Source organism: Cupriavidus sp. 05T41, from assembly GCF_056396525.1.
The window spans coordinates 55,606-111,952 of sequence record NZ_JBFTLQ010000006.1 but is presented as its reverse complement, the minus strand read 5'-3'; the positions used below and the strand labels follow the sequence as shown (position 1 = coordinate 111,952).

The following is a 56,347-nucleotide window of genomic DNA, read 5'->3' as shown; positions in this document are numbered from 1 at the left end:
AATCACCAAGAAAGCGATTCCAAGGATACCGACCATGACTGACGGCAAAGAGGACAAGCCGGCCGACCCGATGGACGACTGGGCCAGTGCCCTGGCGGAGCAGACCAGCGCCGAGGATATCGCCGCCGCTGCCGCGCCGGCCCCGGCGGTCGCAGCCGCCACCGCCACCCCGGCCGCATCCAAGGTCTTCCAGCCGCTGGAGAAGGATACGCCGAGCGGTTTTCACAATGATATCGAGATGATCCTCGATATCCCGGTGCAGCTCACGGTGGAACTTGGCCGCACCAAGGTGCCCATCAAGACCCTGCTGCAGCTCGCGCAGGGCTCGGTGGTGGAACTCGACGGCCTGGCCGGCGAGCCGATGGACGTGCTGGTCAACGGCTACCTGATCGCCCAGGGCGAAGTGGTGGTGGTGAACGACAAATTCGGCATCCGCCTGACCGACATCATCACGCCGTCCGAACGTATCCGGAAGCTCAACAGATGAACCCCAGCCTGCGCCGGATGGCCACCGCCGGGCTCGTCGCCGGCCTGGCGCTGGCGCAAGCCGCGCCGGCAGCGGCGCAAGCCAGCGTGGCCGCCGGCAGTCCTCTCGCCGGCACGCTCGCCAAGGTTGCCGGTAATGCCACCGGTGCCACCGGTGCCATCGGTGCCACCAGCACCGCCCCCGGCCACGTCGGCCCCGGCGGGGCGGCAAGCCTGGCCCAGGCCGGCCTCGGCCTGTTCGCCATCGTCGCCCTGATCCTCCTGCTGGCCTGGCTGGCGCGCCGCGCCGGGCTGGTCCGCCATGGCCAGGCCGGCGCGATGAAGGTCGTCGGCAGCACCATGCTCGGCCCGCGCCAGCGCCTGGTGATGGTGGAGGTGGGCGATACCTGCCTGGTGCTCGGCGTCAGCGCCGGCGAGATCCGTACGCTCCATACCTTGCCAGCGCAAGCCGCGCACAAGCCGGACCAGAATCCGGGCGGCGGCATGCAGCCTCCGGCAAACCCGGTCAATCCGGCGGGCACCGGCAGCTTCGGACAGAAGCTGCTGCGCGCCATGCAACACAACCTGAAGTCATGAATTTCCTGCCCGGCGCCTCGCGCGCCCTCCAGCGCCACCTGCAGCGCCAGCTTCTTGCCTTGCGCGCCTGCGCCGGCCAGCCGTCGCGGCTCGCCTTCGCGGCCGTGCTGGCCTGCGCCTGCCTGGCGCTGGTGCTGCTGCCCGCCATCGCGCAAGCCCAGGCCCTGCCCGGGCTGACCAGCAAGGCCGGCCCCGGCGGCAGCCAGACCTGGTCGCTGTCGGTGCAGACGCTGGTGCTGCTGACCTCGCTGTCATTCCTGCCGGCGGCCATGCTGATGATGACGGGCTTCACCCGCATCGTGATCGTGCTGGGCCTGCTGCGCAACGCGCTGGGCACGGCCAGCTCGCCGCCCAACCAGGTGCTGGTGGGGCTGTCGCTGTTCCTGACCTTCTTTGTCATGTCGCCGGTGTTCGACCGCATCTACACCGACGCCTACAAGCCGCTGTCCGAGAACAAGATCAGCCTGGAGGCCGCCGCCGAGAAGGCCTCCGCGCCGCTCAAGACCTTCATGCTCAAGCAGACCCGCGAGAAGGACCTGGCGCTGTTCGCGCAGATGGCCAAGGCCCCCGAGATGCAGGGCCCGGAAGACGTGCAGATGCGCATCCTGGTGCCGGCCTTCGTCACCAGCGAGCTCAAGACCGCATTCCAGATCGGCTTTACCGTCTTTATCCCCTTCCTGATCATCGACCTGGTGGTCGCCAGCGTGCTGATGGCGATGGGCATGATGATGGTGCCGCCGGCCACCATCTCGCTGCCGTTCAAGCTGATGCTGTTCGTGCTGGTGGACGGCTGGCAACTGCTGCTGGGCTCGCTGGCGCAGAGCTTCCTGAACTGACCAAGGGCCGCGCATCCCCCGCGCATCCCAACCTAGGCCTTCGCCATGACTCCGGAAACCGTAATGAGCATCGCCACCCAGGCGATGAAGATGACCCTGATGCTGTCGGCGCCGCTGCTGCTGGTGGCACTGGTGGCTGGCCTGGTGGTGAGCCTGTTCCAGGCCGCCACGCAGATCAACGAAATGACGCTGTCCTTCATCCCCAAGCTGCTGGCCCTGTTCGCCACCATGGTGCTGGCCGGCCCGTGGATGATCAATACCTTCGTCGACTACATGCGCGAAGTCTTCCAGGGCATTCCCGCCCTGGTGCACTGAAGCGCCGTCGCGCTCGCCCGCCTCGCGCCCGCCAGCCGTGCTGTCCGTCACCTCCGCCCAGCTTTATGCCTGGATCGCGGCCTTCCTGTGGCCGCTGTTCCGCCTGCTGGCACTGATCGGCACCGCGCCGCTGTTCAGCGAATCCACCATTCCGCGTCGTGCCAAGGTTGGCCTGGCGGCCTTGATCGCAATGGTGATCTCGCCCACCATCGACAAGCTGCCGCTGGCGCCGGTGTATTCCTTCGAAGGCTTCCTGATCATCCTCAATGAGGTAGGGATCGGCCTGGCGGTGGGCTTCACCATGCGGCTCGCGTTCGCCACCGTGCAGTTCGCCGGCGAAACCATCGGCCTGCAGATGGGCCTGTCGTTCGCGTCCTTCTACGACCGCTCTTCCGGTGGGCAGACCATGGTGCTGGCCCGCTTCCTCAACGTGGTCGCCATGCTGATGTTCCTGGCCATGGACGGCCACCTGATGCTGCTGGCCACCGTGGCCGACAGCTTTGCCGCACTGCCGATCTCGCCGCAGCCGCTCTCCGGAGCCGGCTGGTCCGCGGTGGCGGCGGCCGGCGCCAGTGTGTTTTCCTCGGGGCTGCTGCTGGCGCTGCCGCTGATCGCCGCGCTGCTCACGCTCAACCTGGCGATGGGCATCCTCAACCGCGCGTCGCCGCAGTTGTCGGTGTTCGCGGTCGGCTTCCCGGTCACGCTGGCCGGCGGCTTCCTGATGATGACGCTGGTGATGCCGCAGATGAGTACGTATATGGCGCGGCTGGTCGAGGACAGCCTCGCCACCGTTGGCACGCTGCTGGGGCAGCTGGGGCAGTGAGGCTTGCCCTCGTTCAGCGCTCCCGGGGTGCCGTAGCTATTGATAGTTGACCAGCACGGTGGCGGCACCAATGATGCGGCCCACCGTGACCGAAGCGCCGGTCTGGAGATAGGCCGCCCTCATCGGGATCGAATACGATCCCCCGGTAGTCTTGTCGTAAGCGCCCACCGGCGTCGACGCCCCGAATGTCACCGGCGTGCCGGCATCGTCCGTCAGCCTGATGTTGATCCCGCTCGCGGTGGAACCCGGGCGCGCGGGCAGCGCGCCGGGGGCATTGGCGACCATGCCGCCGACCGGATCAAGCGTATAGCCGATCCGGTTGTAGCCGGGCGGGCAGTTATTCAGCCGCACGGTGAAACCGATCTCGCCGGTCGAACTGCCGACGCCCGTCAGCCCTCCCCTCTGCGCCGGCGGCAGGCTGACGCTCTGGTTGGGCGTCTGGCAAGTGAGGGCGATGGGCTTGATGGTGCCCCCGAGCCTGATCTTGGCATAGTTGGCGCCCGAGGCGTCATAGCAGGAATCACCGAAGCCCGGGTTGACACTAGCGCAGAGGTTCAGGAACGTCGAGGCACCTCCCGCAAGACTGCCAGCACCCATCGCGCCCGAGGTGCGTACCAGTTGCACTTCCACGGGCTGGGAAATCGTCGGCGGGGATTGCATGCCGCTGAGCAGAGGAGACCCGTTGACCACGAAACGGACGCCAACGCCCGCTACACCTGTGCGGGTAACCGGGCCCGGCTGGATATTCTGACCATCCCAGACCCATATCGATGCCACGGGAGAAGGACAGGTGGGCGCACCGCAAAGCTGCTGCGGCGAGAAACTGGTACGTGCCAGCACCGTCCCCTCGCCCGAGCTGGCCGGAAGGGCCATGTCCGATCCGAATGCCGTCATCTCGGTGTGTGCTGCCAGGGCGTGCGCCGGTGACAGCAACATGGCGGCAAAGGCAACCACGATCGTGTACGCCAATGGGCCGCTCCGCCTGTGCCCTCGCCTATCGAATTGCATTGTCGGGATCCCCTGTTAATTGGCTCGTGCCTCTCCACGAGCGATGAATGCCGCCAGTATCGGGAAATAATCAGATGCAATATATGGGACAAGTACCAAATTCATTGAGGCATCGCACTCATGATCCGGTATGTGATTCAGGACCCGCAGGGCGGCGGCATCCTGGCCGGATACGCCGCTTGATGGCCCTATCCCGATCGGCTCGCCCCCCCGGTATGCCGCCTGTACTCCGACCAGGTCGGCGCGCCGATGGCCCGGATCGTGCCCCCGACCCACCCCGCTGACATAGAAGCGTCATCGCTGCGCAATATCCCCTCCCTATAGTCCGGCTCGCCACCAACAGGGAGATAACAATGGGCACTTGCAAGAGAAATCACCATGTGCGCCTCGGCATGGGCGCCATCCTGGCCGTGCTGGCCACCGCCGCGGTGCTGCACGGTTGCGGCAGCGACGGCAACGATGCAGCCCCCGCGCCGGCCACCCCCGCCGCACCGGTCACGCCGGCAGGCGACGCCGCCAGCGCCAGCGCCAATATCCAGGCTGCCTGGGTCGAGATCGGCGACAGCAACCAGGCCATCGCCCGCGTGATCACCGGCTACGTGGCGCCGGCCGCCGCCGCCGGCAGCGCGCTGCCCTCCAATACCCTGTGCCCGCTGCTGACAGTCGACGGCGTGCAGCAACGCATGGCGCTGCGCGCAGGCAGCGGCACCATGGCGCTGCGCACCACCGCCAGCGCCGCCGCCGATTCCAAGCCCTCGGATTTCCCCGTCTCGGTGTGCGAAACGACCCTGCCGGCCAACGCCGCTGCCGCCAGCGTCGCCGGCCAGACCCTGCCGCTGCCCAAGGCCAATCCCCAGCGCGTGCTGGTGCTGGCCGATACCGGCTGCCGCCTGAAGAAAGCCGACAACGCCTACCAGCCCTGCAGCGACGCCGCCGCCTGGCCGTTCGCCACGCTCGCCGCCACCGCTGCCGCCATGAACCCGGACCTGGTGCTGCATATCGGCGACTACCACTACCGCGAAAACGCATGTCCGCCGGATATCGCCGGCTGCCAGGGCACGCCGTGGGGCTATGGCTGGGACACCTGGCAGGCCGACCTGTTCAAGCCCGCCGCCGCCCTGATGGCCAAGGCGCCGTGGGTGATGGTGCGCGGCAATCATGAAGAGTGCGCGCGCGCCGGCCAGGGCTGGTTCCGCTTCCTCGACCCGCGCCCGTACGCCGACGCCCGCTCGTGCAACGATCCGGCCAACGACGGCAACGCCAACTATTCCGAGCCCTACACGGTGGCGCTCGGCACCGGCTCCCAGGTCATCGTGTTCGACTCGGCCAAGGCCGGCAAGGCCGCGCTGCCCACCAACGACCCGCAGTTCATTGCCTACCAGAAGCAGTTCCAGACGGTGGGCTGGCTGGCCGGCAAGCCGGGCATGGTCAATACCATGTTCACCAACCATCATCCGGTGCTGGGCTTCGCCCCGGTGGCCGGCAGCGCGCCCGCGCCGGGCAACCTGGCGCTGCAGTCGGTGATGAGCAACCTGAACGCCCAGGCCTACTACCCGCCGGGCATCCAGGTCGCGCTGCACGGCCACGTGCATGACTTCCAGGCCATCAGCTTCGCCTCCAGCCACCCGGCCACCATCGTATCCGGCAACGGCGGCGACAACCTGGACGTGGCGCTGCCCGACCCGCTGACGCCGGGCGCCGTGCCCGCGCCGGGCACCGTCATCGACAAGATCACCCATCACAGCACCTTCGGCTTCCTGATGATGGAGCGCAGCCCGGCGCCCGCCACCGGCTGGACCTTCAAGGCCTACAGCGTGGCCGGCAAGCTGATGGCCTCCTGCGCGCAGACCGGCACCACGCTGGCCTGCGACAAGACGGGCTTCCTGACGCCGTGATGGCAGCGTTCCCCGCTGCCTGCGCAGCCTGGCTCGCAGGGTGGCGCGCGGCAAGCCTCCGCATGGCGCCGGCGGCGGCGCGGATTGCCGCCCGCTTTGCCGTACTTTGCGCCGTGCATTGCGCCGTCCTGGCCGCCGGCCTCTGCGCCAGCGCGCCAGCGCCGGCCGCCTCATTGGCCCCTCCGGCCCCAGCGGCCCCGCCGGCCCCGCCGGCCCTTCCAGCCACCGTGGCCACTACCGTGCTGACGCCGGGCGCGCCGCCCGCCACCGTGGTGGATACCATCGGCAACGGCACGCCCAAGGTCTCCGCCAAGGTCGACCCCACCGCCGCCGTCTTCCGCCCCGACCCGGCGCTCGCCGCGCTGGGCAAGCGCATCTTCTTCGACACGCGCCTGTCCGAGCCGCGCGGCATGTCCTGCGCCGGCTGCCACGACCCCGCGCGTGCGTTCGCGCCCACGCTCTCGCCCGCCGCGCTGGCCGGGCCGCACGTGCCGCAGGGCAGCCGGCCCGGGCACTTCAGCCTGCGCAACGCGCCCTCGCTGCTGTACGTGCGCTATATCCCGCGCCGGCATTTCTACCAGGACGACGACGCGCCATATGCCTCGCCGTTCGGCGGCCTGTTCGCCGACGGCCGTGCCGATACCCTGGCCGAGCAGGTGCGCGGCCCGCTGCTCGATCCCGGCGAGATGAATAACGGCAGCCCGGCCAGCCTGCTGCGCAAGGTAAAGGGCACGGAGCTGGCGCCCGCGCTGGCCGCGCGCTTCGGCGCGGCGGCGCAGCGCGATCCCGGGCAGATGATGGTGGCGCTGGGCCGCGCGCTGGAGGCCTATCTGCAAAGCGACGAGATGGCACCCTTCAGTTCGCGCTTCGACGACTACCTGCGCCGGCGCACGCCGCTGTCGCCGCAGGAAACGCGCGGCCTGGCGCTGTTCAAGAATCCCGACAAGGGCAACTGCATGAGCTGCCACACGCTGGCGGACACCGCCAGCCGGCCCGAGCGCTCCCTGTTTACGGACTTCGGCTACGACGCCATCGCCGTGCCGCGCAACCGGGCCCTGCCCGCCAACCGAGACCCCGGGCATTTCGACAACGGCCTGTGCGACACCGCGCGCCGCCTGCGCTGGCCGGAACCGGAACAATGGTGCGGCTACCTGCGCACCCCCGGCCTGCGCAACGTGGCGGTGCGCCAGAGCTTCATGCACAACGGGGTGTTCACCACGTTGCGCGATGCGGTCGCGTTCTACAACACGCGCTCGACCGATCCGGGCAAGTGGTACCGCGGCGGCAAGCCATTCGACGACGTGCCCGCCGCCTACCGCGGCAATATCAATATCAACTCGATGCCGATGAACCTGCGCGCGGGAAGCACGCCCGCGCTGACCGAAGCGGAGATCGACGACATCACCGTCTTCCTGCGCACGCTGACGGATGCGCCCTATGTCAACGCGATGCCGGCGAATGCGATGCCGGTGGCCAACGGACGCTGAGTGCGCGGCCCGCCCCGGGGCTCACAGCGACGCGCACACGCCATCGGGCTCGAAGCCGCGGAAGGTCTGCTGTGTCGGGTCGGGCGTGGTCACGATCTCGCCCGACGGTGCGCGCAACAGGCGCAGGACCTGTGCGGCGCAATTCCTGGTCTGCGCGTTGCGCTGGTAGCGCAACTCGTACTGCCAGCCCGGCAGCGGCACGAAGGACACGCCGATCGCGCAGCGGTACGGCTCGTCGCCCGCCGCCGAGGTCGCCGCGGCCGTCAGGTAGATGCGGTGGCTCGCCACCAGCCAGCGTTCGCGCGTGCGGCCGGCGGGCTCCGGCGAGATGCCCCACATGCCCAGATCCGCCTCCTTGCCCATCGCCGTGGCCTGGAGCCCGGTGGCCGCAAGCAGCGCCGGCTTGGGCGGCTTGGGACATTTGCCGGCGTCCACCACGCTGAAGGTCGTGTTGTCGTCGGTATTGGTCACCAGTCGCACGCGCGAGGCTGGCGTACCGGTCTCGACCCGGTAGCGGGTCACGCAGCCGGCCAGCACCACGGCCAGCGCCAGACCCAGGACAAGCGTGGATTTGCGGACGATCGGCATGGGGATGCGGATGAATGGGCAGTCTGCAAAGCATACGCGCCTTGCCGGTCGCCGCGCCGCCGGGCAAAACCCGGAGCGGGCGCCGCCGCCCGACCGCACACGACGATGCCCGGGGCCGGCGCGGCTTTGCCCCCGCATTGACTTGAACCTGGTTCGGGCTTACGCTCGCCTGAGCCTCCGGCGCGCGCGGCGCGCTGCGCCGGGACACAAGAACAAAACAATAAGAACAATACAAAGACAGAGACAAAATCCTCGTGAGCACCCCCGCGCCATCCCGCCTTTCCGAACTTCGCCCGGTCCTGCCGATCCTCCTCGGCGCCTCCGTCATGCTGAGCCTGGCCATGGGCCTGCGGCAGAGCCTGGGCATCTTCATGCCACCGCTGACCAAGGGCATCGGCATCTCGGTGTCCGATTTCACGGCCGCCATCGCGGTGCAGAACCTGGCCTGGGGCCTGCTGCAGCCCATCGCGGGCGCGTGGGCCGCGCGCACGGGCTTCCGGCCGCTGATGATGGCCGGCTCGCTGCTCTACGTGCTCGGGCTGGTCATGCTGGCTACCGCGCAAGGCATTGTCGGCGTCACGCTCGGCGCGGGCGTGGCCATCGGCGCCTCGATGGCCTGCACCGGCAGCGCCATCGCCATGGCGGTCTCGGCGCGGCCGGTGCCGGCCGCGCTGCGCAGCACGGTGCTCGGCATCGTGTCTGGCGCCGGTTCGCTGGGCGCACTGGTGGCGGCACCGATCGGGCAGGTGGTGGCGCAATCCCATGGCTGGCGCGTGGGGCTGGCGGCCTTCGTGGTGCTCGCCCTGGTAATGCTGCCGGCGGCGTGGTTCGCCGGGCGCGTCGACCGGATGCCGCTGCCCACGCCGCCCGGCGGCGTGCAGCAGAATGCGCGCGAGGCGCTTGGCACCGCGCTGCACCATACGCCGTTCCTGGTCATGGGCGCGGCCTATTTCGTGTGCGGCATGCAGTTGGTCTTCCTCACCACGCACCTGCCTTCCTACCTGGACATCTGCGGCATGGACCCCATGCTCAGCGCCAAGGCGCTGGGCGTGATCGGCGGTTTCAACGTGCTGGGCAGCCTGTTCTTCGGCTGGGCCGGCGGGCGCGTCAACAAGCTGCTGCTGCTCGGCGGCATCTACACCATCCGCTCGCTCGCGCTGACCTGGTACTTCACCTCGCCGCCCACGCCAGGCAGTACGCTGGTCTTCGCCGCCGTGATGGGCTTCCTGTGGCTGGGCGTGGCGCCGCTGGTGGCAGGCTGGATCGCCGAGACCTTCGGCCTGCGCTGGCAGGCCATGCTGGGCGGCGTAGCCTTCTTCAGCCACCAGATCGGCAGCTTCGTGGGGGCCTTCGGCGGCGGGCTGGTCTATGACAGGCTGGGGTCCTACACCCTGGCCTGGCAGATCGGCGTGGCACTGGGGCTGGCCGCCGGGCTGGTACAGATCACCTTTGCGGTCGTCACGCGGCCGCGCCCGCCGCAGATGGCGGCGACATAACGGCGCCCGGAAGCCCCGCCTGCGCTGAACGAAAAGGAGGAGTCATCAATGGCCCTGACGCTGCACTACCATCCCCTGTCTTCGTTCTGCCACAAGGTGCTGATCGCGCTCTACGAGAACGCCACCCCTTTCACCGGCCGCATTGTCGACCTTGGCGACCCCGCCGACCGTGCCGCCTTCGCGGCGCTGTGGCCGCTCGGCAAGTTCCCGGTGCTGCGCGACGACACGCGCGGGCTGACCGTGCCGGAAAGCACCACCATCATCGAATATCTGGATCGCCATTACCCGGGTGCCCGGCCGCTGCTGCCCGCCGCCGAGGACGCGCAACGCGAAGCGCGCCTGTGGGACCGCCTCTTCGATCTCTACGTGCACCTGCAGATGCAGAAGATCGTCAACGACCGCCTGCGGCCCGAGGCCGAGCGCGACCCGCGCGGCGTGGCGGACGCGCGGGCCACCCTGCGCACGGCCTACGATCTGGTCGACAAGCACATGGCGGACCACACCTGGGCCGCCGGGCAAGACTTCACGCTGGCCGACTGCGCGGCCACGCCGGCGCTGTTCTACGCGGGCATCGCGATGCCGTTCACCGATACGCACCCGCACCTCGCCGCCTATTTCGAGCGGCTGTTGAGCCGGCCGAGCGTGCAGCGCGTCCTTGCCGAAGCGCGCCCCTACTTCCATCTGTTCCCGCTGGCGGACAAGATGCCGGCCCGCTTCACCAGCAACACGCCGCCGCCCGCCTGAGCTGCCCCGGACATACGCTGCGACATGACCAAGGCAGGCCGAAGGGCTGGCTGGCGCTGCGCGCCCCGCCCCGCGATGGCCGCCTGCCGCGTCGCAAAAAATACCTCTGGCGACCAGCCCGCCGGTATTTTTTTCAACGCCGGGATTGGGCCGCATTGCCCGCCGTCCTCCGCGTTTTGAAGCGCAGCGCCGCTGCGTAAGATTGCGATGTACCTGTCGAAACGCAAACGCGGCACGGCACGCATCGCTGCAGTCCCGCGGGCCATGCAACCCGTTGCAATGTCACCCGGCAATCCATTGCGCAATGCTGTCCGGCACGGCGCCGTGCCGCACGGGAGGACAAGCTGCACTGCGCTCCCGGCGCCGCGCCGGCATCGGCAGTACGTTCCGGTGCTTTTGTTCATGCTTCTGTGGTCCTGAATCGCCCTGCGCCCGTTCCCGCTGCGCAGGGCGATTTTTTTATCCTGCCGGCGCGGCGCACCCCCCCGCCTTCCGCCATGAACGCACCCAATGCCAGCAGGCGCATGCCGCACTTTTTGCCAAGGCGATCGAACGCCACCGGCATGGCGCGCGATTGACCCAAGTGCGCCGTCGGCCTCCTCCGGGCGGCGAAGTGCCCCGGAGATATCGCATCGGGGCTGGGAACGCGCCGGTCACCCCGGCCGGCTGTCCGGCGGCAAGGGCACGCTTGACGCCCCCCGATGGCCGGAAGGTCAATTGGCAGCCGCAGCCGAAGCATTAACGGGAAATCCAGAAAAAACAGGACGTTAGGAATGAAAACCTGCGCGAGGAGCGCGACCGCCTGCTTCCGGGAGCGGCAATTATTCGATTACAGAACAGGAAAACCGCGCCCTCGACAGACTGATGAAAGCAAAATCAGGCAAAATTCGATCCTTACTGCCGGTTTGCGATCCAGGCGGCAGCGTTTCCCTACTATTTCTGACCTTGAGGTAAGCAATGAGTACCCAGCAACCCACCATCATCTACACGCTGACCGACGAAGCCCCGCTGCTGGCGACCAGTGCCTTCCTGCCCATCATCCGCACTTTCACCGCGCCGGCAGGTATCAACGTCACGACCAGCGATATCTCGGTGGCTGGGCGCATCCTGGGCGAATTCCCCGAATTCCTGACCGAAGAGCAACGCGTGCCGGACAACCTGGCCGAGCTGGGTCGCCTGACGCTGCTGCCGGACACCAATATCATCAAGCTGCCGAACATCAGCGCCTCGGTGCACCAGCTGGGCAGCGCGATCAAGGAACTCCAGGCCAAGGGCTACAAGGTGCCCGACTACCCGGAAGACCCGAAGACCGACGAAGAAAAGGCCATCCGCCAGCGCTATTCCAAATGCCTGGGCAGCGCCGTGAACCCGGTCCTGCGCGAAGGCAACTCGGACCGCCGCGCTCCCGCCGCCGTGAAGAACTACGCGCGCAAGAACCCGCACAGCATGGGCGAGTGGAGCATGGCCTCGCGCACCCATGTGGCGCACATGAAGCACGGTGACTTCTACCACGGCGAAAAGTCCATGACCCTGGACCGCGCACGCGACGTGAAGATGGAGCTGGTCACCAAGAGCGGCAAGACCATCGTGCTCAAGCCCAAGGTTTCGCTGCTGGACGGCGAGATCATCGACAGCATGTTCATGAGCAAGAAGGCGCTGTGCGACTTCTATGAAGAGCAGTTCGAAGATGCGCGCACGACCGGCGTGATGCTGTCGCTGCACGTCAAGGCCACCATGATGAAGGTCTCGCACCCCATCGTGTTCGGCCACGCCGTGAAGATCTTCTACAAGGAAGCCTTCGCCAAGCACGGCGCGCTGTTCGACGAACTGGGCGTGAACGTCAACAACGGCCTGGTCAACCTGTACGAGAAGCTCGAAACGCTGCCCAGCTCCAAGCGCGAAGAAATCATCCGCGACATGCACGCCTGCCACGAGCACCGCCCCGAGCTGGCGATGGTGGATTCGGCCAAGGGCATCTCCAACCTGCACGCGCCCAACGACGTGATCGTGGACGCCTCGATGCCGGCCATGATCCGTATCGGCGGCAAGATGTGGGGTGCCGACGGCCGTCCGAAGGACACCAAGGCCGTGATCCCGGAAAGCACGTTCGCGCGCATCTACCAGGAGATCATCAACTTCTGCAAGACCAACGGCAACTTCGACCCGACCACCATGGGCACGGTGCCGAACGTCGGCCTGATGGCGCAGAAGGCCGAGGAATACGGCTCGCACGACAAGACCTTCGAGATCACGGAAGACGGCGTGGCCAACATTGTCGACCTGGCCACCGGTGAAGTGCTGCTGACGCAAAACGTCGAAGAAGGCGATATCTGGCGCATGTGCCAGGTCAAGGACGCGCCGATCCGCGACTGGGTCAAGCTGGCCGTTGCCCGCGCGCGCAACTCGGGCATGCCGGCCGTGTTCTGGCTGGACCCGTACCGTCCGCACGAAGCCGAGCTGATCAAGAAGGTCGAGACCTACCTGAAGGACTACGACACCAAGGGCCTGGACATCCAGATCATGTCGCAGGTACGCGCCATGCGCTACACGCTGGAGCGCGTGATCCGCGGCCTGGACACCATCTCGGTGACCGGCAACATCCTGCGCGACTACCTGACCGACCTGTTCCCCATCATGGAACTGGGCACCAGCGCCAAGATGCTGTCGATCGTCCCGCTGATGGCCGGCGGCGGCATGTACGAAACCGGTGCGGGCGGCTCGGCTCCCAAGCACGTCAAGCAACTGGTGGAAGAGAACCACCTGCGCTGGGACTCGCTGGGTGAGTTCCTCGCGCTGGCCGTGTCGCTGGAAGACCTGGGCATCAAGACCGGCAACGCTCGCGCCAAGATCCTGGCCACGACGCTGGATGCCGCCACCGGCAAGCTGCTCGACAACAACAAGAGCCCGTCGCCCAAGACCGGCCAGCTCGACAACCGTGGCAGCCAGTTCTACCTGGCCATGTACTGGGCCCAGGAACTCGCGGCACAGACGGGCGACGCGGCACTGGCCGAGCAGTTCAAGGCGCTGGCCAAGAAGCTGACCGACAACGAGAAGACCATCGTCGGCGAGCTGTCGGACGTGCAGGGCAAGCCGGCGGACATCGGCGGCTACTACTGGCCCGACTTCGCAAAGCTGGAAAGCGTGATGCGCCCGAGCAAGACGCTGAATGCCGCGCTGGATGCAGTGCAGGCCTAAGGCGAACAAGCCGCCCCGCCAGTCGGGGCGGCACCCGCGCTCATGCTGTCCGGGCGTTGCCTGATCCAGCGCTGCCTGTCCGGGCGCGTCCCCGCCGGCTCCCTGCCGGCGGGCAATTCCTGCAGTATCGAGGCGGCCGCGATGTGCTTCCCATGACACGCGCCGCCCACTCCCCGAACGCCAGTTCCGGGGAACGCCGCAGACAGCCTGCCTGCGCTGCTGCCGGCATCCGGCTTTGCGCCGGCCAGCCCGTCAATCCCACAGACATCGGAACGCCGCAGCGACGATCACCGGCATGGAGAGCACCAGCGGAATCGCGAACATCGGCACTTCCCGGTCGACGTAGTGCGTGTAGATGAGCCAGGCGATACCCAGTATCAGGGTGAGCAGGCCGACGAGCACCGCGAGCACGTTCAGCATCCGCTCGGAAGGGCGTCTTGGTGTCCGCCGTTCTTTGGTAATAGGCGCGTTCATGTCACCTCCGAAGCAAGTCGTGACGGGCTTCCGGTTTACCTAGTCTAGTCCAGCGCCGCGCCGGCTTGCATGCCGATTGTCCGGCCGGCAGGCCAGGCATGTACCGTCCGGGACACCGCGGGGAACGGCCGGCCATCGCGTGGAAACGATGATGCCGCCAGGCCGCACGGAGGGTTCTGGAAGCGGCCTCGCCCTGCTTCAGCGCGGCAGTGCCGGGAGCTGCTGCGGCGCGTTGCCCGGCAATGGCGATTGCGCCACGTTCAGGACCGCCGCCAGCATGCTGTAATAGCCGTTGATCGCAATCAGGTCGATGACGCCGCGCTCGCCGAACTTGTCCTTGACGCGCGCATAGGTCGGGTCGCTCACGCTCTTGTTGCGGATCAGCTCGTCGATGAAGTCGTAGACGATCTCCTCCTCGGCGCTCATGCCCGCCGGCCTGCGCCCCTCGGCGATGGCCTGCGCGACCGCCGGTGCGACACCGGCCTTCAGCGCAAGCTTCTGGTGCGCGTACCACTCGTACTGGTTGCCCCAGTCACGCGCCGTCAGGAGGATCACGAACTCGCTCAGGCGCGGCTCGAAGGCGCTCTCGTAGCGCAGGTACGAGCCCATGCGCTGCAGCCGGTTCAGCAGCTCGGGGCTGCGCATCAGCGGCACCCACGGACCCGCGCCGATATTGCGCGGCGCGCCGCCCGCGGGCGCGCCTTCGGACAGCAGTTCGATCGATTTCTTCTGTGCGTCGGTCAGCTTGTCGGCCGGGATCGGTGGCATGCGGTCGTCGGCGGCAATGGCGTTGCCGACCAGCGCGGCGAGCACCGCGGTCATGAATACGCGTTGGATTGTCATTTCTGTTCGGGTAAGGAAAGCCGGATAGGGAAAGCGGATGCGACTCGAGGCCGGCGACGCGCCGGCCGGCCGAGGCTGGAAAATAGCATCGAACGGCGCGGGATGCACCGCTTTCACGAGGGAGGCCCGGGCCGGCCCCCTTTTGCGGCGGCGGTTCCGCGGGCAAAGTACAATTCCTGCGTTTTTCCCGCCGCGCGCCCGCTAGCGGTGACGCTGGTCCACGCCCCGCAGCGGGCACGACGGATCGACGCGGCACGCCCGGCACTGACCATGGACCGCAAAATGTACTGGAACGATTTCGAACAAAACTACCAGGTGGAACAGACCGTCTTCGACCTGACTCGCCAGTCGCTGGCATTGATCGCCCAGTCGGCGCTGGGCGACGAGCCGGTCCATTGCTTTGCGTTCAACGTGGGCGCGGCAGATGGCTCCGTCCTGCTCAGCCTGTCTACCCAGGCGGATCGCCGCGAACAGAAGCTGTATCCGCCCGACTGGGACTACGAATTGGTGGAGAGCGACGTGCCCGAGATCGCCGCGCTCTGGAGAGCCGGGTACGCGGCGGTGGAGACCGCCTATGTGCAGCAGGTGGAAGACTTCGGCGACGACTACGACGCGCTCGACGCCTTCGAAGAGGGCTTCCTGCAAAGCCTGCGCCGCGTGATGGTGCGCCTCGAACAAAGCCATGCGTTCGCGGCCATCGGCGCGGACGACGGGCTCTGGACGCTGGTCACCCAGATCGACGCGGACACCGATGAAGAGGAGCGCCTGCTCGAAGCCGTCCGGCGCGACGATACCTTCCCGGGCCGCGCATGAACAAAGCGGCATTGTTGATTCTCGCATCGGCGTTCCATGCAGCCGCGCACGCTGCCGGGGACGTACAGGCCGGCAAGGCCGTGTTCGCTTCGAAATGCGCGTCCTGCCACAGCGTGGGACCCTCCGCGCGCGCTGCGTTCGGCCCGCAGCTCAATGCCATCTTTGGCAGGGTGGCCGGCGCCACCAGCGACTACAAGTATTCCGCGCAGATGAAGCAGTCGGGCATCGTATGGTCTCAACAGACACTGGCGGCGTTCATCGAAGCGCCCGGCAAGGTCGTGCCGGGCACCAGGATGCGTTTCTGGGGCATCAGCGACAAGCAGCAAATCGAGAACCTGCTGGCCTATTTGCATTCGTACCAGTAGCGGCACGGCTCGCTAGCGGGTCGCCGCGAACGAGCGCAATTGATCGATGTCCAGAATCTCGATCGCGCCTCGCGTGCGGCGCAGAAAGCCCTGCTCCTCGAAATCCTTGAGAATCTGGTTCACGGTCTGCCGGGATATCGAGAGCATCGAGCCGAGCTGTTCCTGCTGCACGCTGATCACGCGCTTGCTGCTGCCGCTGCGCTCGCCGTAGCCGCTGGCGATGGCCAGCAGGCGGCGGGCCAGCCTGACCGCCACGGGCAGCAACACCGACCCTTCGATGGCTTCGAATGCCAGGCGAAGCTTCTGCGTCAGCAAGAGCCCGAACGCCCGCCAGTGCGAAGGGTTCTGCTCGAGGAATTCAATCAGGTCATGCTGGTGCAAGTGGAGGAGGAGCACGTCGCTCTCCACCCAGGCATCGTGGGTGCGCGGCAGTTCGTCGAACAGGCTGGCTTCGCCGAACCACTGCGGTGTCTCGGCAATCGCCAGCAGCGCCTGCCTGCCGTCCGCCGACGAGCTTGTCATCCGGATTGCGCCCTTCACGACGAAATAGAGCCCGTCGGATACGTCTCCAGGCGCAAAGAGCCGCTGGCCCGCCGCCAGGGTCCTGACCCTCGCGGCTTGCGCAATCCATGCCTGCAGCGCCGGCGCAAGACCGGCAAACCAGGCACTGGATTTCAGGGCAGGCAGGCGGTCCTGAGCGGTGAATGGCTTAGACACAGCGTCAATCGTGGACTTATGTCGGGAAGACGACATTGTAATCGGCCGTTCGCTGCAAAGATCTTCCCCTGGAGCCCGGTGGTGTAGATGAATACCCTCGTATGCGGGGCGCTGCACTTGACCGACCCGGCTCCGACGCTGGCCTGCGTGGACTGACCAGTCCCCACCGTCATGACAACCACCTCGTCAACAGGAACGAGCCAATGGCTATCGCGACCTCCCCCGATCTGTACAAGCGTGACCTGCCGACCGCGTTCCGCGCGATCCGCAAGCTGCTCGCGAACGGAGACGACACCACACAGGTGTTTCTCATCATGCGCGCCCTCAACGGGCCGGCGGCGCCAAGGAATTTCTCCCGGCTCATGAAGACCCCGGCCGGGCGGCGGCTGGCCTATCTGCGCGTGGAGCTGGCGGAGCGCCTCTCCGACCCGGCATTCGTCGCAAGCTTCGCGCCGGGCACGCTCGGCGCAGCCTATCGCTCGTTCCTCGAGGAGACCGGATACAGCGCCGCCGACCTCGCCAAGATCTCGAACCTCAACCGCGAGCCGCTGGTCGAAGACCCCTACGCCTGGTTCGGCAGACGAACGCGCGACATCCACGACATCTGGCACGTACTGACAGGCTACAGCGCGGACGAGACCCTGGGCGAAGCGGCGCTGGTTGCGTTCAGCTACGCGCAGACCGGCGGTCTCGGCTGGGGCTTCATCGCGGTCTCCGCCACCTTGCACAGCCTGCGCCTTACCCGCAGCACCGCCTTTGCCCGCGCCGTGATCGAGGGCTACCGGCATGGCCGCAAGGCAAAGTGGCTGCTGGGCGAGGACTACGAGACCCTGCTGCACGAACCGCTCGATGCGGCGCGCGCCCGGCTGGGCATCGCCAGGCCCGACAGGTACCTGGCGTCAAGTCCCACGGGAAAATGGGAGCGGTAGGACGCAAGCCACGCGCGCCGGACGATGCCGCGGCATACGGGAGGAATTGCGACGGTGATTGCGACAGCGATTGCGATCATGCCGCCGCGGCATGATCATCGTTGCACTTCCACCCGCCCGTCCGCCCGGACGCGCAGCACGGCCGGCGACACCAGACGTCGTGGTGACGCGACGCCACGCAGAGCGCCTCTTCGAACCGGCAGCGATTGCCGCCTGTGCTGCCTGTACTAACCTTCCCGCCCCGCCGCCTCCCCCACCAGCGCCTCGATCAGCCCCGCCACCGGCGCCCGCTTGAGCGCCGTCTGCCGCACCAGCACGCCGATCTCCCGGAAGATCGGCTCGCCCGGCAACGGGATCTCCACCACGTTGCGGGTCTGCCTGAGCGGCACCAGCTCGGCGGGGATGATGGCCCAGCCCAGGCCCTCGCTGACCATCTGCAGGATGACCGCGGGTTCGTCCAGCTCCATGCCGCCTTCGACCCAGAGCCGGTGCCGGCGCAGGTAGCGGTCCACCAGCTGGCCGCCCATGGAGTGGCGGTTGTAGCGGATGAAGGGCAAGGCGGCCAGCGCGGCCTTGAGTTCGCGCGGGGCGCCCTTGGGGACGATGCCGACGAAGCGCTCGCGCATCAGGTGGACCCATTTGAGTTCAGGCGGGATGCCCAGGCGCGGCTTGATCAGGACGGCGATATCTAGCTCGCGGGCGTCCACCTGCGTGAGCAGCTGGGTGGACATGCCGGGGATGATGTTGACATGGGTCTTTGGAAATCCCTCGCGAAAGCGCTTCATCGCCTTGGGCAGCAGCGTGGCCTGCACCGTGGAGACCGCGCCGAGATCCAGCGGCGTGGTGTCGGAGGCGGACTGCGCGCGGCCTTTCATCGATGCATAGAGTTCGATGAAGCGCCGGGCTTCCGGCAGCAGCTTGCGGCCCTCCTCGCTGAGTGTGACGGATTTGCCGGCACGGTCGAACAGGGTGCAGCCAAGGTCTTCCTCGAGCCGGCGGATCTGTGTGCTGACGGCCGACTGGGTCAGGCCCAGCCGCGCCCCGGCAGCGGAGAAGGAGGCCGTCTCCGCGGCGACGAGGAAGGTCTGGAAGTAGCGGATCATATATCTTAATTTTTGATGCTTAGCGCGTAAAACATTCGTTTCATATTACGAGTTCTGCTGATTACAATCAACGCACCAGCGCCGCCGCGGTTTTTCCTGCGCGCGGCTGAGTCCGACAATCCCTCCCCCAAGAGAGCCCTCCCATGAGCGCCACCCCGCTTTTCCACCTGGCTTTTCCCGTCAATGACCTGGAAGAGGCGCGCCGTTTCTACGGCGGCCTGCTCGGCTGCCCCGAAGGCCGCAGCTCCGACGCCTGGATCGATTTCAATTTCTACGGCCACCAGGTGGTGGCGCACCTGGCGCCCGAGGAATGCGGCCATCGCGCCACCAGCGCGGTGGATGGCGACGACGTGCCGGTACGGCACTTCGGCGCGATCCTGCCGATGGAAGAATGGGAAGCGCTGGCCGGCAGGCTGCGCGCGGCCAATACGCGCTTTGTGATCGAGCCGCATGTGCGCTTCAAGGGCCAGGTGGGCGAGCAGGCCACCATGTTCTTCCTCGACCCGTCGGGCAATGCCCTGGAGTTCAAGGCCTTCGGCGATCTGAGCCAGGTTTTTGCCAAGTAAGCACGCAGCCATTTTTCACGCCCCTCACTACGGATTCAAAGATGACCGATTTCGTGATCCAGCCCGCCGAGCAGGCGAGCGTCGCCGTGGCCGGCAGCAACGCCCGCTTTCCCATCCGCCGCGTGTTCTGCGTGGGCCGCAACTACGCGGCGCATGCGCGCGAGTTCGGCAATGACCCGGACCGCGATCCGCCCTTCTTCTTCACCAAGCCGGCCGATGCCGTGGTGCCGGCCGAAGGCACGGTGGCCTATCCCCCGCTGACCGAAAACCTCCACCACGAGATCGAGATGGTGGTGGCGATCGGCAAGGGCGGCGCCAACGTCACGCCCGAACAGGCGCTGGACCTGGTGTGGGGCTACGGCGTGGGCGTGGACATGACGCGCCGCGACCTGCAGGACGTGGCCAAGAAGATGAGCCGGCCGTGGGACTGGTCGAAGAGCTTCGATGCTTCCGGCCCGTGCGGCCCGCTGCACCCGGTGGCCGGCGTCGGGCATCCCGCCAAGGGACGCATCTGGCTGGCGGTCAATGGCGAGACCCGCCAGGACGGCGACCTGAACGAGCTGATCTGGCCGGTGGCCGACGTGATTGCCTATGTCTCGCAAAGTGTGACCCTGGCTCCCGGCGACCTGATCTTCACCGGTACGCCGGCCGGCGTGGGCGAACTGCGTCCTGGCGACTCGGTGACCGCGGGTATCGAAGGCATCGGCGAGATCGCGTTCACGGTCGGCAAGCGCTAGTACCGGACCACGGCAGGAACCAAGGCGGGCCCCGATACACAAGTGGGCCCGCCTTTGCTTTGTGGGCTTATACTTGCCCAACCTTGTACGACAACCTATAGACCAAGGTGGCACGCTGCCCGGCGAGGACAAGACAGGAGACAAAGCCCATGCGCGAAAACCGGATTCGAAAAATGTGGGCGGCCGACCAGGCCGTCGTCAATGGCTGGCTCTCCATTCCCAGCAGCTTCGCGGCCGAGACCATGGCCCACCAGGGCTGGGACTCCCTCACCGTCGACCTGCAGCACGGCGCGCTCGACTATCGCGATGCGCTGGCGCTGTTCACCGCCGTCTCGACCACCGACACCGTGCCCGTGGCGCGCGTGCCCTGGAACGAACCCGGCATCCTGATGAAGGTGCTGGATGCAGGCGCGTATGGCGTGATCTGCCCCATGATCAACACGCGCGAGGATGCGCAGCGCTTCGTGGCCGCCACGCACTACCCGCCGCAGGGGTCGCGCAGCTTCGGCCCCATCCGCGGGCTGCTCTACGGCGGCGCCGACTATCCGGAGCGCGCCAACGAGACCATCGTCACCTTCGCCATGATCGAAACCCGGCAAGGCCTGGACAACCTCGACGAGATCCTCTCCGTGCCGGGACTGGACGCGGTCTACATCGGCCCGTCCGACCTGTCGCTCGCGCTTGGCTGCCGGCCCACCTTCGACGATGTCGACCAGCCGGTGGCGGACGCGATCGCGCACGTGGTGGCGCGCGCCAAGGCGCACGGCGTGGTCGCCGGCATCCACAACGGCGCGCCGGAGGCGGCATTGCGCCGCATCGAGCAGGGCTTCCGCTTTGTCACGGTGGGCTCGGATGCCCGCCTGATGGCAGCCGGGGCCAGGCAGGTGGTGACGCAGATGCGGGCCGGCAAGGCGCCGGCAGGCGGCACGTCGCACGGCTATTGAGCAGAGCGCCGGCCGCTTGCGTCGGCTCGCACCGGCAACGGCGTGCCTCGCTCATTCCATACGTCTATTACGTCGAATACGTCGAATACGTCTAATACGTCTAATACGTCTCGAGATGAAGCCGCCCTTCCCGCTTCAGGTCGGCGCCCACCGTCTCCCATGACAGCCCGGCCTGCTGCGCGACGTCGCGCAGGGCCAGCACCACGCCTTCCTCCATGCTCTTGAGCCCGCACACGTAGAAATACGTGTTCGCGTCCGCCAGCAGCGCGGCCAGGTCGGCGGCGCGCTCCCGCATGGCGTCCTGCACATAGCGCTTGGGCTGGCCGGGCGTGCGCGAGAACACCATGTTGATGTCGATGAAATCCTTCGGCAGGTTCTGCAGCGGGCCGAAGTAAGGCAGTTCTTCGCGCGTGCGCGCGCCGAAGAACAGCATCAGCTTGCCGCCCTCGAACTTGCCCGACTTGCGCAGCCGGCGGCGCCATTCGGTCATCGCGCGCATCGGCGCGCTGCCCGTGCCCGTGCAGATCATGACGATATTCGAGCGCGGGTGGTTGGGCATCAGGAAGCTGCTGCCGAACGGCCCGATCACCTCCACCTTGTCGCCCACCTGCAGGTCGCACATATAGTTCGACGCCACGCCGCGCACCGGATTGCCCTGGTGGTCTTCGAGCACGCGCTTGATGGTCAGCGAGATATTGTTGTAGCCGGGCCGCTCGCCGTTGCGCGCGCTGGCCAGCGAATACTGGCGCGCGTGGTGCGCACGGCCGCTGGCATCCACGCCGGGCGGCACGATGCCGATGGACTGGCCTTCGAGCACCGGGAACGGCGCCGTGCCGAAGTCCAGCACGATGTGGTGCGTGTCGTAGTCGCGGCCCACCCCGGTGACGCGTACGTTCCCGGTCACGGTGGCCGTGACGGTCCTGGCGGCCTTGGCGCCATACAGGTTGGTGTAGGCATGCGCGGCCGACCACGGCGGCACGGTGGCGCCGAACTGCGCGCTGTCGAAGGCGTCTTCGCCGCTGGCGGCGGCGGGCAGCGACACGGCCACGGGTTCGGCCGGCATCTGCGCACCGGCGGCCACGCCGGCCGCGGACAATTGCTCGGGCGTGAGTTCGGCCGGCAGCTCGTCCCAGCCGAGTTGTTCGCCGACGCCGTAGGCCTTGGCGCGCGGCATGGTGCGCCAGTTGTCGATCGAGCCAGTGGGACACGGCGAGATGCAGGCCATGCAACCGTTGCACTTATCCGCATCGACCACATAGTTGCGCGAGTCGTGGGTGATGGCCGCAACCGGGCAGGTAGCCTCGCAGGTATTGCAGCGGATGCAGATCTCGGGGTCGATCAGGTGCTGCCTGATGACTTGGATGTCGGACATGTCCATGGCGATCTCCGGGTGATGCGACCCCTGTAGCCAGGGCCTTCCCCTTTCCTTTCGATGACAGGCGCCATGCGGGCGCCTGTCGTGGGTACCGCTCGTGCGCGCGGGCGATGCTTCGCTCAGTTGAAACGCACGTATTCGAAGTCCACCGGCTGGCGGTTGATGCCCATCACCGGCGGCGCGATCCAGTTGGCGAACTTGCCCGGTTCGACCACGCGGCCCATCAGGCTGGCCACGAAGAGCCGGTCGGCTTCGCTCGGCAGCCAGTGGTCCACGTTGGCCTTCCATTCCGCCTCGGAAATCACCCGGCCGTCCGGCGAGATCTTCACGCCCGAGAGCGCGCCGATATTGCGGTGGAACGCCTTGTGCGGCACCTTCAGGCGGAACGGGATCGCGGCCTTCTCGATGACCTTGTTCCAGCGCTCCACGCCGCCCACGCTGTCCTTGATGTAGTCGTCGCGCAGCACTTCGTTGAGCGCGTTGAGCATCGGCACTTCCTTCTCCACGAGCTGGCCGCCCACGGCCTGCAGCACCTTGTAGCTCTGGCCCTTGAGCACGTGGTCGTCGGTGCGCTTGCCTTCTTCGTAGCGGCCCTTGAGGCCGGTGCTGTAGAAGGTGGCGGCGTTGCTGGACTCGTCCGCGCCGAACAGGTCGATGGTGACGCTGTAGTGGAAGTTCAGGTAGCGCTGCAGCGTGGGCAGGTCGATCACGCCGGCCGCGCGCAGGCGGGCCGGGTCGTCGGTCTTCAGTTCGTTCATGACCTGGCAGGTGCGCTGGATCACGCGCGACACGCCGCTCTCGCCCACGAACATGTGGTGCGCTTCCTCGGTCAGCATGAACTTGGTGGTGCGTGCCAGCGGATCGAACGAGCTCTCCGCCAGCGCGCACAGCTGGAACTTGCCGTCGCGGTCGGTGAAGTAGGTGAACATGAAGAAGGACAGCCAGTCAGGCGTTTCCTCGTTGAACGCCTGCAGGATGCGCGGGTTGTCCTGCTGGCCGCTGCGGCGCTCCAGCAGTGCCTCGCCTTCCTCGCGGCCATCGCGGCCGAAGTACTTGTGCAGCAGGTAGACCATGGCCCACAGGTGGCGGCCTTCTTCCACGTTGACCTGGAACAGGTTGCGCAGGTCGTACATGCTCGGCGCGGTCAGGCCGAGATGGCGCTGCTGCTCCACCGAGGCGGGCTCGGTATCGCCCTGGGTGACGATGATGCGGCGCAGGTTGGCGCGGTATTCGCCGGGCACGTCCTGCCAGGCATCCTCGCCCTTGTGGTCGCCGAAATGGATCTTGCGGTTGGCCTCGGCGGGATTGAGGAAGATGCCCCAGCGGTAGTCCGGCATCTTCACGTGGCCGAAGTGGGCCCAGCCCTGCGGGTCCACGCTGATGGCCGTGCGCAGGTAGATGTCGAAATTCTGCGAGCCGTCCGGGCCCATGTCGTTCCACCAGCTCAGGTAGTTCGGCTGCCATTGCTCCAGCGCGCGCTGCAGGGTGCGGTCTTCGCTGAGGTTGACGTTGTTGGGGATCTTTTCGCTGTAGTTGATGCCGGACATCATGGTCTCCGTGGCTGGCTGTGCATTGGCATTGGTGGAGCAGGGGCGGTGTCGGTCGCGGCGCCCCCACCGGGAAACGCGCCGCGACGCGGGGGCGTGAGGTCTAGACGCGGTTCCAGTCGAATGCCGCCTTGTCGCCCTTGCCGTAGACCTTGAGCGCACCCTTCTCGCCGACAGCGTTGGGGCGCTGGAAGATCCAGTTCTGCCAGGCAGTCAGCCGGCCGAAGATGCGGGTGAACATGTTCTCCGGGCCGTTGAAGCGCAGGTTGGCTTCCATGCCGGTGAGCGCGTCGGGCGACATGGCCGCGCGCTCTTCCAGCGCGATGCGCACTTCATCGGTCCAGTCGATGTCGTCCGGGTTGGCAGTGACCAGGCCCAGCGCATGGGCGGCGTCGGCGTCGAGCGCCTGGCCGGCGCGGGCGCGCACCGCTTCCAGCGCGGGCTGCTCGTCGTAGAAGCGGCGGCCCAGGCGGCTCTGGCCCGTCACCATCGGGTAGAGCCCGAAGTTGGTCTCGGCCACGGTGATCTTCGGCGCGCGGGCTTCATCGTCCGGCAGCGCGAGGTGGTAGCTGCGGTCGCAGGCCAGCGCAAGCTCGAGGAAGGTGCCGGCAAAGCACGAGCCCGGCTCGATCAGCGCGAACAGGCTGCGCGACGACACGTCCAGGCGCGACAGCGTGCGGCGCAGCAGGCCGATGGTCTCGCGCACCAGCCAGTGGTCTTTGTGCGCCAGCAGCGTGGCGTCCATCGCCAGCACGTTGGCGGCCTCGCCTTCGGTCTTGATCAGCCAGGTGCCGATGTCGAGCTCGTTGGTGCGCATCGACAGGATGGCGTCTTCCAGTTCGCGCCCCAGTTGCAGCGGATACCAGGCGGCGCCGGCTTCGGCGATGGCGCCGAGCGTCTGCGGCTGGGTGGCCGACGGCGCCTTCACGGTAAAGGTAGCCTTGCGGCCCGCGCGGTCGATCTCCACCGTGACGTGGGTGTAGCGCAGGGCGTCGGCTTCCACGGTGCATTCGACCGGGGTCAGCGCCACGCCGCGGCCGTCGGCCGGCCGGTCGCTCTGCGCCGCCAGCGCCAGCGCGCGCTCCTGGACCTTCTGCGCGAACACCGCGGGCTTGGCGATATCGTCCACCAGGCGCCAGTCCTTGGCGCGCTGGCCGCGCACGCCCTCGGTGGTGGTGCAGAAGATATCGGCCAGGTCGTGGCGCACGTGACGCTTGTCGGTCACGCGGGTCAGGCCGCCGGTGCCCGGCAACACGCCCAGCAGCGGCACTTCGGGCAGGCTCACGGCGGAGGAGCGGTCGTCGACCAGGATGATCTCGTCGCAGGCCAGGGCCAGCTCGTAGCCGCCGCCGGCGCAGGCGCCGTTGACCGCGGCGAGGAATTTCAGGCCGCTATGCGTCGAGGAATCTTCCAGGCCGTTGCGGGTTTCGTTGGTGAACTTGCAGAAGTTCACCTTCCAGGCGTGGCTGCTCACGCCCAGCATGAAGATGTTGGCGCCGGAACAGAACACCTTGTCCTTGCCGCTGGTGACCACCACGGTGCGCACTTCGGGATGCTCGAAGCGGATGCGGTTGACCGCGTCGTTCAGTTCGATGTCGACGCCGAGGTCGTAGCTGTTGAGCTTGAGCTTGTAGCCCGGGCGCAGGCCGGCATTCTCGTCAATGTCCACCGCCAGCGTGGCAACGGGGCCGTCGAACGTCAGCTTCAGGTGCTTGTATTGGGACGGGTCGGTCTGGTAGTCGACGCGGGGGGCGGTAGTCATGCTGTGTCTCCTCAGCGATGAAGCACGATAGTGCATTGATCGGAATCCAGTGCAACGAAATATAGTTCATGCACTGAATTTACGTCAAGCACTATTGTGCATCTTTTCGCGGAAGAGACCCGCAGGCCATGCGACGGCTAGAGCGGTAGCTGCAAGGCCCTGCGCACGACGTCCCGGAGGGACGCGAAGGTCGCATCCAGCGGCTCGGCGCTGGTGTCCACGCTGAACTCCGCCTTGGAATAGAAGGCCGCGCGACCGGCCAGGATATGGCGCAGGTCTTCCATCGCCTCCTTGCTGGCGGCCATGGGGCGCAGGTCGCCCTGGGCGCGCACGCGGTTCATATGGTCCTCCGGGTCGGCCTGCAGCCAGACCGTGGTGCAGTGGGCCAGCAGCAGGTTGAAGGTGGCCGGATCGGACACCAGCCCGCCCGGCGTGGCGATCACCGCTTCCGGATAGATCTGGATGGCCTCTTCCAGCGCGCGCCGCTCGTAGCGGCGGTAGGCGTTCATGCCGTACAGGCCCTGGATTTCCGAGATGCTGCACCCGGCGAACTGCTCGATCTCGCGGCTCAGCTCCACGAACGGGAAGCCGAGATCCTCCGCCAGCATGGCGCCCAGCGTGGATTTGCCGGCGCCACGCAGGCCGATCAGCGCCACCCGCGGGCTGCGCGCGGCGTTGCCGCCGCCGGTGCCCAGCATCTCGCCGATGGCAATGCGCACGCGCCGCAGCGTGGCTTCGTCGCGATGCTCCAGCAGTTCACGGATCAGCAGCCACTCCGGCGACGAGGTGGACACGTCGCCGAGCAGTTCCGCCAGCGAGCACTGCAGCGCCGTCGCGACCTGCTGCAACACCAGGATGGACGCGTTGCCGCTGCCGTACTCCAGGTTGGCCAGGTGCCGCTCCGAGACATCCGCAGCCTGCGCGGTGGCCTTGCGGGTCAGGCCGCGGCGCGCGCGCAGGTCGCGCACGCGCTCGCCAAGCGAGACCAGCAGCGCGTTTTTCTCGCCCGCGGCGGCGTTGGCCGGCTGCGTGCCGCCGGCGTCGCCCTCGCCCCCGGGCGCAGGCTGCCCGGTCGGAGTTAACCCGGGAACATGCAATATATTGCTTGACATGATTTCTTGTCGGCTCTATGTTTCACACATGCACAATAATGCATGAATCGTCGGTATGCAACCCGGCTAAGTCTAATGGAGCCCCCCAGATGTCCCCAACCGAATTCCGTGCGCAGATCGCGCGGCTGACGGCGCAGATCGCCGGCCGCCCGCTCGATGCCAGCCTCGACGCCTGGCTCAACGCAGAGCACGGCGCCACCAGCCCCACCTACCGCGAACTCAAGGCCGCCTGCGAGACCGGCGTGGCCGAAGGCTGGCTGTGCAACCGGGAAGGCGGCGGCATCCGCTACGGCCGCATCTTCAAGCCGGACGACGAACTGCACGGCTTCTCGGTGGACGTGGTCGACATGCAGGACATCGCCGGGCCGCACCACGTGCATCCGGATGGCGAGATCGACCTGATCATGCCCGTCGAAGGCGAAGCGCGATTCGACGGGCGACCCGCCGGCTGGCTGGTCTGCCCGCCCGGCAGCGCGCACCGGCCCACCGTCACCCAGGGCCGCGCCCTGGTCCTCTATCTGCTGCCCGCCGGGCGCATCGAATTCACCCGTTAGGCAACCCGCAGGAACCGCACCATGACCGAACTGCTTTCCAACCATCTCGGCGGCCGCTGGCAGGCCGGGACCGGCGCCGGCACGGCGCTGCTCGATCCCGTGCTGGGCAACGAACTGGTGCGCGTGGACGCCACCGGGCTCGACCTCGCCGCCGGCTTCGCCTTCGCCCGCGAACAGGGCGGCGCGGCCTTGCGCGCGCTCACCTACCGCGAGCGCGCCGCCATGCTGGGGGCCATCGTCAAGGTGCTGCAGGCCAACCGCGACGCCTACTACGACATCGCCACGGCCAACAGCGGCACGGTCAGGAACGATTCGGCGGTCGATATCGACGGTGGCATCTTCACGCTCGGCACCTACGCGAAGATGGGCGACGCGCTCGGCGAGCGTCGCTTCCTGCTCGACGGCGAGGCCGCGCGCCTCGGCAAGGAGCCACTATTCCAGTCGCAGCACGTGCTCACGCCCACCCGCGGCGTGGCCTTGCTGATCAATGCCTTCAACTTCCCCGGCTGGGGCTTGTGGGAAAAGGCCGCGCCCGCGCTGTTGTCCGGCGTGCCGGTCATCGTCAAGCCCGCCACCGCCACCGCCTGGCTCACGCAGCGCATGGTGCGCGACGTGGTCGAGGCCGGCATCCTGCCGCCCGGCGCCCTGTCCGTGGTATGCGGCAGCGCGGCCGGCCTGCTCGACCAGTTGCAGCCGTTCGACGTCGTGTCCTTCACCGGCTCGGCCGATACCGCCGCGCTGATCCGCTCCCATGCGGCGGTGACGCAACGCTCCGTGCGCGTCAATATCGAGGCCGACAGCGTCAACTCCGCGCTGCTGCTGCCCGGCGAGGCAGCCGGCAGCGAAGCCTTCGACCTGCTGGCGCGCGAGGCCGTGCGCGAGATGACGGTCAAGTCCGGCCAGAAGTGCACCGCCATCCGCCGCATCTTCGTCCCGGAACCGCTCTACGACGCCGCCGCCGAGGCCATCGGCGCGCGCCTGCGCAAGATCACCGTGGGCAACCCGCGCAACGATGCGGTGCGCATGGGCGCGCTGGTCAGCCGCGCACAGCTTGGCGCGGTGCGCGAAGGCCTGGCCTGCCTGCGCTCGCAGGCCGACGTGCTGCACGACGGCGCCACGCACGCGCCGGTGGATGCCGACGCGGCCGTGGCGTGCTGCGTCGGCCCCACCCTGCTGGGCACGCGCGACGCCGACGGCGCCGACCGCGTACACGACACCGAGGTCTTCGGCCCGGTGGCCACGCTGGTGCCCTACCGCGACGCCGCTCACGCGCTGGCGCTGGTGCGGCGTGGCCAGGGCTCGCTGGTGGCGTCGCTGTACGGCAGCGACAGCGCCGCGCTGGCTGCCACGGCCGTGGAACTGGCCGACAGCCACGGCCGCGTCCACGTGATCTCGCCTGAAGTGGGGCAGCTCCACACCGGCCACGGCAACGTCATGCCGCAATCGCTGCATGGCGGCCCGGGGCGCGCGGGCGGCGGCGAAGAGCTGGGCGGACTGCGCGCCCTGAACTTCTATCACCGCCGCAGCGCCGTGCAGGCCGGCACCGACGTGCTCGCACACCTGTAAGCCAGCGCGCGACAAACCCACCGATACGGGGAGACAAGCATGACCGCCGAAACACAAGTCCAGCCGCCCGGAGCGCCCTTCAATTTCGCGCAGCACCTGATCGAGCGCAATGCGCTGCGCGCGACCAAGACCGCCTTTGTCGACGACCACGGCAGCCTGAGCTACGGCGCGCTGGCCGAGCGCGTGCGCCGCCTGGCCGCCGCGTTGCAGGGCTGCGGCATCCACCGCGAAGAGCGTGTGCTGCTGCTGATGCACGACTGCAACGACTGGCCCGTGTCCTTCCTCGGCGCGATGTACGCCGGCATCGTGCCGGTGGCGGTCAACACCCTGCTCACCGCCGAGGACTATGCCTATATGCTGGGGCACAGCCGCGCCCAGGCGGTGCTGGTATCGGCGGCGCTGCTGCCGGTGCTGCGCCAGGCCATGGCACAGGGCGGCCACGAAGTGAAGACGGTCATCGTCTCCCGTCCCGACGGCGCCCCCGACGGCGGCGCGCTTGCGCTCGACGCGCTGCTCGGCGGTCACGCGCCGCTGCCCGCGCCCGCCGGCACCGGGCCCGACGACCCCGGCTTCTGGCTGTATTCCTCGGGCTCCACCGGCCGCCCCAAGGGCGTGCTCCACAGCCACGCCAACCCGTACTGGACGGCGGAGCTGTACGCCAAACCCATCCTCGGTCTGGACGAGCACGACACCTGCTTCTCCGCGGCCAAGCTGTATTTCGCCTACGGGCTCGGCAACGCGCTGAGCTTTCCGCTCAGCGTCGGCGCCACCGTGGTGCTGATGGCCGAGCGCCCGACCCCGGAGGCCACCTTCAGGCGCTGGCTGGCGCATCGGCCCACGGTCTTCTTCGGCGCGCCGACCGGCTATGCGGGCATGCTGGCCTCGCCCGCCCTGCCCGCGCGCGGCGAAGTGGCGCTGCGCCTTTGCTCTTCCGCTGGCGAAGCCCTGCCCGCCGACCTCGGCGAACGCTTCACCGCGCACTTCGGCTGCGACATCATCGACGGCATCGGCTCCACCGAGATGCTGCACATCTTCCTGTCAAACCGCCCCGGCCAGGTGCGCTACGGCACCACCGGCTGGCCGGTGCCGGGCTACGCGGTGGAGCTGCGCGACGAGGAAGGCCACCCCGTGCCGGATGGCGAGGTGGGCGAGCTGTATATCCAGGGCCCGAGCGCGGCGCTGATGTACTGGGGCAACCGCGAGAAATCGCGCGAGACCTTCCGCGGCGGCTGGACCAAGAGCGGCGACAAGTACGTGCGCAACCCCGACGGAAGCTACTGCTACGCCGGCCGCAGCGACGACATGCTCAAGGTCAGCGGCATCTATGTGTCGCCGTTCGAAGTGGAAGCCACGCTGGCCCAGCATCCGGCCGTGCTGGAGGCGGCCGTGATCGGCGTGCCCGACGACGCGGGCCTGACCAGGACCAAGGCCTTCGTCGTGCTGAAGGCCGGCGCGCAGGCCGGCGAGGCGGAATTGAAGGCCTTCGTCAAGGAGCGCCTGGCGCCCTACAAGTACCCGCGCGTCATCGAGTTCGTTGCCGCGCTGCCCAAGACCGCCACCGGCAAGATCCAGCGCTTCCGGCTGCGCGAACTGGAAGGCGCGCCGGCCTGAAGCCCGCGCCGCGTGCCACACCCCGACCGCCGCGGCCACGCGGCGGCGAAAAACACAACGGAGACAACCATGCGTCAGATCGATGTCCACAAGCTGGCCGACGAGGCCCGCTTCAACCGCTTCCACGGCCAGGTGCTGTTGTGGTGCGCCCTTATCATCATCTTCGACGGCTATGACCTTGCCGTGGTCGGCATTGCGCTGCCTTCCATCATGAAGAGCATGGGCGTCGACGCTACCAGCGCCGGCTTCATGGTCAGCTCGGCGCTGTTCGGCATGATGTTCGGCGCCGTCGTCATGGGCACCGTGGCGGACCGCCTCGGCCGGCGCGTCGCCATCGCCATCTGCATTGCGCTGTTCAGTGTGTTTACCGCGGCAGCAGGCTTCGCCAGCGACCCGGTCAGCTTCAGCGTCACGCGCTTCCTGGCGGGGCTGGGCATCGGCGGCGTGATGCCCAATGTGGTGGCGCAGATGACCGAGTACTCGCCGCGCAAGATCCGCGGCACCATGGTCACGCTGATGTTCAGCGGCTACTCCGTGGGCGGCATGCTGGCCGCGCTGCTCGGCAAGGGACTGATCGAAAGCTATGGCTGGCAGTCGGTATTCGTCGCCGCCGCGCTGCCGGCGCTGCTGATCCCCGTGGTGCTCAAGGTCATGCCCGAATCCATGCCCTTCCTGGTCAGGACCGGCCGCCTCGACACGCTCAAGCGCATCGTGTCGCGCCTGGAGCCGGCCTACCAGCCGCGGCCCGATGACTAGTTCGCCCTGCCCGCCACCGACAAGGCCGGCGACGCGCCGATCGGCAAGCTGTTCCAGGACGGCCGCGGCTTCAGCACCGTGATGTTCTGGGTCGCGTTCTTCATGTGCCTTTTCATGGTCTACGCGCTCAGTTCGTGGCTGACCAAGCTGATGGCCAGCGCCGGCTACAGCCTGGGCTCGGCGCTGACCTTCGTGCTGGTGCTGAACTTCGGCGCCATGATCGGCGCGATCGGCGGCGGCTGGCTGGCCGACCGCTTCAATATCAAGTACGTGCTGGTGGGGATGTATGCACTGGCGGCGGTGTCCATCACGCTGCTGGGCTTCAAGGTGCCCACCGAAGTGCTGTTCCTGCTGGTGGCGCTGGCCGGCGCGTCGACCATCGGCACGCAGATCGTGACCTATGCCTACGCGGGGCAGTTCTATCCGATGGCGGTGCGCGCCACCGGCATCGGCTGGGCCTCGGGTGTGGGCCGCAGCGGCGCCATCCTGGCGCCGATCGTGATCGGTGCCCTGGTGGGCATGGCGCTGCCGCTACAGCAGAACTTCATGGCGATCGCGGTGCCGGCGGTGATCGCCGTGGTGGCGGTGCTGCTGATCGATCACCGGCGCTCGGCCTCGGCCATGCATGCGGGTGGCGAAGCCGCGCAGCCCGCCGCGCACGCGCCGGCGCTGGCGCAGGCCGGGCGCTCCGCTTAGGGCATGCCCGTCACGACGCGGTCTTCGCCTCCTGATAGGCCGCGTACAGGCGCTTGAACACCGGCCCCGGCACGCCCGTACCGACGGTCTTGCCGTCGATGCGCACCACGGGCAGGACCTCCTTGCTGGCCGAGGTCAGCAGGACTTCGTCCGCCGCCATCACTTCATCGAACGTGATGCGGCGGGCCTCCAGCGAGATATCCAGCGCCGCGCATAGCTCTTCCATCCAGCCGTAGCGGATGCCTTCGAGGATCAGGTTGTCCTTCGGCGGCGCCGCGACGCGGCCCTTGCGGACGATCCACACATTGGAGGCGGAAGCCTCGGTCAGGAAGCCGTCGCGGAACTGGATGCTCTCGGTGGCGCCGTGCTCCACCGCGTTCTGCGCCGCCAGCACATTGCCCAGCAGCGAGGTGGACTTGACCTGGCAATGCAGCCAGCGCTTGTCCTCCTGCGTCACGCACGACACGCCCTGCTCGCGCATCTGGGCCGACGGCGGCGTCATCGGGTTGGTCATGATCAGCACGGTGGGCGTCACCTCCTTCGGGAAGGCATGGGTGCGCCGCGCCACGCCGCGCGTGACCTGGATGTAGATCATCTGGTCGGACAGGCCGTTGGCCTTGACCACGCGGTCGATCAGGGCGATCCACTCGGCATCGGTGTGCGGGTTGGGAATGCCGATGGTTTCCTGGCTGCGGGCCAGCCGCGCCAGGTGCTGCGGCAGGCGGAAGGGCTTGCCGTTGTAGATGGGCACGACTTCATACACGCCGTCGCCAAAGATAAAGCCTCGGTCCAGCACGGGAATGCGGGCTTCGGACAGGGGCGTGAGTTCGCCGTTGAGGTAGACAATGTCTTCGTTCATGGGGGCAGGCTTCGGGCAGGTTCCAGCGTGGATGGGGTGCGATGCGCGCATCGAGCACAAGCAGCGCATGGGGGCATTCTTCCACAAGCCGCATCGCCTGGTTATGCAAAATAGGCATGAGCTGCTTCCAGCCCGCTTCCACGGCGGCCGTGTGCTTTCTGCCTCACCGTGGCCCGCACGCCATCCTTGATCCCGCCGCAAGAATCATTTGCCGGCCGCGGGGTTTTTGCAAAGCCCGCCCGTCCCGATAATCGCTTCATCCAACCGATATCCGACGAGCGAGGCAACCATGCTGTTCACCCCCTACACCTTTGGCGACATCACCACGCGCAACCGCATCGTGATGCCGCCGATGACCCGTTCGCGCGCTGCCGCGGGCGATGTGGCAACGGACCTGATGGCCGAGTACTACGCGCAGCGCGCCGGCGCCGGCCTGATCATTTCCGAAGGCACGCAGATCAGCCGGCAAGGGCAGGGCTATGCCTGGACGCCCGGCATCTATACCGACGCGCAGGTACGCGGCTGGCGCAAGGTGACCGACGCGGTGCATGCCGCGGGCGGCAAGATCTTCGCGCAGCTCTGGCACGTGGGCCGCGTCTCCCACAACTCGCTCCAGCCCGGCGAGGCCGCGCCGGTGTCGTCGTCCGCGCTGGTGGCCGAAGGCGTGAAAGTGTTCGTCGACGCCAGCGGCCAGGGCCCGCAGGGCGGCGTGGGCGAGATGATCCAGCACTCGGCGCCGCGCGCGCTGTCGATCGACGAGATCCCCGGCATCGTGGCCGACTACGCGAACGCTGCGCGCAATGCCCTGGCGGCCGGCTTCGACGGTGTCGAGCTGCATGGCGCCAACGGCTACCTGATCAACCAGTTCATCGACTCGCAGGCCAACGCCCGCACCGACGCCTACGGCGGCTCGCTGGCCAACCGCCTGCGCTTGCTCAAGGAAGTGGCGCAGGCCGTGACCGACGTGGTCGGCAAGGACCGCATCGGCGTGCGCCTGGCGCCGCTGACCACGCTGCAGGGCGCGGTGGACGACACGCCACAAGCCACCTACCTGGCCGCCGCGCACGCGCTCGGCCAGATCGGCGTGGGCTATATCCATATCGCCGAGGCCGACTGGGAGGATGCGCCCGTCATGCCAGCCGCCTTCAAGGAAGCGCTGCGCGCGATCTATCCCGGCACCCTGATCTACTCCGGCAACTACACCGGGCCGCGTGCGCAGGAAGCGCTCGCCAGGGGCTGGGCCGACCTGGTCGGCTTCGGGCGCGCGTTCATCGCCAATCCGGACCTGCCCTACCGCCTGCAGCACGACCTGCCGCTCAACGCCGGCGACCGCGCCAAGTACTTCGGTGGCGGCGAGGCGGGCTACACCGATTACCCGAGGCACGCCAGCAACGCCGCGCCCCAGGCCGATGCCGCATAACCCCGCCGCGATGGAGAACGCCATGCACAGCGCACTGGACAAACTGACGGCGGGCGGCTTCAGCGTCGGCTTGGAACTGCCGCTGGACAACGACTGGTCGCCCGCCGGCGAACTCGCCCGACGCCAGGCCGGCCGCCTTCCCGGCGAGCCCGACCTGGCACGCCATGGCGAACTCGCCAGGCGCGCCGACCGGCTGGGCTTTCGCGCGCTGTGGGTGCGCGACGTCCCGCTGTACGACCCGCAGTTCGGCGACGCCGCGCAGGTCTTCGAGACCTTCAGCTACCTGGGCTACCTGGCCGGCGTGACCGAGCGCATCCTGCTCGGCACCGCCGCGGTGGTACTACCCCTGCGCGAGCCGATGCTGACGCTGAAATCCGCCGCCACCGTGAACCACCTCAGCAACGGCCGGCTGCTGCTCGGCGTCGCCAGCGGCGACCGCCCGGTCGAATACCCGGTCTTCGGCCGCGACTTCGCGCGCCGCGGCGAAGCGTTCCGCGAGCAGGTGGCGCTGCTGCGCGATGCCGGCGCGGCACGCCTGCCCGAAGGCGTGCGCATGCTGCCGCGCCTGGACGCACCGCTGCCGCTGCTGGTGGCCGGGCTCGCGCAGCAATCGCCTGCCTGGGTCGGCGAGCACATGGATGGCTGGCTGGCCTACCCCGGCACGCCCGAGGACCACGCGCGCCGCAGCGCAATGTGGCGCGGCGCGGCCGGCGCCAAACCCTATGTCAGCTTTATCCACCTGGACCTGCTGGACGATCCCGATGCGCCGATCCGCCGTCACCGCTTTGGCGCGGCGGTCGGGCGCAAGGGGCTGGTTGCCGAGCTGGAGGCCATGCGCGCGGCAGGCGCCGCGCATATCGGCCTGCACTTTCGCCGCAGTCACCGGCCAGTGGGCGAAGCGATGGAGGAAATCGCGGCGCATGTGCTGCCGCATTTCCATGGCGATGCGCAGACCGCCGGGAATGCGCCGCAAGGCGCGCTGGCGGCCTGAGCCCGGGGATGCCAGGCGGCAAGCAAAATCTGCCGCGGCTTGTCTTCGCCGGCCCCTCTCCCGTTCCACGCGAGAGGGGAAAAAAACCGTCGCGGGCGAGCCGTGCGGAAAGCGATTCCGCAATCCTTTTCCGCCGCACCGGCTAGTCGCGCGCGCGGCTCCCGCCAATACTGCCTCCATGGCATCCGCCGCCCCCGCCCGACACCCTCACCAGGAATCCATCATGCAAACGAATCCCGCCCCGCAAGCTGCGCCATCCGCGCCACTGACCATCATCGCCCACGTGCGCGCCAAGCCCGGCACGCAGGCGCGCCTGCTCGCCGCGCAAGTCGGTCTGGTGGCCGCGGCAAGGCAGCATCGCGGCTGCCTGCGCTATGAGCTGCACCAGTCCAATACCGAAGAGGGCTTCGTCATCTTCGTCGAGCAATGGGCATCGGCCGCGCAATGGCGCGATCACATGGAGAGCCCTTACATGAATGCGTTCCGCAGCGCGGCCGGCGATTGCATCGGCGAATTCTCGCTGTACGAGATGCACGCTGCAGCGTAAGCGGCCGGCTATCCCGCGCCCGGCGCGCCGCGCCGACGCGCTCCACCAGGAAATCGATAAAGACCCGCACGCGTTGCGGCATATGCCGCTGGTTGCTGAAGATCGCGTGGACCTCTTCCTTGTCGCCCGGGTTGAAATCCTCCAGCAGGGGCACCAGCCGCCCCGCCTCGATATCCCTGGCCACGTGGAACATGCCCAGCCGGCTGATGCCCAGTCCATCCAGCGTGAGCTGGCGCATGGTCTCGCCGTTGTTGGCCAGCAGGTCGCCGCGCACCGGCATGTAGACGGTCTGCTTGTCGATCGAGAACGGCCACTCGTCCACCGAGCGCCGGAAATTGAAATTCAGGCAGTTGTGCTGCGCAAGCGCCTGTGGCGCGTGCGGCACGCCGTGGGCCGCCACATAGGCAGGCGCGGCCACCACCACGCGCCGGCTTTCCCCCAGGATGCGCGCGCGAAAGCTGGCGTCGGCCAGCGGGCCCATGCGGATCGCCACGTCGATCCGCTCTCGGCGCAGGTCCACCAGTTCGTCCGTGAGCGAGATGTCCAGCGTGATGCCCGGGTAGCGCCGGCGGAACTCGGGCAACAGCGGCAGCAGCTGGTGCGTGCCCAGCGGCAGCGAGGCATTCACGCGCAGCACGCCGTGCGGCGCCGCCGAGCCCTGCGCGAGATCCTGCCTATGCCGATGCGGAACGCAAGTTCATGAACGAGAACCGGCCGTCCTCGCTGATCCTGCGCCTGGCCAAGCCCGCCGAAGTCGCCAGTGTCGTCGCCTTCCTCGCCAGCGAGCGCGCCGCCGTTGTCAACGGCGCGGCGATCCGGGCCGAGGGCGGCACCGTGCAGACCATCGCCTGATGGCCGCGCGCCCGGCGCCGGCAAGACAACGCGCGCCGCCGGATATTGCCGGCGGCGCGCGTGATGCAAGCCGGGGCGAACCCCGGCAAGCGCTGGCTTCAGTCCCAGGCCGGTGCCAGGCCATCCGGGCTGGTGAGGCGCTCGCCGCGGTCCAGCGCGGCGATGGCGGCCATGTCGGCATCGCTCAGGCGCACCGCCGGCGCACCCAGGTTACCCTGCAGGTTGGCGCGCCTGGTGGACGACGGGATCACCGCGTAGCCGAGCTGCATGGCCCAGGCCAGCACCACTTGCGCGGCAGTCGCGCCCAGGCGCCCGGCGATCCCCAGGATCACCGGATCCTGCAGCGCGCGGCCGTAGCCCAGCGTCATGTACGACGTGACGTGGATGCCCTGGCTGCGCGCGAACTCCACCACCTTGCGGTTCTGCAGGAAGGGGTGCAACTCGACCTGGTTGGTGGCGATCGCCTGCGCGCCAACGGCGTCGATCGCCTCGCGCATCAGCGCGATATTGAAGTTGGAGACACCGATCTGGCGGGTCAGGCCCTGTTCGCGGGCCTCGGCCAGCGCAGTCATGAACTCCGCCACCGGCACCGCGCCGCCGGGCGACGGCCAGTGGATCAGGGTCAGGTCGACATGGTCGGTGCGCAGCTTGGCCAGGCTCTGCCTGAGGCTGGGCACCAGCTTGTCGCGCGAGAGGTTCTCGACCCAGATCTTGGTGGTGAGGAACAGCCCGGCGCGCGCCACGCCGCTCTCGGCGATGGCCTGGCCGACTTCGGCCTCGTTGCCGTAGATCTGCGCGGTGTCGATGGCACGGTAGCCGACCTCGAGGCCGTTGCGCACGGAGTCGATGACGGTCTGGCCTTGCAGGCGGAAGGTGCCGAGGCCGAGTGCGGGAATGCTCATGGTTCTTTCCATTGTCAGAGGGTTGACAGCCGGGGCTGACGGCAGCCCGGCCGCGAAGGGTTCAGGATGGATTGCGGGACTGGCGGCAATCGCCCCGCGCCGCTCAGTCGAGCGGCATCGCGTTTTCGATCCAGCCGGTCACCGAGCCATGCGCGGGTTGCCAGCCAAGCTCGGCCCGCGCGCGGCGGGCGCGCACGCGGCTGTTGGAGCCGAAGGAGTAGCGTGCGGGCCCTTCGCCCCAGACCGGCGCGGCCTCGGCCACGGACCACGACTGCACCGGCCCGAGCCCGAGGCGCCGCGCGATGGCCGCGCCGATCTCGGCATAGGACGCCTCGCCGTTCTCGACGAAGTAGAAGGCGCCGGCCGGTGCGTGCTCCAGCGCCAGCGCGTAGAGCGCGACGGCGTCGTCGATATGCACGTTGGACCAGCGGTTCACGCCCGCCCCGACCACACGCACCACGCCGCTGCGCCGCGCCTGCGCCACCAGCGGCGGAATCTGCACACTGTGCGGATGCAGCCCGGCGCCGGTGCCGTAGATCATGCTGTTGCACAACACAGCGCTGCGCACGCCGTGCGCGGCCGCGTCCAGCACCATCTGGTCGATGGCATGGCGTGCCTGCTTGCCGGGCTCCACCACCAGCGGCGTGTCTTCGTCGAAGATGTGCCCGGACACGGCATTGCCGCCGACATCGTCGCCGATCACGCTGGAGCCACTGGTGTGCAGGAAGGGCTTGCCCGAGCCGAGCAGCCCGGCCAGCAGCGCCTCCACGGCACCGCGGTGGTCGCTGCTGGCGGTGTTGATGACGGCATCCGCCCGCGCGGCTTCGCGCGTCAGCAGGGCCGCGTCGTCCAGCGTGCCGGCCACGGGCACGATGCCGCGCCCGGCAAACAGCCCTGCCTGGGCCGGATTGCGCACCAGGCCGCGCACGGCGTGGCCATCGGCGAGCAGGCGCGCGGCCACCGAGCCCCCGATAAACCCCGCGGCGCCGGTAATGAAGACTTGCATGGGAAGGCTCCTTGTGGCCGGAACGACTGCCGGCCCTTGTACATGGCCAGAGTATCCCCGCTCCCCGCCGGCGGAATAACCGGCCCGCGTGCAGAAGATAATTGATTCCGGCGCAAGAATCGGCCAGGGCGGCGGGAGCCGCGCCACCGCGCTCTCACGCGCCTGGGCGAAAAGGCCGGCGGATCGGCTGCGCGGGGCGGGGCACGGGCAGCCGGCAATGCCGCGTGCCCGCGCGTTGTCGCCCCCGCGCGACGCGAGCCACCCGCAGGCGCGGCGCGGCTCTATAATCCGCGCACCCTGCCAATCATGGCCATCGCCCGGCCAATCACTGCCCTCATGCTCAAGGAAACAGCGGAAGCCCGCCCGACACGCCGCTACGTCGAGAAGCGCGAGGCGATCCTCGACGCCGCCGCGCGGCTGTTCAACCGCAAGGGCCTGCGCGGCGCCACGCTTTCGGACGTGGCGCAGGAAGTCGGGCTGAGCACCAACAGCATCACCTACTACTACCGCAAGAAGGAAGACCTTGTGGTGGCCTGCCTGCTGCGCACCATCGACGAGATTGCGGGCATCGCCGACGCCACCGCGGACGAGCCCCTGCCGCAGGAGCGCGTGCGCCGCTTCATCACGCTGTTCTTCGCGCGGCTGGCCCGCACTGCCACCGGCGAGCGTCCGGAGCTGATGAGCTTCCGCGAGATCCGCGCGCTGCCCGAAAGCCATGCCGAGGTGGCCTTCGCGGCCTATACGGATATGTTCCGCCGCATCCGCAAGCTGCTGCGGGACGCTGCCCCGCGCGACGCGGCCGAGCGCAACACGCGCAGCGCCGCCGCCCACCTGCTGCTGTCGCTGACCAGCGGCGCCATGACGTGGCTGGAGCGCTACGAGCCGCAGGACTATCCCAAGGTGGCGGACACGGTGGTGGACATCCTGCTCAACGGCTTTGCCGCGGCGCGGTCGCGCTGGGATGCGGGCGTGGCAGCGCCGCTGCCGCCCGGGCCCGATCCGCAGGAAAGCACGCAGGAAGCCTTCCTGCGCGCCGCCACCGACCTGCTCAACGAACTCGGCTACCGCGGCGCCTCGGCGGACCGCATCTCGGCGCGGCTCAACCTCACCAAAGGCTCGTTCTACCACCACAACGAGAACAAGGACGACCTGATCTCCGCCTGCTTCGACCGCATGTTCGCCGTCATCCGCGATACGCAGGCGCGCGTGGAAGCAGGCCCGGGCAGCGGCTGGGACAAGCTGTGCGCGGTCGCCCGCGCCCTGGTCGGCTACCAGTTCTCCGGGCAGGGGCCGCTGCTGCGGCTGACCATCTACGGTGCGCTGCCCGAGGACATGCGCAAGGAAAAGATGCTCGTCATGAGCCGCCTTTCCACGCGCTTCGTGCGCTTCCTGGTGCTGGGCATGCAGGACGGCTCGATCCGGCCGCTGGATCAGTCGATCGCATCGCTGCAGGTCAACGGCATGATCAACGCGGCGGTGGAATTGCGGCGCTGGGTGCCGGATGCGTCGGGCGAGAATGCCGCCGACCTCTTCATCCGGCCCCTCTTCATGGGCATCTTCTCGGGCCGCTGAGCGTTGCCCGGGGCGGCGCTAGTCTTCCAGGTGGCAGGCCACCATCTGCCCGCCGCCGCGGTCCCGCAAGACGGGATCTTCCGTGCCGCAGCGGGCCATCGCGCGCGGGCAGCGCGGATGGAAGCGGCATCCCGCCGGCGGGTTCAGCGGGCTCGGCACTTCGCCGCGCAGCACGATGCGCTCACGCTTCGCTTCGGCTTCCACGCTGGCCACCGGCACCGCGGACAGCAGCGCCTGCGTATAGGGATGCCGGGGGTTGGCGTACAGCTCGTCGCGCCCGGCGATCTCCACGATGCGCCCCAGGTACATCACCGCGATGCGGTCGCTGATATGGCGCACCACCGCGAGGTCATGCGCGATGAAGACATAGGTCAGGCCCAGGCGCCGCTGCAGCTCCATGAACACATTGACCACCTGCGCCTGGATCGAGACGTCCAGCGCGGAGACCGGCTCGTCGCAGACGATCAGGCTGGGTTCCACCGCCAGCGCGCGCGCGATGCCCACGCGCTGGCGCTGCCCGCCGGAAAACTCATGCGGGTAGCGGTCGGCCATATAGGGCAGCAGGCCGACCATCTCCAGCAATGACGCAACCCGCGCGCGACAGCATTCGCGGTCGCGCGCCATGCCGTGCACCTCGAGCGGCTCGCCGATGATATCGCGCACCTTCATGCGCGGGTTGAGCGAGCCGAACGGATCCTGGTAGACCATCTGCACGCTGCGACGAAAATGTTTCTCCTGCGCCTTGCCGAAGCTGGCGAAGTCCTCGCCTTCGAAGGTGATGCGACCGCTGCTGGCGGCAAGCATCTTGATGATGGCGAGCCCCGTGGTGGATTTCCCGCACCCGCTCTCGCCCACCAGGCCCAGCGTCTCGCCGCGCCTGAGCGCGAACGAGACGCCGTCGACAGCCTTCACCGAGCCGACCTGGCGCTTGACGAACGCACCCCTGGTCACAGGGAAATGGACCTTCAGGTTCTCGACGCGCAGGATCTCGTCGCCGCGGCGGGCGGCCGCGCGCGTGGCATTGCCGGCACCGGCGGCGCTGGTATCAGTCATGGTCATGGAGGAAGCACGCCTTGAGGTGACTGTGGTTCGAGCGTACGGGCTGCAGCGCCGGGCGCGAGACGCCGCAGCGCTGGGCGGCCAGCCGGCAGCGCGGCATGAAGGCGCAGCCCGGCGGCAGCGCGGTGAGGTCCGGCGGCTGGCCGTCGATCGGCACCAGCGGCTGGCGGGTATCGCCGTCGATCCGTGGCACCGACGCCATCAGGCCGCGTGTGTACGGGTGCGCCGGCCGCGCGTACAGGTCGCGCGCGGAGGCGGTCTCGACCATGCGGCCGCCGTACATCACGGCGACGCGGTCGGCATAGCGCGCCACCACGCCGAGGTCGTGCGTGATCAGGATCAGCGCGGTGTCCGAGCTGGCGGCCAGCGCCTTGAGCAGGTCCAGGATCTGGGCCTGCACCGTCACGTCGAGCGCGGTGGTGGGTTCGTCGGCGATGATCAGCTGCGGCTTGCAGGCCAGCGCCATGGCGATCATGGCGCGCTGGCGCATGCCCCCGGAGAACTGATGGGGATAGGCACCCAGGCGGCTCTGCGGCTCGGGGATCTGCACCTTGGCGAGCAGCTCGCCGGCAATGCCGAGCGCGGTCTTCCACGGCATGCCCTGGTGCAGGTTGACCGGCTCCGCGATCTGTTTTCCCACGGTGAGCGCGGGATTGAGCGAGGACATCGGCTCCTGGAAGATCATCGCGATGCGGTTGCCGCGGATGGCACGCATGCGCGCGGCGCTGAGCTTGAGCAGATCCTGCCCGTCGAACAGGATCTCGCCGGACTCGATGCGGCCGGCCGGCCTGGGGATCAGCCCCAGGATGGACAGGGCCGTGACGCTCTTGCCCGAGCCGGATTCGCCGACGATGGCCAGCGTCTCGCCGGGCGCCACGCCGAACGAGACCTGGTCCACCGCGGTGACCACGCCGCGGTCGGTACGGAAACGCGTGGTCAGCTTGTTCACCTGCAGGATCGGCTGCGTCATGCGGGCCTCCATGAAGTGGCTTCGGTGGCGCGGGACCGGCGTTGCGCCGGCGGCCCGCGCGTTGGCATCGCGGGACGAACCGGCCTCAGAACCCCATCTTCTTCTTCATGTCCTGGTCGATCCACATGCGCGCGTAGATCGGGCCGGGACGCACCGCGCCGGCGCGCAGCTCGCCGTTGTAGTTCTTCACCCAGGGCCACCACGCGGTGTACTGGTAGGGCGTGGGCAGCCAGATATACGGCGCATCGGCCAGCACGTCGCGCGTGAGCGCGCGCAGCGCTTCCTGGCGGCGCCCGAGGTCGCGCATCTGGAACGCCTCGCCTACGCGCTGCTCGTACTTCGGGTTGCCCCACTGCGCTGCGTTCCAGACCTGGCCCAGCACGAAGCTCTTGCGGATCGTGGTGGTCGGGTTGGTGTGGCCGTTGCTCATCAGGTAGCCGGGCGCGTTGGTCCTGGTGGTCATGGCCGAGAGGAAGGCGCCGTACTCCATCGGCTGGATCTCGATCTTCACACCCACCTGCTCCAGGTAGGCGCCGATCAGCGGTAGCAGCTCCAGGTGGTCCGGCTGGCAGGCGCACACCTGCACCTTGAAGGTGAAGCCCTTCGGGTAACCGGCCTCGGCCAGCAGCTTGCGCGCCTTGTCCGGGTTGTAGGTGTAGAGCTCCTTGACCGAGTCCGGCATGGCGCTGAGCGGCTCGAAATAGCCTGCGTACTCCGGGTGCTGCGGATAAGCGAACAGCTCGGCGTTGCCGCCGTAGAACTGCTTGACGATCTCCTCCTTGTTGACCGCCATGTTCAGCGCGCGCCGCACGCGCAGGTCGGTAAACGGCTTGGTATCGACGCGCAGCGCCAGGTACTGCCCGTTGGTGGACAACCAGCGAGACCACTTCAGCGCGGGCGCGTTCTTCTTGAGTTCATCCACCGCGCTCCAGCCGATGTTCTCCAGCACGTCGATCTTGCCGGTGCGCAGCATGGTGTTGCGGGTGCCCTCGTCCTTGACCGTGCGCAGCACCACCTTGTCGACGAAAGGCAGCTTGTAGTCCTTGCCGCCGATCTTGTCGCTGTCCCAGTACAGGGTGTTCTTCGCATAGGTGGTGGCATTGCCCTGCACGAAGTTGCTCAGCACGAAGGGCCCGCTGCCGTTGACGTTCTTCCAGTTGCCGGCGCCGGCCGTCGCCACTTCCTTGGGCATCACGCCGGAGTAGTAGCCCCAGCCGAAGCGGTAGTCCCACTCGGCGTTGAACTCCTTGAAGCGGAACATGACCGTGTACTTGTCGGTCGCCTCGACCTTGGAGAGGTGGTCGTAGTAGGTCGGGATCTTCTTGGCGCTGCTGTTCTGGCGGCCATAGCTGTAGACCACGTCCTCCGCGGTCAGCTCGCGCTCGGCCATCACGCCGGGCTTGGCGGGAAACTTCACGCCCTTGCGCAGTCTGACTTCCAGCGTCAGCGGATCGAGCCATTTCCAGCTCTCGGCAAGCTCGCCGCGGATGGCATCCTCGGGCAGCCAGGCATCGGCATGGAAGGCGTACTTGCCGCCGTTGCGCTTCGCCTTGGAGAGGTCGGCCACGAACAGCTGCTCGTAGACCTGGCCGGTATCGTAGTTCTGCTTCCAGTTCCAGTCCGCCAGGTCCCAGGACAGGGCCGAGATGGTCGGGTACATCGAGCCGATTTCGAGATTGCCGCCATACTTCGGCGCTTCGGCCTGCGCGCATGCGCCGCCCGCTGCCAGCGCCAGCGCCATGCCTGCGGCCAGCAAGGCTGCCGTTCCGTTCGAGCCAGTTCTGTTCAAACCGCGTCCCTCCGTCTTTGGTCTCGTCAAGTGGGCCGCGCGTGCCGTCGGCTCGCGCGCCGGATCCTCCCGGGCCTGGCGTCATGGCGCCGGCCTCTGCTTGGTCTTCCTGCGGCGGCGCGCTTACCGGGATCCGCGCATGCGCGGATCGAGCAGGTCTCGCAGGGCATCGCCATAGACATTGATGGCGTAGACCACCACCGTGAGACACACGCCTGGCGCCAGCGCCAGCCACGGCCCCTGGAACATGAAGGTGCGGCCGTTGCCCGACAGCATGCCGCCCCAGGTCGGCGCGGGCGGCGGCACGCCGAGGCCCAGGAAAGACAGGCCGGACTCCGCCAGGATCGCGGTGCCCACGCGCGTGGTGAACAGCACGATGATGGGCGGCAGGACATTGGGCAGGATATGGCGCCACAGGATGCGCCCGGTGGACGCGCCCATCGAGCGGGCGGCATGCACGTACATGTTCTCGCGCACCGATACCACCGCGCTGCGGATGATGCGCGAGCCGCCCACCCCGAGCAGCAGGCCCAGCGTGCCGATGATCTGCCAGCTGCCGGGGCCGAGCACCGCGACCACCACGATCAGGATCACCAGGTCCGGAAAGCTCATCCACGCATCCACCATGCGCTGCACGATCATGTCGAACTTGCCGCCGAGATAGCCGCTCAGGATGCCCACCAGCACCGAGATCGCGGTGGCCAGCGTGGCCGCCGACAGCCCGATGATCACCGAGAGCCGCGCGCCGTAGAGGCAGCGCGAGAGCATGTCGCGGCCGAGGTTGTCGGTGCCGAAGGGATGGGCCCACGATGGCGGCTGCAGCCGCTTCATCATGCTGATCTCGTTGACGCCGTATGGCGCCAGCCAGCCGGCGAAGATGCCGCAGAACAGGAAGACCAGGCAGATCACCGCGCCGGCCGCGCCAAGCGGCTTCTCGCGGAACAGGCGCCCGGCCAGCGCGATGGCGGCAGGCGCGCGGCGCCCGGGTGCGGGCCGCGCGGCTTGCGCCGGCTCGATTGCGGGCGCGTTGGCGACTGGAGGGGCCATCAGCGGTGCCTCACTTTCGGATCGAACAGCCCGTAGCTCAGGTCCACGAGCAGGTTGATGAGCATCACGGCAACGCCGACCACCAGGAACACGCCGGTGATCACGGGGTAGTCGCGCTGGTTGACGGCATCGAGCAGCAGCAGGCCCATGCCCGGCAGCACGAAGATCTGCTCGATCACGACCGCGCCGCCGATCAGCAGCGGCGCTTGCAGGCCGATCAGGGTCACCACGGGGATCAGCGCATTGCGCAGCGCATGGCGCAGGATCACCAGCCGCTCGTCCAGCCCCTTGGCCCAGGCGGTGCGGATGTAGTCCTGGCGCAGCACCTCCAGCATCATGGTCCGGGTCATGCGCATGGTGATGGCCGACAGCGCCATGCCCAGGATGACGGCAGGCACCAGCATGTTGACGACATGCTGCAGCGGGTTCTCGAGGAAAGGCACGTAGCGCACCTCGGGCGACCAGCCCCACCAGACCGAGGGAAATACCATCACCATGGTGCCCAGCCAGAAGCTCGGCACCGCCAGCATCAGGATGGAGAAGGAACGCGCCACGTAGTCGGCCGCGGTGTCCTGCCGGATCGCCGACAGCACGCCGATCGGCAGCGCCACCGACAGCGCCACGATCAGCGCCATCACGCCCAGCGAGAAGGTGGCGGGCATGCGCGCCAGCACCATCTTCAGCACCGGCTCGCCCTGCCACAGCGAATGGCCGAGATCGCCGTGCAGCACGATATTGCCGGCCCAGTGCAGGTACTGGCGCCACATCGGCTGGTCCAGGCCCAGCAGGCGGACCAGGTCCTCGCGGCTCTTGGTGTCGGCGCTGATGTCGTTCTGGCTCAGCATCAGGTCCACCACATCGCCCGGCACCATGCGCACGATCACGAAGACGATCAGGCTGGCGAACAGCAGCGTGGGAATCAGCGCCATCACGCGGCGTGCGATGTAGGCGTTCATGATGTCCGCGCCCCGGCTGCCGCCGATCTCGGGCGCACCGCCCCGACAGAAGATACCGCAATCACGATAACGATTTCCGCGCCGACCATTCCGTCTCCTGTCCGGTGCTTCGTGTGATCATCGACTCCAATCGCGCCTGCGTCATCTGATGGCTTAATCAAGCGATATTCGCGTATTCGCCTTGCCTCCAGCCTTGGTCATGCGCTCTTCCATCTGGCGCCCTGCTCTTCTCGAAGATCGAGCAACCAGCATACTCAGAGTTCTAATTCATGACAACCAAAGCGGGCCCCGAATGTCTAGTGGATTTACCTAGGTCTGATGCGGGGCCAGGCGGCTGCTTGTGCGCTGCAAACCGGCAGCGCGAACGCCGGCAACGCACGAGCACGGGCCACGCCGCGCTCGCGCGCGGCGGCCCCGGGGGTGGCTGGATGGAGAGGAAGTTGCGCAGCGCGGCACGCGCCTGCGTACCGCGCCGCGCGCAAGGAGACGGCTAGTAGCCGCGCAGTACGGCCCAGCGCTGCGTATGGAAGTGGCTGTCGCCCAGCAGCGCCTGCGCCGCGCTCGCCCGCTTCATGTAGAAGCCGATCTCGAACTCATCGGTCATGCCCATGCCGCCGTGCATCTGCACGCCCTCCTGCACGGCCAGCAGCGCCGTGGTGCCGGCGCGCGCCTTGGCCGCCGACACCAGCGCCGCCGGCCCGGCGGGGGCTTCGTCCAGCTTCTGCTGGCTGCGCAGCACCAGCGCGCGCGTGATCTCGATCTCGCTGAACAGGTGCGCGGCGCGATGCTGCAGCGCCTGGAACTCACCGATGATCTTGCCGAACTGCTTGCGCTCCTTCAGGTACTGCACGGTACGCTCGAATGCCTCGTCGGCAATGCCCACAAGCTCGGAAGCCAGCGCCGCGCGCGCCAGGTCCAGCACCTGCCCGAGCGGCCCGGCGGCGGCGCCGACCGGGCCGAGCACGGCATCGTCGCCCACCCTCACGTCGCGCAACCGGATGCGCGCCGCATTGCGCGCATCCGCCATCACGGTGCGCTCGACCGAGACGCCCGCGCTGCCGCGCGGCACCAGGAACAGCGAGATGCCGTCGGCATCGTCGGTGCCGCCGGCGGTGCGCCCGGCCACGATCAGCGTATCGGCGACGTGCCCGTCGATGACGAACATCTTGTCGCCGTCCAGCACGAAGCCACCATCCTGGCGTGCCGCGCGCAATGCCTGCCGCTCGGGCCGGTGCGTGCCCTGCTCGTCGATGGCCAGCGCGGTCAGGTGCTTGCCCGCGGCAATGGCAGGCAGGTATTGCGCCTGCTGTGCCGCATTGCCGCAGCGCGAGATCAGCAGCGCGCCGAGCACCGCGGTGGAAAAGAACGGGGTGGGCGCCAGCGTGCGGCCAAGGGCCTCCATGATCACGCCCGCCTCCACCGCGCCGAGGCCGCTGCCGCCGAACTCTTCCGCCACCAGCACGCCGGCGAAGCCGAGTTCGGCAAAGCTGTGCCACAGGTCCGGCGAGAAGCCGGTCTCATCGCGCGTGTCGCGCAGCTTGCGCAGCGTGGAAACCGGCGCGCTCTCGCGCAGGAATGCCAGCGCGCTCTCGCGCAACATTTCCTGCGTCTGGTTCAGTACGATTGCCATGGGTTCGATCTCTCTGCGTGGATTCGGGGAAGCCTCAGGCGCCGGGCAAGCCGAGCAGGCGCTTGGCCACGATATTCAGCTGCACCTCGCTGGTACCGCCCTCGATCGAGTTGGCCTTGCTGCGCAGCCAACCGCGCGCGGTCGCGCCCTCCTGGCTGCGCTCGCTTTCCCACTCCAGCGCGGCGCTGCCGCCGATCGACATCAGCAGTTCGTAGCGTCGCTTGTTGAGCTCCGACCCGTAGTACTTCAGCACCGACGAGAACGCGGCAATGCCTTCGCCCTGGCGGGCGAGATCCATCGCGCGCTCCGCGGCCAGGCCGAAGGCGGCCTCGTCGATCTCGAAGGCGGCGATCTGCGCGCGCAGCATGGGCGCGTCGATCTCGCCGCCCGCGTTGCGCCCGATCGTCTCGGCCGCCAGTTCGCCCAGCGGCTGGCGCACGCCGCGGCTGCCGATGCCGCTGATCATCTCGCGCTCGTGCGTGAGCAGGTACTTGGCGATGGCCCAGCCGCCGTTGGGCTCGCCCACCAGGTTGGCGCGCGGCACCACCACATCGTCGAAGAAGGTCTCGCAGAACGGGGACTTGCCGGAGATCAGCACGATGGGGCGCGTGGATACGCCCGGCGTCTCCATGTCGAACAGCAGGAAGCTGATACCCGTGTGCTTCTGCGCGGAGAAATCGGTGCGCACCAGGCAGAAGATCCAGTCCGCCTTGTCGGCATACGACGTCCAGATCTTCTGGCCGTTGACGACGAAATGATCGCCGCGGTCATCCGCACGGGTCTGCAGCGAGGCAAGGTCAGAACCCGCGTTGGGCTCCGAGTAGCCCTGGCACCAGCGGATCTCGCCGCGCGCGATCCTGGGCAGGTGCTCGCGCTTCTGCGCTTCCGAGCCGTACTTCAGCAAGGCCGGCCCGAGCATCCAGATACCGAAGCTCTGCAGCGGCACGCGGCAACCGAGCGCCTGCATTTCCTGGCGCAGCACCTTGGCCTGCTCGCGGCCCAGGCCCCCTCCACCGTATTCGCGCGGCCATTCCGGCACGGTCCAGCCCTTGTCCGCCATGCGCGCCAGCCACTGCCGCTGCGCCTCGGACTGGAACCTGAACTTGCGCCCGCCCCAGCAAATATCGTCGTCGTTGCGCACCGGCTGCCGCATTTCCTGCGGGCATTGCGCTTCCAGCCAGGCACGTACCTCCTGCCGGAAGGTTTCCAGGTCATCCACGCTTGTCTCCTGTCCTGTTCTTGGTTTTCTTGCCCGCTGCCCGCGGCACAGGCGCGGCTGGCGTAGCTGGTTTATATAATCCGCATCGGTCAACGTCAATACTCCATTTCCGAAACGGAGATAATCCCCCGCTTGCTGGCCATGACCGTCGTGCATGACGTCCCGCCCGCCTCGTGCATGATGTCGCCTGTCAAATCCGCAGTTTTTGCCGCGTTCTGCACAGCAGTACTGGAAGAATCCCGCGCATTTTTAGCGCTTGACCGGGGGTGACCCCGCCCTTCCCCGGCGCCGCTGTGATAGCATCGAAAAAACATACCAAAACCACGAAACCTGACCGGCGAACCATGTTCGCCGGGGCCGCGTGGAAGACGAGGAGACCGAGTGAAGGCTGAAGCCAACGGCACGCCGCCGGCTGCCGCCGTCATTGCGCCGCCCGCGCACGCCAGCTATCCGGGCGCCCGCGCGCCGGACCGCATGCGCACCGTCGACGCCGACGGCATCCGCATCGCCGTCTACGAATGGGGCGACGCAAGCGCAACCCCGGTGCTGCTGGTGCACGGCGCGATGGATTTCGCGCGCACCTTCGACGTGTTCGCGCCGCTGCTGGCGGACGCCGGCTACCGCGTGGTGTCCTACGACCACCGCGGCCACGGCGATTCCGAGCACACCGACATGTATAGCTGGGTCGCCGACGAACGCGACCTGCTCGCGGTGGCGGACTCGGTCACGCGGGAGCCCTTCGCGGTGATCGGCCACAGCAAGGGGGGGTCCCTGCTGGTGCATGCCATCCAGGCGCTGCCGCACCGCTTCACCCGCTTCGTGGCCATCGACGGGCTGCCCTTTCGCAATCCGCATGCGGACAGCGCGGTGCGAGAGAAGAAGTCGATGACCGCCGAGATCATCACGCACTGGCTGGACACGCGCCGCCGCAGCGCCACGCTGGCGCGCAAGCCCGGCACGCTGGAAGACCTGGCGCGCCGGCGCGCGCGCATGAACCCGCGCCTGTCCCATGACTGGCTGCGCTACCTTGCCGCGCTGGGCGCGCGCCAGGATGCCGGCGGCTGGCGCTGGAAGCTCGACCCGGTGATCGGCACCTCGGGCTTTGGCCCCATGCGCGCGCGCTGGATGACCGACCGGCTGCCCGGCTTTCCGGTGCCGATGCTGGCCATCTTCGGCACCGAGCGCGAGCCGATGGGCTGGGATGCCACCGCCGCCGACCTGGCGCCCTATTTCCCGCCGTCGACGCAGGTCCACGTGATGCGCGATACCGGGCACTTCATCCATATCGAGCAGCCGCACGAGACCGCGGCGCTGATCCTGGGCTTCCTGCGTCCATGAACACGCCCATCCGCCTGCGCCACAACCGCCTGCGGCTGGCACTGCATCCGCTCAAGGCCGGCGACGGCCCTTCGCTGCTGCTGCTGCACGGCCTGGGCGAGCGCTCGCCGCAGGCCTTGCCGCCCGAGTACGCGGCGTGGCCCGGCGCCGTGCATGCTCTCGACTTCACCGGACACGGCCAGTCGGACATCCCGCGCGGCGGCGGCTACAGTTGCGAGTTCCTGATGGCCGACGCCGATATCGCACTGGCCCACCTCGGCCCCTGCACCGTGGCCGGGCGCGGGCTGGGCGGCTATATCGCGCTGCTGCTGGCGGGCGCGCGGCCGCACGAGGTGCGTGGCGCGATCCTGCGCGACGGGCCAGGCCTGGCCGGCGGCGGCACGGCCGCGCGCAACCCATATATCCCGATCGTCGACACCGCGCGCAGCGGCCCGCCGGATCCCTACGCCATCGCCGACCTGGCCACCGACGTGCGCCCGCCCAGCTATGCGGCCAACTACGCCATGCTGGCGGCGCAGCACTCCGCCACGCCGCAACCGATCTCGATATGCACCAGCGAGCGGCCCGACTGGCTCAAGGCGGTGATCGACCTGCTCTCGCTGGAGAAGGCGGAGCTGGCGCAGGCGCTGCAGCGCTACGCATCGCTGCCCGCGCAGGCCGGGGGCGCGGCGGCATGAAAGCCGGCCTTGCCACCGAAGGCGCCGCCATGCCCGGCACGGTACAACACGATGCGTCCTCGGCCCACGCGCTGGCGGAAGACGATTTCCTCGCCCACGTGCGGTGCAACCTGCCGCGCAACGCCCAGGCCTACCTGATCCACGGCATGCTCGGCATGACCGGCTTCCGGCTGGTGACCGCGCCCACCTTCGTGCCCGCCTATATCTACCTGCTGTCCGGCTCCAAGCTGGTGGTGGGCTGCGTGCTGTCCGCACAGTACGCCGGCATGGCGCTGTCCTCCATCTGGGGCGCCACGCAGATCGAGCATCGCCAGCGCGTGATGCCGCTGATCTACCTGGTGGGCTGGATGGTGCGGCTGCAGATCCTCGGGCTGGCGCTGTCGGCCTTCCTGCTCTCCGGCGCCGGCGCGCTGGGCGCGGCGGCGGTGTTCCTGCTGCTGTTCGGCCTGTTCAACGGGGTGCAGAACGTCACCTTCAACTACCTGACGTCGAAGATCATCCCGCTGGAGCGGCGCGGCGCGCTCAGTGCCCTGCGCAACTTCCTCGGCGGGCTGATCGCCGCCGCCGTGGCCTACCTGGGCGGGCGCTACCTGGTGGGCGGCAATGTGTTCGGCAACGGCTACGCCACTACCTTCCTGTCCGCCTTCGTGCTCACCAGCCTGGGCATCTCGGCGCTGACGCGCATGCGCGAGCCGGTGCTGCACGACGTGCGCGCGCAGGCGGGCTTTCGCCAGCGCCTGCGCGAAGTGCCGGCCCTGCTGCGCGCGGACAAGCACTATGTGCGCTTCTTCGTGGCGCGCGCCCTGGTGGCGCTGAGCATGATGGCGGTGCCGTTCTACGCCATCTTCGTCGGCAGCCACCTGCCGCTGTCGGGCGCCACGCTGGGCTACCTGAGCATCGCCTACCTGCTGGCGCAGACCACCAGCAACCTGGCGTGGGGCCGCCTTGCCGACCGCCACGGCTACCGCCTGGTGTTCCTGTCCAGCATCGGCCTGTGGGCGGTGTCCACCGCGGCGCTGATGCTGTGCGACAGCCTGCCCGCCTTCTTGCTGGTGTTCTGCGGACTGGGCGCCGGCTTCGGCGGCTATTTCCCTTCCGCCGACAACTTCGCGCTCGAATTCGGCAACCGGCGCGACCGCCCGATGCTGCTCGCGGTCTCCGACACGGCCACCTTTGCCATGATGGCTTGCGGTCCGGTCCTTGGCGGGCTGCTGGCGCAGGGCGTGCGTTTTTCGCTGGTGTTCGTGGCCGCCATCGCCGTACTGGGCATGGCCTTCCTGCTCGCGCTGCGGGTGGAGGAACCACGCCGCCTGCCGCGGCCGCAGCGCGAGCCCAACGCATAGCCCGCCTGCGCGGGACATACCGGGATCTTCAGGAGACCTAATGGCGAACAAGACCTATCCGGAGTTCAGCACGCACTACCCGCTTGTGCTCACCACCATCATGAAGCGCCCGGTGCGGATGTACCCCGACCAGACCGGCGTGGTGTACCGCAACCATGTCAGCGGCGAGTATTTCCGTTTCACCTGGATGCAGTGGTACCGGCGCGTGGCGCGGCTGGCCAACGGCTTGCGCGGCCGGTTCAAGGTGCGGCCGGGCGTGCCGGGCGAGGCCGGCGACCGCATCGCCACCATGGCGCTCAATACGCACCGCCACCTGGAGCTGTACTACGGCGTGACGGGTGTCGGCGCCACGCTGCACCCGATCAATGTCCGGCTGTCGCCGCAGCATATCGTCTACACCATCCGGCATGCGCAGGACCGCGTGATCTTCGTCGACGATACGCTGATGCCCCTGCTCGAAGGCATCTACGAGCAGATCAGCGATGTGGTGGAAACAGTGGTCTACATGTCCGACAAGCCAGGCCTGCCGGACAGCCGCATCCCCGGCCTGATCAGCTACGAAGACCTGCTCGCCGGCCAGCCCGACACCATCGAATGGCCGGCGCTGCACGAAGACGTGAACGCCACGCTGTGCTACACGACCGGCACCACCGGCCAGCCCAAGGGCGCCACCTTCACGCATCGCCAGCTCTACCTGATGACGGTCCACATGATGGCGCAGACGGCCATCGCCAACACCCCGGAACAGGACATCGCCGACGGCCTGGGCACGCGCCTGGGCGAAGGCGCGGTGCCGCTGCTCAACACCCCGATGTTCCACGTGCACGGCTGGGGCCAGCCCTTCGTGGCGGTCTACAGCGCGCAGAAGATCGTGCTGCACGGCACCTTCACCGTGCAGGGCTTCTGCGAGCTGGTGCAGCGCGAGCGCGTGACCTCGGTGGGCATCGTCGCCACCATCGCGGCGATGTTGCTGGAGTACCCGGACCTGGGCAAGTACGACCTCAGCAGCCTGGTGCGCGTGAGCGTGGGCGGTGGCGCGCTGCCGCTGGGACTCAAGCGCAAGCTCGAGGCGCTGATCCCCACCTTCCGCATGAGTTCCGGCTATGGCATGACGGAAACCGCGCCCACCATCGTCAGCTCCTTTATCAAGAAGACCATGGTCCAGGAGGGCCGCGAGGCGACCGACGCCGTGCTGGTCAAGGCCGGCCTGCCGATCCTCGGCGTGGAAGTGGAGGTGGTCGACGGGCAAGGCAAGCCCGTGCCGCAGGACGACCAGACCGTGGGCGAGATCGTGGTACGCGCGCCGTGGGCCACCGAGCAGTATTTCCGCAATCCCGAGAAGAGCGCCGAGCTGTGGCAGGACGGCTGGCTGCACACCGGCGATATCGCCCGCGTCGATGCCGAGGGCTATATCACGGTTGCCGACCGCCTGAAGGACGTGATCCGCAGCGGCGCCGAGATGGTGCCCACCGTGCTGCTGGAAAACCTGATCGCCATGGCGGACTTCGTGCACGAGGCCACCGTGGTCGGCGTGCCCGATCCGGTGTGGGGCGAAAAGCCCATGGCGCTGGTGAGCGTGCGCACCGGGTTCGAGGCCACCGAGGAAAGCGTCATCGACTTCCTCAAGGTGCACGGCGTGGAGACCGGCAAGATCACCCGCTGGATGCTGCCCAAGCTGGTCGCCATCACGCGCGACATCCCCAAGACCAGCGTGGGCAAGTTCAACAAGAAGCAGATCCGCGACGATCTCGACAAATTCCTCGCCATTGCCAGGGACGTCTCGTCCCGGCATGGCTGAGCATTGATTCAAAACCAGACAGGAGACCACCCATGCGTGAAGCCGTCATCGTATCCACCGCGCGCACCCCGATCGGCAAGGCCCATCGCGGCGCGTTCAACAACACCCAGGCGCAGGAACTGGGCGCGCATGCCATCTCGCATGCGGTGCAGCGCGCCGGCATCGACCCCGCCGAGATCGCCGACGTGATCCTCGGCTGCGCCGTGCAGCAGGGCAGCAGCGGCGGCAACGTGGCGCGCCAGGCGCTGCTGCGCGCCGGCCTGCCGGTGACGGTGCCCGGCATGTCGCTGGACCGCCAGTGCGCCTCCGGCCTGATGGCCATCGCCACGGCCGCCAAGCAGATCATCGTGGACGGCATGCAGGTCGCCGTGGGCGGCGGGCTGGAGTCGATCTCGCTGGTGCAGAACGACAAGATCAACCGCTACCGCGCCGCCGACCCGCAACTGGTGCAGATGCTGCCGCAGATCTACATGACCATGCTGGAAACGGCCGAGATCGTGGCCGCGCGCTATGGCGTCTCGCGCGAGGCGCAGGATGCCTACGCCCTGCAATCGCAGCAGCGTACCGCCGCCGCGCAGGAAGCCGGCCGCTTCGATACCGAGATCGCGCCGATGAGCGCCACCATGCTGGTGACCGACAAGGAAAGCGGCGCGGTCAGCGAGAAACAGCTCACCCTGCGCAAGGACGAGGGCAACCGCCCGGGCACCACCCTGGCGGACCTGCAGGCGCTCAAGCCGGTCTTCAAGAACGGCCAGCGCGTGGCCCAGGGCGCCTTCATCACCGCCGGCAATGCCTCGCAGCTTTCCGACGGCGCCTCCGCCATGGTGCTGATGGAGGCAAAGGAGGCCGAACGCCGTGGCCTGCAGCCGCTGGGCGCCTACCGCGGCATGGCCGTGGCCGGCTGCGACCCGGACGAGATGGGCATCGGCCCGGTCTTCGCCATCCCCAGGCTGCTCAAGCAGCATGGCCTCTCAGTGAGCGACATCGGCCTGTGGGAACTCAATGAAGCCTTCGCCAGCCAGGTCCTGCATTGCCGCGACACGCTGGGCATTCCCGACGAACGCCTGAACGTCTCCGGCGGCGCGATCTCCATCGGCCATCCCTATGGCATGTCGGGCGCGCGCATGGCGGGCCACCTGCTGATCGAGGGCAAGCGCCGCGGCGCGAAGTTCGGCGTGGTGACGATGTGCATTGGCGGCGGCATGGGTGCCGCGGGCCTGTTCGAAATTTTCTGAAGCCGATTTTCCGAGCCACTTTCCGGGAGCCAACCCTCATGACAGCCATCAACGCCGTAGCCGATCTCGCCATCGAAGGCGAGATCGCCATCCTCACGCTCGACTCGCCCCCCGTCAACGCCCTGTCGGCGGCGGTGCGCGCGGGGCTGCGCGACGGCATCGCGCAGGCCGTGGCCAACTCCGCGGTCAAGGGCATCGTGCTGATCTGTGCGGGCAAGACCTTTATCGCCGGCGCCGACATCACCGAGTTCGGCAAGCCGCCGTCGGGCCCGGCGCTCGCCGAGGTGCAGGCCGCCATCGAGGACGCGCCCAAGCCCGTCGTGGCCGCCATTCACGGCACCGCCCTGGGTGGCGGGCTCGAAACGGCGCTGGTGTGCCACTATCGCGTGGCGGCCAGGACCGCAAAGTGCGGCCTGCCCGAAGTCAACCTCGGGCTGCTGCCCGGCGCGGGCGGCACGCAGCGCCTGCCGCGCATCGTGGGCGCCGCCAAGGCGCTCGAGATGGTGACCTCCGGCGCGCACATCGGCGCGGCCGAGGCGGCCGAAATGGGCCTGTTCGACCTGGTGACCGACGACGCCACGCTGCGCCAGGACGCCATCGCCTTCACCCGCCGCGTGATCGCCGAGGGGCGTGCGCTGCGCAAGGTGCGCGACCTCGACGAGAAGGTGCAGGCCGCGCGCGGCCAGCCGGAGCTGTTCGCCGAATTCCGCAAGGCCAATGCGCGCCGCTTCCGCGGCTTCGACGCGCCCGAGTACAACATCCGCTGCATCGAGGCGGCGGTCAACCTGCCGTTCGAAGAAGGCATGAAGGTGGAGCGCAAGCTCTTCCTGGAGTTGATGGGCGGCACCCAATCGGCTGCGCAGCGCTACTATTTCTTCGCCTCGCGCCAGGTATGGAACCTGCCTGACGTGCCGGCCGACACGCCGCTGATCCCGGTCAGGAAGATCGGCATCATCGGCGCGGGCACCATGGGCGGCGGCATCGCCATGAACTTCCTCAACGCCGGCTACCCCGTCACCATCGTGGAAACCGCGCAGGAAGCACTGGACCGCGGCCTGCGCACCATCCGCGCCAACTACGACAACACCGCGAAGAAAGGCCGCATCACCGCCACCGACGTCGACAAGCGCATGGCGCTGCTGACGCCGTCGCTGGACCTTGGCCAGCTCGCCGACGCCGACCTCATCATCGAAGCCGTGTTCGAGAACATGGAGGTGA

At 68.1% G+C, this 56,347-nt stretch carries 52 protein-coding genes and 2 pseudogenes (2 of these 54 running past the window's edge); 32 read left to right on the top strand and 22 right to left on the bottom strand.

The window, feature by feature from the left end; all coding sequences use genetic code 11:
* The 6 genes in view from fliM to fliR are tightly spaced (at most 45 nt apart) and all read left to right on the top strand, a layout consistent with a single transcriptional unit that may run on beyond the window.
* A protein-coding gene (fliM, locus tag AC1DKV_RS05700) for a flagellar motor switch protein FliM (RefSeq protein WP_441613927.1) crosses the window boundary here: on the top strand, positions 1-42 show its 3' portion. The gene continues 963 nt to the left of window position 1, outside the view; 42 of the gene's 1,005 nt are visible here — the last part of the coding sequence; the start codon falls outside the window, past its left edge; it ends in the stop codon at positions 40-42.
* Positions 35-487: a flagellar motor switch protein FliN gene (gene fliN, locus AC1DKV_RS05695; RefSeq protein ID WP_441613926.1), complete on the top strand. Its 453-nt coding sequence runs from the start codon at positions 35-37 to the stop codon at positions 485-487. Before fliM ends, fliN begins: the two co-directional genes overlap by 8 nt.
* Positions 484-1,062, top strand: a complete 579-nt coding sequence (gene fliO / locus AC1DKV_RS05690) for a flagellar biosynthetic protein FliO (RefSeq protein ID WP_441649803.1) — start codon at positions 484-486, stop codon at positions 1,060-1,062. Before fliN ends, fliO begins: the two co-directional genes overlap by 4 nt.
* Complete coding sequence (gene fliP / locus AC1DKV_RS05685) at positions 1,059-1,898, top strand: flagellar type III secretion system pore protein FliP (protein WP_441613924.1); 840 nt, start codon at positions 1,059-1,061, stop codon at positions 1,896-1,898. Before fliO ends, fliP begins: the two co-directional genes overlap by 4 nt.
* Before the next feature lie 45 nt (positions 1,899-1,943).
* Positions 1,944-2,213 (top strand): flagellar biosynthesis protein FliQ, encoded by a 270-nt coding sequence (fliQ, locus tag AC1DKV_RS05680; RefSeq protein WP_043353410.1) that lies wholly within the window; start codon positions 1,944-1,946, stop codon positions 2,211-2,213.
* Between the two features lie 37 nt (positions 2,214-2,250).
* Positions 2,251-3,036, top strand: a complete 786-nt coding sequence (gene fliR / locus AC1DKV_RS05675; protein ID WP_441613923.1) for a flagellar biosynthetic protein FliR — start codon at positions 2,251-2,253, stop codon at positions 3,034-3,036.
* Positions 3,037-3,072: 36 nt separating this feature from the next.
* On the opposite strand, the gene AC1DKV_RS05670 is transcribed toward fliR, so the two are convergent.
* On the bottom strand, positions 3,073-4,005 hold the full coding sequence (locus AC1DKV_RS05670) for a fimbrial protein (RefSeq protein ID WP_441613922.1): 933 nt from the start codon (positions 4,003-4,005) through the stop codon (positions 3,073-3,075).
* A 392-nt stretch (positions 4,006-4,397) separates the two neighbouring features.
* On the opposite strand from AC1DKV_RS05670, the gene AC1DKV_RS05665 reads away from it, so the two are divergent.
* Positions 4,398-5,939 carry a metallophosphoesterase gene (locus tag AC1DKV_RS05665; RefSeq protein WP_441613921.1) on the top strand — a complete coding sequence of 514 codons (1,542 nt, stop codon included), beginning with the start codon at positions 4,398-4,400 and terminating at the stop codon, positions 5,937-5,939.
* 62 nt (positions 5,940-6,001) lie between these two features.
* Positions 6,002-7,426, top strand: coding sequence for a cytochrome-c peroxidase (locus tag AC1DKV_RS05660; protein ID WP_441649802.1), 1,425 nt, complete (start codon positions 6,002-6,004; stop codon positions 7,424-7,426).
* A 21-nt stretch (positions 7,427-7,447) separates the two neighbouring features.
* On the opposite strand, the gene AC1DKV_RS05655 is transcribed toward AC1DKV_RS05660, so the two are convergent.
* Positions 7,448-8,014, bottom strand: a complete 567-nt coding sequence (locus tag AC1DKV_RS05655) for a hypothetical protein (RefSeq protein WP_441613920.1) — start codon at positions 8,012-8,014, stop codon at positions 7,448-7,450.
* 254 nt (positions 8,015-8,268) lie between these two features.
* On the opposite strand from AC1DKV_RS05655, the gene AC1DKV_RS05650 reads away from it, so the two are divergent.
* The 3 genes from AC1DKV_RS05650 (at position 8,269) to AC1DKV_RS05640 (ending at position 13,449) form a co-directional block, all read left to right on the top strand.
* Entirely contained in the window at positions 8,269-9,510 is a 1,242-nt protein-coding gene (locus tag AC1DKV_RS05650) for an MFS transporter (protein WP_441649801.1), read from the top strand.
* 48 nt (positions 9,511-9,558) lie between these two features.
* Positions 9,559-10,254, top strand: coding sequence for a glutathione S-transferase family protein (locus tag AC1DKV_RS05645; RefSeq protein WP_441649800.1), 696 nt, complete (start codon positions 9,559-9,561; stop codon positions 10,252-10,254).
* 957 nt (positions 10,255-11,211) lie between these two features.
* Complete coding sequence (locus AC1DKV_RS05640) at positions 11,212-13,449, top strand: NADP-dependent isocitrate dehydrogenase (RefSeq protein WP_441613917.1); 2,238 nt, start codon at positions 11,212-11,214, stop codon at positions 13,447-13,449.
* A gap of 252 nt (positions 13,450-13,701) precedes the next feature.
* Here AC1DKV_RS05640 and AC1DKV_RS05635 read toward each other — a convergent pair whose 3' ends face one another.
* Together AC1DKV_RS05635 and AC1DKV_RS05630 are read right to left on the bottom strand one after the other, a co-directional pair.
* Positions 13,702-13,923: a hypothetical protein gene (locus tag AC1DKV_RS05635; RefSeq protein ID WP_441613916.1), complete on the bottom strand. Its 222-nt coding sequence runs from the start codon at positions 13,921-13,923 to the stop codon at positions 13,702-13,704.
* Positions 13,924-14,121: 198 nt separating this feature from the next.
* On the bottom strand, positions 14,122-14,766 hold the full coding sequence (locus AC1DKV_RS05630; protein ID WP_441613915.1) for a carboxymuconolactone decarboxylase family protein: 645 nt from the start codon (positions 14,764-14,766) through the stop codon (positions 14,122-14,124).
* Positions 14,767-15,036: 270 nt separating this feature from the next.
* Here AC1DKV_RS05630 and AC1DKV_RS05625 point away from each other — a divergent pair, with 270 nt between their 5' ends.
* Positions 15,037-15,579 carry a hypothetical protein gene (locus AC1DKV_RS05625; protein ID WP_441613914.1) on the top strand — a complete coding sequence of 181 codons (543 nt, stop codon included), beginning with the start codon at positions 15,037-15,039 and terminating at the stop codon, positions 15,577-15,579.
* On the top strand, positions 15,576-15,944 hold the full coding sequence (locus AC1DKV_RS05620; protein ID WP_441613913.1) for a c-type cytochrome: 369 nt from the start codon (positions 15,576-15,578) through the stop codon (positions 15,942-15,944). Before AC1DKV_RS05625 ends, AC1DKV_RS05620 begins: the two co-directional genes overlap by 4 nt.
* A gap of 12 nt (positions 15,945-15,956) precedes the next feature.
* On the opposite strand, the gene AC1DKV_RS05615 is transcribed toward AC1DKV_RS05620, so the two are convergent.
* Positions 15,957-16,661 (bottom strand): Crp/Fnr family transcriptional regulator, encoded by a 705-nt coding sequence (locus tag AC1DKV_RS05615; RefSeq protein WP_441649799.1) that lies wholly within the window; start codon positions 16,659-16,661, stop codon positions 15,957-15,959.
* A 203-nt stretch (positions 16,662-16,864) separates the two neighbouring features.
* On the opposite strand from AC1DKV_RS05615, the gene AC1DKV_RS05610 reads away from it, so the two are divergent.
* Entirely contained in the window at positions 16,865-17,590 is a 726-nt protein-coding gene (locus tag AC1DKV_RS05610) for a Coq4 family protein (protein ID WP_441649798.1), read from the top strand.
* A gap of 227 nt (positions 17,591-17,817) precedes the next feature.
* On the opposite strand, the gene AC1DKV_RS05605 is transcribed toward AC1DKV_RS05610, so the two are convergent.
* Complete coding sequence (locus AC1DKV_RS05605; RefSeq protein ID WP_441649797.1) at positions 17,818-18,693, bottom strand: LysR family transcriptional regulator; 876 nt, start codon at positions 18,691-18,693, stop codon at positions 17,818-17,820.
* Positions 18,694-18,836: 143 nt separating this feature from the next.
* Between AC1DKV_RS05605 and AC1DKV_RS05600 the strand changes: the two genes are divergently transcribed.
* From AC1DKV_RS05600 to AC1DKV_RS05590, 3 genes are all read left to right on the top strand, one after another.
* Positions 18,837-19,259 carry a VOC family protein gene (locus AC1DKV_RS05600; RefSeq protein WP_441613909.1) on the top strand — a complete coding sequence of 141 codons (423 nt, stop codon included), beginning with the start codon at positions 18,837-18,839 and terminating at the stop codon, positions 19,257-19,259.
* Between the two features lie 41 nt (positions 19,260-19,300).
* Entirely contained in the window at positions 19,301-19,996 is a 696-nt protein-coding gene (locus tag AC1DKV_RS05595) for a fumarylacetoacetate hydrolase family protein (protein ID WP_441649796.1), read from the top strand.
* 149 nt (positions 19,997-20,145) lie between these two features.
* Positions 20,146-20,940, top strand: a complete 795-nt coding sequence (locus AC1DKV_RS05590; RefSeq protein ID WP_441613907.1) for an HpcH/HpaI aldolase family protein — start codon at positions 20,146-20,148, stop codon at positions 20,938-20,940.
* A 100-nt stretch (positions 20,941-21,040) separates the two neighbouring features.
* On the opposite strand, the gene boxA is transcribed toward AC1DKV_RS05590, so the two are convergent.
* The 4 genes from boxA to AC1DKV_RS05570 form a co-directional block, all read right to left on the bottom strand.
* On the bottom strand, positions 21,041-22,318 hold the full coding sequence (gene boxA, locus AC1DKV_RS05585; protein ID WP_441649795.1) for a benzoyl-CoA 2,3-epoxidase subunit BoxA: 1,278 nt from the start codon (positions 22,316-22,318) through the stop codon (positions 21,041-21,043).
* A 116-nt stretch (positions 22,319-22,434) separates the two neighbouring features.
* Positions 22,435-23,862, bottom strand: a complete 1,428-nt coding sequence (boxB, locus tag AC1DKV_RS05580; protein ID WP_441614070.1) for a benzoyl-CoA 2,3-epoxidase subunit BoxB — start codon at positions 23,860-23,862, stop codon at positions 22,435-22,437.
* A gap of 103 nt (positions 23,863-23,965) precedes the next feature.
* Positions 23,966-25,624 carry a 2,3-epoxybenzoyl-CoA dihydrolase gene (boxC, locus tag AC1DKV_RS05575; RefSeq protein ID WP_441649794.1) on the bottom strand — a complete coding sequence of 553 codons (1,659 nt, stop codon included), beginning with the start codon at positions 25,622-25,624 and terminating at the stop codon, positions 23,966-23,968.
* 137 nt (positions 25,625-25,761) lie between these two features.
* Positions 25,762-26,736 carry a helix-turn-helix transcriptional regulator gene (locus AC1DKV_RS05570; protein ID WP_441649793.1) on the bottom strand — a complete coding sequence of 325 codons (975 nt, stop codon included), beginning with the start codon at positions 26,734-26,736 and terminating at the stop codon, positions 25,762-25,764.
* An 89-nt stretch (positions 26,737-26,825) separates the two neighbouring features.
* Between AC1DKV_RS05570 and AC1DKV_RS05565 the strand changes: the two genes are divergently transcribed.
* From AC1DKV_RS05565 to AC1DKV_RS05550, 4 genes and pseudogenes are all read left to right on the top strand, one after another.
* A complete protein-coding gene (locus AC1DKV_RS05565) occupies positions 26,826-27,290 on the top strand; it encodes a DUF4863 family protein (RefSeq protein ID WP_441613903.1) in 465 nt (154 codons plus the stop codon).
* A gap of 21 nt (positions 27,291-27,311) precedes the next feature.
* Entirely contained in the window at positions 27,312-28,856 is a 1,545-nt protein-coding gene (locus tag AC1DKV_RS05560) for a 3,4-dehydroadipyl-CoA semialdehyde dehydrogenase (protein WP_441649792.1), read from the top strand.
* 39 nt (positions 28,857-28,895) lie between these two features.
* The gene (locus AC1DKV_RS05555; protein ID WP_441613901.1) at positions 28,896-30,467 is read left to right on the top strand and encodes a benzoate-CoA ligase family protein; all 1,572 of its coding nucleotides are present in this window, start codon (positions 28,896-28,898) and stop codon (positions 30,465-30,467) included.
* Positions 30,468-30,536: 69 nt separating this feature from the next.
* Positions 30,537-31,919 (top strand): annotated as a pseudogene (locus tag AC1DKV_RS05550) (MFS transporter).
* 10 nt (positions 31,920-31,929) lie between these two features.
* On the opposite strand, the gene AC1DKV_RS05545 reads toward AC1DKV_RS05550, so the two are convergent.
* Positions 31,930-32,778: a D-amino acid aminotransferase gene (locus AC1DKV_RS05545; RefSeq protein WP_441649790.1), complete on the bottom strand. Its 849-nt coding sequence runs from the start codon at positions 32,776-32,778 to the stop codon at positions 31,930-31,932.
* Between the two features lie 289 nt (positions 32,779-33,067).
* Here AC1DKV_RS05545 and AC1DKV_RS05540 point away from each other — a divergent pair, with 289 nt between their 5' ends.
* A complete protein-coding gene (locus AC1DKV_RS05540; RefSeq protein WP_441649789.1) occupies positions 33,068-34,198 on the top strand; it encodes an alkene reductase in 1,131 nt (376 codons plus the stop codon).
* 22 nt (positions 34,199-34,220) lie between these two features.
* The gene (locus tag AC1DKV_RS05535; RefSeq protein WP_441649788.1) at positions 34,221-35,189 is read left to right on the top strand and encodes a TIGR03571 family LLM class oxidoreductase; all 969 of its coding nucleotides are present in this window, start codon (positions 34,221-34,223) and stop codon (positions 35,187-35,189) included.
* A 142-nt stretch (positions 35,190-35,331) separates the two neighbouring features.
* On the opposite strand, the gene AC1DKV_RS05530 is transcribed toward AC1DKV_RS05535, so the two are convergent.
* Positions 35,332-35,616, bottom strand: coding sequence for a hypothetical protein (locus AC1DKV_RS05530; RefSeq protein WP_441649814.1), 285 nt, complete (start codon positions 35,614-35,616; stop codon positions 35,332-35,334).
* Between AC1DKV_RS05530 and AC1DKV_RS05525 the strand changes: the two genes are divergently transcribed.
* Entirely contained in the window at positions 35,503-35,736 is a 234-nt protein-coding gene (locus tag AC1DKV_RS05525; protein WP_441649813.1) for a putative quinol monooxygenase, read from the top strand. The genes AC1DKV_RS05530 and AC1DKV_RS05525 overlap by 114 nt on opposite strands.
* A gap of 49 nt (positions 35,737-35,785) precedes the next feature.
* Here the strand turns inward: AC1DKV_RS05525 and AC1DKV_RS05520 are convergent.
* A pseudogene (locus AC1DKV_RS05520) lies at positions 35,786-36,373 on the bottom strand (LysR substrate-binding domain-containing protein); the annotation flags it as partial.
* A 62-nt stretch (positions 36,374-36,435) separates the two neighbouring features.
* Between AC1DKV_RS05520 and AC1DKV_RS05515 the strand changes: the two are divergent.
* Positions 36,436-36,588: an SDR family oxidoreductase gene (locus tag AC1DKV_RS05515; protein WP_441649787.1), complete on the top strand. Its 153-nt coding sequence runs from the start codon at positions 36,436-36,438 to the stop codon at positions 36,586-36,588.
* Positions 36,589-36,686: 98 nt separating this feature from the next.
* On the opposite strand, the gene dkgB is transcribed toward AC1DKV_RS05515, so the two are convergent.
* Positions 36,687-37,490: a 2,5-didehydrogluconate reductase DkgB gene (gene dkgB, locus AC1DKV_RS05510; RefSeq protein ID WP_441613893.1), complete on the bottom strand. Its 804-nt coding sequence runs from the start codon at positions 37,488-37,490 to the stop codon at positions 36,687-36,689.
* Positions 37,491-37,593: 103 nt separating this feature from the next.
* Complete coding sequence (locus AC1DKV_RS05505) at positions 37,594-38,496, bottom strand: NAD-dependent epimerase/dehydratase family protein (RefSeq protein WP_441613892.1); 903 nt, start codon at positions 38,494-38,496, stop codon at positions 37,594-37,596.
* A gap of 336 nt (positions 38,497-38,832) precedes the next feature.
* On the opposite strand from AC1DKV_RS05505, the gene AC1DKV_RS05500 reads away from it, so the two are divergent.
* Positions 38,833-40,068, top strand: a complete 1,236-nt coding sequence (locus AC1DKV_RS05500; RefSeq protein WP_441613891.1) for a TetR/AcrR family transcriptional regulator — start codon at positions 38,833-38,835, stop codon at positions 40,066-40,068.
* An 18-nt stretch (positions 40,069-40,086) separates the two neighbouring features.
* Here the strand turns inward: AC1DKV_RS05500 and AC1DKV_RS05495 are convergent, their stop codons facing one another.
* The 7 genes from AC1DKV_RS05495 to AC1DKV_RS05465 form a co-directional block, all read right to left on the bottom strand.
* Positions 40,087-41,121, bottom strand: coding sequence for an ABC transporter ATP-binding protein (locus tag AC1DKV_RS05495; RefSeq protein ID WP_441649812.1), 1,035 nt, complete (start codon positions 41,119-41,121; stop codon positions 40,087-40,089).
* Positions 41,114-42,097, bottom strand: a complete 984-nt coding sequence (locus tag AC1DKV_RS05490) for an ABC transporter ATP-binding protein (RefSeq protein WP_441649786.1) — start codon at positions 42,095-42,097, stop codon at positions 41,114-41,116. The genes AC1DKV_RS05495 and AC1DKV_RS05490 overlap by 8 nt, the downstream gene beginning before the upstream one ends.
* Positions 42,098-42,182: 85 nt before the next feature.
* Positions 42,183-43,838 carry an ABC transporter substrate-binding protein gene (locus AC1DKV_RS05485; protein ID WP_441614068.1) on the bottom strand — a complete coding sequence of 552 codons (1,656 nt, stop codon included), beginning with the start codon at positions 43,836-43,838 and terminating at the stop codon, positions 42,183-42,185.
* A gap of 171 nt (positions 43,839-44,009) precedes the next feature.
* Positions 44,010-44,933: an ABC transporter permease gene (locus tag AC1DKV_RS05480; RefSeq protein WP_441613889.1), complete on the bottom strand. Its 924-nt coding sequence runs from the start codon at positions 44,931-44,933 to the stop codon at positions 44,010-44,012.
* The gene (locus AC1DKV_RS05475; RefSeq protein ID WP_441613888.1) at positions 44,933-45,889 is read right to left on the bottom strand and encodes an ABC transporter permease; all 957 of its coding nucleotides are present in this window, start codon (positions 45,887-45,889) and stop codon (positions 44,933-44,935) included. Before AC1DKV_RS05475 ends, AC1DKV_RS05480 begins: the two co-directional genes overlap by 1 nt.
* 490 nt (positions 45,890-46,379) lie before the next feature.
* Entirely contained in the window at positions 46,380-47,519 is a 1,140-nt protein-coding gene (locus AC1DKV_RS05470; protein WP_441649785.1) for an acyl-CoA dehydrogenase family protein, read from the bottom strand.
* Between the two features lie 34 nt (positions 47,520-47,553).
* Positions 47,554-48,738, bottom strand: coding sequence for an acyl-CoA dehydrogenase family protein (locus AC1DKV_RS05465; protein WP_441649784.1), 1,185 nt, complete (start codon positions 48,736-48,738; stop codon positions 47,554-47,556).
* A 381-nt stretch (positions 48,739-49,119) separates the two neighbouring features.
* On the opposite strand from AC1DKV_RS05465, the gene AC1DKV_RS05460 reads away from it, so the two are divergent.
* The 6 genes in view from AC1DKV_RS05460 to AC1DKV_RS05435 are tightly spaced (at most 40 nt apart) and all read left to right on the top strand, a layout consistent with a single transcriptional unit that may run on beyond the window.
* On the top strand, positions 49,120-50,076 hold the full coding sequence (locus AC1DKV_RS05460; RefSeq protein WP_441613885.1) for an alpha/beta fold hydrolase: 957 nt from the start codon (positions 49,120-49,122) through the stop codon (positions 50,074-50,076).
* Positions 50,073-50,753: an alpha/beta fold hydrolase gene (locus AC1DKV_RS05455; protein ID WP_441649783.1), complete on the top strand. Its 681-nt coding sequence runs from the start codon at positions 50,073-50,075 to the stop codon at positions 50,751-50,753. The genes AC1DKV_RS05460 and AC1DKV_RS05455 overlap by 4 nt, the downstream gene beginning before the upstream one ends.
* Positions 50,750-52,096 carry an MFS transporter gene (locus tag AC1DKV_RS05450; RefSeq protein WP_441649782.1) on the top strand — a complete coding sequence of 449 codons (1,347 nt, stop codon included), beginning with the start codon at positions 50,750-50,752 and terminating at the stop codon, positions 52,094-52,096. Before AC1DKV_RS05455 ends, AC1DKV_RS05450 begins: the two co-directional genes overlap by 4 nt.
* Before the next feature lie 40 nt (positions 52,097-52,136).
* Positions 52,137-53,894 (top strand): long-chain-fatty-acid--CoA ligase, encoded by a 1,758-nt coding sequence (locus AC1DKV_RS05445; RefSeq protein WP_441649781.1) that lies wholly within the window; start codon positions 52,137-52,139, stop codon positions 53,892-53,894.
* Between the two features lie 32 nt (positions 53,895-53,926).
* The gene (locus AC1DKV_RS05440; RefSeq protein WP_441649780.1) at positions 53,927-55,129 is read left to right on the top strand and encodes an acetyl-CoA C-acyltransferase; all 1,203 of its coding nucleotides are present in this window, start codon (positions 53,927-53,929) and stop codon (positions 55,127-55,129) included.
* 38 nt (positions 55,130-55,167) lie between these two features.
* Positions 55,168-56,347 carry the 5' portion of a 3-hydroxyacyl-CoA dehydrogenase NAD-binding domain-containing protein gene (locus AC1DKV_RS05435; protein WP_441649779.1) on the top strand. 902 nt of this gene lie beyond the right edge of the window, so only the first 1,180 of its 2,082 coding nucleotides appear in the window; it begins with the start codon at positions 55,168-55,170; its stop codon lies beyond the right edge, outside the window.

Coding starts and splice junctions, on each gene's coding strand:
- AC1DKV_RS05630 (WP_441613915.1), bottom strand. CDS start 14,766: ATGACAATCCAACGCGTATTCATGACCGCGGTGCTCGCCGCGCTGGTC.
- AC1DKV_RS05515 (WP_441649787.1), top strand. CDS start 36,436: ATGAACGAGAACCGGCCGTCCTCGCTGATCCTGCGCCTGGCCAAGCCC.
- AC1DKV_RS05440 (WP_441649780.1), top strand. CDS start 53,927: ATGCGTGAAGCCGTCATCGTATCCACCGCGCGCACCCCGATCGGCAAG.
- AC1DKV_RS05540 (WP_441649789.1), top strand. CDS start 33,068: ATGCTGTTCACCCCCTACACCTTTGGCGACATCACCACGCGCAACCGC.
- AC1DKV_RS05495 (WP_441649812.1), bottom strand. CDS start 41,121: ATGACTGATACCAGCGCCGCCGGTGCCGGCAATGCCACGCGCGCGGCC.
- fliQ (WP_043353410.1), top strand. CDS start 1,944: ATGACTCCGGAAACCGTAATGAGCATCGCCACCCAGGCGATGAAGATG.
- AC1DKV_RS05655 (WP_441613920.1), bottom strand. CDS start 8,014: ATGCCGATCGTCCGCAAATCCACGCTTGTCCTGGGTCTGGCGCTGGCC.
- AC1DKV_RS05635 (WP_441613916.1), bottom strand. CDS start 13,923: ATGAACGCGCCTATTACCAAAGAACGGCGGACACCAAGACGCCCTTCC.
- AC1DKV_RS05480 (WP_441613889.1), bottom strand. CDS start 44,933: ATGGCCCCTCCAGTCGCCAACGCGCCCGCAATCGAGCCGGCGCAAGCC.
- boxA (WP_441649795.1), bottom strand. CDS start 22,318: ATGGACATGTCCGACATCCAAGTCATCAGGCAGCACCTGATCGACCCC.
- AC1DKV_RS05545 (WP_441649790.1), bottom strand. CDS start 32,778: ATGAACGAAGACATTGTCTACCTCAACGGCGAACTCACGCCCCTGTCC.
- AC1DKV_RS05600 (WP_441613909.1), top strand. CDS start 18,837: ATGAGCGCCACCCCGCTTTTCCACCTGGCTTTTCCCGTCAATGACCTG.
- dkgB (WP_441613893.1), bottom strand. CDS start 37,490: ATGAGCATTCCCGCACTCGGCCTCGGCACCTTCCGCCTGCAAGGCCAG.
- AC1DKV_RS05590 (WP_441613907.1), top strand. CDS start 20,146: ATGCGCGAAAACCGGATTCGAAAAATGTGGGCGGCCGACCAGGCCGTC.
- AC1DKV_RS05455 (WP_441649783.1), top strand. CDS start 50,073: ATGAACACGCCCATCCGCCTGCGCCACAACCGCCTGCGGCTGGCACTG.
- AC1DKV_RS05470 (WP_441649785.1), bottom strand. CDS start 47,519: ATGGCAATCGTACTGAACCAGACGCAGGAAATGTTGCGCGAGAGCGCG.
- AC1DKV_RS05620 (WP_441613913.1), top strand. CDS start 15,576: ATGAACAAAGCGGCATTGTTGATTCTCGCATCGGCGTTCCATGCAGCC.
- fliP (WP_441613924.1), top strand. CDS start 1,059: ATGAATTTCCTGCCCGGCGCCTCGCGCGCCCTCCAGCGCCACCTGCAG.
- AC1DKV_RS05555 (WP_441613901.1), top strand. CDS start 28,896: ATGACCGCCGAAACACAAGTCCAGCCGCCCGGAGCGCCCTTCAATTTC.
- fliO (WP_441649803.1), top strand. CDS start 484: ATGAACCCCAGCCTGCGCCGGATGGCCACCGCCGGGCTCGTCGCCGGC.
- AC1DKV_RS05625 (WP_441613914.1), top strand. CDS start 15,037: ATGGACCGCAAAATGTACTGGAACGATTTCGAACAAAACTACCAGGTG.
- AC1DKV_RS05450 (WP_441649782.1), top strand. CDS start 50,750: ATGAAAGCCGGCCTTGCCACCGAAGGCGCCGCCATGCCCGGCACGGTA.
- boxC (WP_441649794.1), bottom strand. CDS start 25,624: ATGACTACCGCCCCCCGCGTCGACTACCAGACCGACCCGTCCCAATAC.
- AC1DKV_RS05485 (WP_441614068.1), bottom strand. CDS start 43,838: ATGGCGCTGGCGCTGGCAGCGGGCGGCGCATGCGCGCAGGCCGAAGCG.
- AC1DKV_RS05475 (WP_441613888.1), bottom strand. CDS start 45,889: ATGAACGCCTACATCGCACGCCGCGTGATGGCGCTGATTCCCACGCTG.
- AC1DKV_RS05660 (WP_441649802.1), top strand. CDS start 6,002: ATGGCGCCGGCGGCGGCGCGGATTGCCGCCCGCTTTGCCGTACTTTGC.
- AC1DKV_RS05490 (WP_441649786.1), bottom strand. CDS start 42,097: ATGACGCAGCCGATCCTGCAGGTGAACAAGCTGACCACGCGTTTCCGT.
- AC1DKV_RS05445 (WP_441649781.1), top strand. CDS start 52,137: ATGGCGAACAAGACCTATCCGGAGTTCAGCACGCACTACCCGCTTGTG.
- AC1DKV_RS05570 (WP_441649793.1), bottom strand. CDS start 26,736: ATGTCAAGCAATATATTGCATGTTCCCGGGTTAACTCCGACCGGGCAG.
- AC1DKV_RS05640 (WP_441613917.1), top strand. CDS start 11,212: ATGAGTACCCAGCAACCCACCATCATCTACACGCTGACCGACGAAGCC.
- AC1DKV_RS05535 (WP_441649788.1), top strand. CDS start 34,221: ATGCACAGCGCACTGGACAAACTGACGGCGGGCGGCTTCAGCGTCGGC.
- AC1DKV_RS05605 (WP_441649797.1), bottom strand. CDS start 18,693: ATGATCCGCTACTTCCAGACCTTCCTCGTCGCCGCGGAGACGGCCTCC.
- AC1DKV_RS05645 (WP_441649800.1), top strand. CDS start 9,559: ATGGCCCTGACGCTGCACTACCATCCCCTGTCTTCGTTCTGCCACAAG.
- AC1DKV_RS05560 (WP_441649792.1), top strand. CDS start 27,312: ATGACCGAACTGCTTTCCAACCATCTCGGCGGCCGCTGGCAGGCCGGG.
- AC1DKV_RS05505 (WP_441613892.1), bottom strand. CDS start 38,496: ATGCAAGTCTTCATTACCGGCGCCGCGGGGTTTATCGGGGGCTCGGTG.
- fliN (WP_441613926.1), top strand. CDS start 35: ATGACTGACGGCAAAGAGGACAAGCCGGCCGACCCGATGGACGACTGG.
- AC1DKV_RS05595 (WP_441649796.1), top strand. CDS start 19,301: ATGACCGATTTCGTGATCCAGCCCGCCGAGCAGGCGAGCGTCGCCGTG.
- AC1DKV_RS05665 (WP_441613921.1), top strand. CDS start 4,398: ATGGGCACTTGCAAGAGAAATCACCATGTGCGCCTCGGCATGGGCGCC.
- AC1DKV_RS05565 (WP_441613903.1), top strand. CDS start 26,826: ATGTCCCCAACCGAATTCCGTGCGCAGATCGCGCGGCTGACGGCGCAG.
- AC1DKV_RS05500 (WP_441613891.1), top strand. CDS start 38,833: ATGCTCAAGGAAACAGCGGAAGCCCGCCCGACACGCCGCTACGTCGAG.
- boxB (WP_441614070.1), bottom strand. CDS start 23,862: ATGTCCGGCATCAACTACAGCGAAAAGATCCCCAACAACGTCAACCTC.
- AC1DKV_RS05610 (WP_441649798.1), top strand. CDS start 16,865: ATGGCTATCGCGACCTCCCCCGATCTGTACAAGCGTGACCTGCCGACC.